The organism is Halalkalibacter sp. AB-rgal2, from assembly GCF_041821005.1.
Taxonomy (GTDB): domain Bacteria; phylum Bacillota; class Bacilli; order Bacillales; family Bacillaceae_D; genus Halalkalibacter.
The window spans coordinates 57,329-111,917 of record NZ_JBGUAV010000011.1 but is presented as its reverse complement, the minus strand read 5'-3'; the positions used below and the strand labels follow the sequence as shown (position 1 = coordinate 111,917).

The 54,589-nt window shown below is 39.3% G+C and carries 58 protein-coding genes, 2 tRNA genes and 1 pseudogene (1 of these 61 only partly in view); 10 read left to right on the top strand and 51 right to left on the bottom strand.

The annotated features are described in order from the left end of the window. Positions 1–33 precede the first annotated feature (33 nt). Entirely contained in the window at positions 34–579 is a 546-nt protein-coding gene (locus tag ACERJO_RS11200; protein ID WP_247106315.1) for a TetR/AcrR family transcriptional regulator, read from the bottom strand. A gap of 401 nt (positions 580–980) precedes the next feature. Here ACERJO_RS11200 and ACERJO_RS11195 point away from each other — a divergent pair, with 401 nt between their 5' ends. The 4 genes and pseudogenes from ACERJO_RS11195 to ACERJO_RS11180 all read left to right on the top strand — a co-directional run. Continuing rightward, positions 981–1,883: an alpha/beta hydrolase gene (locus ACERJO_RS11195; protein ID WP_247106314.1), complete on the top strand. Its 903-nt coding sequence runs from the start codon at positions 981–983 to the stop codon at positions 1,881–1,883. A gap of 843 nt (positions 1,884–2,726) precedes the next feature. Beyond that, positions 2,727–3,836, top strand: coding sequence for a metallophosphoesterase (locus tag ACERJO_RS11190; protein ID WP_373647480.1), 1,110 nt, complete (start codon positions 2,727–2,729; stop codon positions 3,834–3,836). A gap of 66 nt (positions 3,837–3,902) precedes the next feature. Then, positions 3,903–4,634, top strand: coding sequence for an SDR family NAD(P)-dependent oxidoreductase (locus tag ACERJO_RS11185; protein ID WP_373647479.1), 732 nt, complete (start codon positions 3,903–3,905; stop codon positions 4,632–4,634). A 149-nt stretch (positions 4,635–4,783) separates the two neighbouring features. Further along, positions 4,784–4,925, top strand: a pseudogene (locus ACERJO_RS11180) (alcohol dehydrogenase); the annotation flags it as partial. 1,065 nt (positions 4,926–5,990) lie between these two features. Here ACERJO_RS11180 and ACERJO_RS11175 read toward each other — a convergent pair. Continuing rightward, positions 5,991–6,063, bottom strand: a tRNA-Val gene (locus ACERJO_RS11175). 208 nt (positions 6,064–6,271) lie between these two features. Between ACERJO_RS11175 and ACERJO_RS11170 the strand changes: the two genes are divergently transcribed. Next, entirely contained in the window at positions 6,272–7,513 is a 1,242-nt protein-coding gene (locus ACERJO_RS11170; RefSeq protein ID WP_373647478.1) for a DNA polymerase IV, read from the top strand. A gap of 170 nt (positions 7,514–7,683) precedes the next feature. Here the strand turns inward: ACERJO_RS11170 and ACERJO_RS11165 are convergent. The 9 genes from ACERJO_RS11165 to lpdA all read right to left on the bottom strand — a co-directional run bounded on the left by ACERJO_RS11165 (position 7,684) and on the right by lpdA (position 15,866). Continuing rightward, positions 7,684–7,755: transfer RNA gene (locus tag ACERJO_RS11165), tRNA-Arg, on the bottom strand. Between the two features lie 146 nt (positions 7,756–7,901). Then, positions 7,902–8,258 (bottom strand): hypothetical protein, encoded by a 357-nt coding sequence (locus tag ACERJO_RS11160; protein ID WP_247106023.1) that lies wholly within the window; start codon positions 8,256–8,258, stop codon positions 7,902–7,904. 161 nt (positions 8,259–8,419) lie between these two features. Next, complete coding sequence (locus ACERJO_RS11155) at positions 8,420–8,845, bottom strand: BrxA/BrxB family bacilliredoxin (protein ID WP_247106024.1); 426 nt, start codon at positions 8,843–8,845, stop codon at positions 8,420–8,422. Between the two features lie 220 nt (positions 8,846–9,065). Continuing rightward, a complete protein-coding gene (locus tag ACERJO_RS11150; RefSeq protein ID WP_373647477.1) occupies positions 9,066–10,211 on the bottom strand; it encodes a metal ABC transporter solute-binding protein, Zn/Mn family in 1,146 nt (381 codons plus the stop codon). A gap of 153 nt (positions 10,212–10,364) precedes the next feature. Next, positions 10,365–10,835 carry a hypothetical protein gene (locus tag ACERJO_RS11145; RefSeq protein WP_373647476.1) on the bottom strand — a complete coding sequence of 157 codons (471 nt, stop codon included), beginning with the start codon at positions 10,833–10,835 and terminating at the stop codon, positions 10,365–10,367. Positions 10,836–11,154: 319 nt separating this feature from the next. Then, the gene (locus tag ACERJO_RS11140) at positions 11,155–12,414 is read right to left on the bottom strand and encodes a dihydrolipoamide acetyltransferase family protein (protein WP_373647475.1); all 1,260 of its coding nucleotides are present in this window, start codon (positions 12,412–12,414) and stop codon (positions 11,155–11,157) included. Between the two features lie 12 nt (positions 12,415–12,426). Then, a complete protein-coding gene (locus ACERJO_RS11135; RefSeq protein ID WP_373647473.1) occupies positions 12,427–13,410 on the bottom strand; it encodes an alpha-ketoacid dehydrogenase subunit beta in 984 nt (327 codons plus the stop codon). A 15-nt stretch (positions 13,411–13,425) separates the two neighbouring features. Further along, positions 13,426–14,424: a thiamine pyrophosphate-dependent dehydrogenase E1 component subunit alpha gene (locus ACERJO_RS11130; protein WP_247106029.1), complete on the bottom strand. Its 999-nt coding sequence runs from the start codon at positions 14,422–14,424 to the stop codon at positions 13,426–13,428. A gap of 20 nt (positions 14,425–14,444) precedes the next feature. Further along, positions 14,445–15,866, bottom strand: coding sequence for a dihydrolipoyl dehydrogenase (gene lpdA / locus ACERJO_RS11125; protein ID WP_373647472.1), 1,422 nt, complete (start codon positions 15,864–15,866; stop codon positions 14,445–14,447). A 355-nt stretch (positions 15,867–16,221) separates the two neighbouring features. On the opposite strand from lpdA, the gene ACERJO_RS11120 reads away from it, so the two are divergent. Beyond that, positions 16,222–16,476, top strand: a complete 255-nt coding sequence (locus tag ACERJO_RS11120) for a DUF2627 domain-containing protein (protein ID WP_247106171.1) — start codon at positions 16,222–16,224, stop codon at positions 16,474–16,476. A gap of 10 nt (positions 16,477–16,486) precedes the next feature. On the opposite strand, the gene ACERJO_RS11115 is transcribed toward ACERJO_RS11120, so the two are convergent. From ACERJO_RS11115 to ACERJO_RS10940, 36 genes are all read right to left on the bottom strand, one after another. Further along, positions 16,487–17,272 carry a hypothetical protein gene (locus tag ACERJO_RS11115; protein ID WP_373647471.1) on the bottom strand — a complete coding sequence of 262 codons (786 nt, stop codon included), beginning with the start codon at positions 17,270–17,272 and terminating at the stop codon, positions 16,487–16,489. Then, positions 17,269–17,934: a glycosyltransferase family 2 protein gene (locus ACERJO_RS11110; protein WP_373647470.1), complete on the bottom strand. Its 666-nt coding sequence runs from the start codon at positions 17,932–17,934 to the stop codon at positions 17,269–17,271. The genes ACERJO_RS11115 and ACERJO_RS11110 overlap by 4 nt, the downstream gene beginning before the upstream one ends. Before the next feature lie 2 nt (positions 17,935–17,936). Continuing rightward, positions 17,937–19,058 (bottom strand): putative cytokinetic ring protein SteA, encoded by a 1,122-nt coding sequence (gene steA, locus ACERJO_RS11105; protein ID WP_373647469.1) that lies wholly within the window; start codon positions 19,056–19,058, stop codon positions 17,937–17,939. A gap of 129 nt (positions 19,059–19,187) precedes the next feature. Beyond that, positions 19,188–19,733, bottom strand: a complete 546-nt coding sequence (locus tag ACERJO_RS11100; RefSeq protein ID WP_373647467.1) for an NUDIX hydrolase — start codon at positions 19,731–19,733, stop codon at positions 19,188–19,190. Between the two features lie 104 nt (positions 19,734–19,837). Next, positions 19,838–20,653 (bottom strand): sporulation transcription factor Spo0A, encoded by an 816-nt coding sequence (spo0A, locus tag ACERJO_RS11095; RefSeq protein ID WP_247106036.1) that lies wholly within the window; start codon positions 20,651–20,653, stop codon positions 19,838–19,840. 484 nt (positions 20,654–21,137) lie between these two features. Further along, positions 21,138–22,028 carry a metal ABC transporter permease gene (locus ACERJO_RS11090; RefSeq protein ID WP_373647466.1) on the bottom strand — a complete coding sequence of 297 codons (891 nt, stop codon included), beginning with the start codon at positions 22,026–22,028 and terminating at the stop codon, positions 21,138–21,140. Next, positions 22,028–22,792 (bottom strand): metal ABC transporter ATP-binding protein, encoded by a 765-nt coding sequence (locus ACERJO_RS11085; RefSeq protein WP_373647465.1) that lies wholly within the window; start codon positions 22,790–22,792, stop codon positions 22,028–22,030. Before ACERJO_RS11085 ends, ACERJO_RS11090 begins: the two co-directional genes overlap by 1 nt. Positions 22,793–22,849: 57 nt before the next feature. Continuing rightward, positions 22,850–23,812 (bottom strand): metal ABC transporter solute-binding protein, Zn/Mn family, encoded by a 963-nt coding sequence (locus ACERJO_RS11080; protein WP_373647464.1) that lies wholly within the window; start codon positions 23,810–23,812, stop codon positions 22,850–22,852. A gap of 324 nt (positions 23,813–24,136) precedes the next feature. Then, on the bottom strand, positions 24,137–25,372 hold the full coding sequence (gene spoIVB / locus ACERJO_RS11075) for a SpoIVB peptidase (protein WP_373647462.1): 1,236 nt from the start codon (positions 25,370–25,372) through the stop codon (positions 24,137–24,139). A 130-nt stretch (positions 25,373–25,502) separates the two neighbouring features. Then, positions 25,503–27,221 carry a DNA repair protein RecN gene (gene recN / locus ACERJO_RS11070; RefSeq protein WP_373647461.1) on the bottom strand — a complete coding sequence of 573 codons (1,719 nt, stop codon included), beginning with the start codon at positions 27,219–27,221 and terminating at the stop codon, positions 25,503–25,505. 13 nt (positions 27,222–27,234) lie between these two features. Further along, on the bottom strand, positions 27,235–27,684 hold the full coding sequence (gene ahrC / locus ACERJO_RS11065) for a transcriptional regulator AhrC/ArgR (RefSeq protein ID WP_247106041.1): 450 nt from the start codon (positions 27,682–27,684) through the stop codon (positions 27,235–27,237). Between the two features lie 330 nt (positions 27,685–28,014). Then, a complete protein-coding gene (locus tag ACERJO_RS11060) occupies positions 28,015–28,839 on the bottom strand; it encodes a TlyA family RNA methyltransferase (protein WP_373647459.1) in 825 nt (274 codons plus the stop codon). 4 nt (positions 28,840–28,843) lie between these two features. After that, positions 28,844–30,730, bottom strand: a complete 1,887-nt coding sequence (gene dxs / locus ACERJO_RS11055; protein ID WP_373647457.1) for a 1-deoxy-D-xylulose-5-phosphate synthase — start codon at positions 30,728–30,730, stop codon at positions 28,844–28,846. Between the two features lie 10 nt (positions 30,731–30,740). Continuing rightward, positions 30,741–31,346, bottom strand: a complete 606-nt coding sequence (locus ACERJO_RS11050; protein WP_373647456.1) for a CNNM metal transporter family protein — start codon at positions 31,344–31,346, stop codon at positions 30,741–30,743. Between the two features lie 680 nt (positions 31,347–32,026). Then, a complete protein-coding gene (locus tag ACERJO_RS11045) occupies positions 32,027–32,917 on the bottom strand; it encodes a polyprenyl synthetase family protein (protein WP_373647482.1) in 891 nt (296 codons plus the stop codon). Next, the gene (locus tag ACERJO_RS11040) at positions 32,911–33,150 is read right to left on the bottom strand and encodes an exodeoxyribonuclease VII small subunit (protein WP_247106045.1); all 240 of its coding nucleotides are present in this window, start codon (positions 33,148–33,150) and stop codon (positions 32,911–32,913) included. The genes ACERJO_RS11045 and ACERJO_RS11040 overlap by 7 nt, the downstream gene beginning before the upstream one ends. Beyond that, complete coding sequence (gene xseA / locus ACERJO_RS11035) at positions 33,131–34,510, bottom strand: exodeoxyribonuclease VII large subunit (RefSeq protein WP_373647455.1); 1,380 nt, start codon at positions 34,508–34,510, stop codon at positions 33,131–33,133. The genes ACERJO_RS11040 and xseA overlap by 20 nt, the downstream gene beginning before the upstream one ends. Before the next feature lie 8 nt (positions 34,511–34,518). After that, positions 34,519–35,364 (bottom strand): bifunctional methylenetetrahydrofolate dehydrogenase/methenyltetrahydrofolate cyclohydrolase FolD, encoded by an 846-nt coding sequence (gene folD, locus ACERJO_RS11030; RefSeq protein ID WP_373647454.1) that lies wholly within the window; start codon positions 35,362–35,364, stop codon positions 34,519–34,521. Positions 35,365–35,367: 3 nt separating this feature from the next. Next, on the bottom strand, positions 35,368–35,766 hold the full coding sequence (nusB, locus tag ACERJO_RS11025) for a transcription antitermination factor NusB (protein ID WP_247106048.1): 399 nt from the start codon (positions 35,764–35,766) through the stop codon (positions 35,368–35,370). Positions 35,767–35,983: 217 nt separating this feature from the next. Beyond that, positions 35,984–36,382 (bottom strand): Asp23/Gls24 family envelope stress response protein, encoded by a 399-nt coding sequence (locus tag ACERJO_RS11020; RefSeq protein ID WP_247106049.1) that lies wholly within the window; start codon positions 36,380–36,382, stop codon positions 35,984–35,986. 11 nt (positions 36,383–36,393) lie between these two features. Continuing rightward, positions 36,394–37,764 (bottom strand): acetyl-CoA carboxylase biotin carboxylase subunit, encoded by a 1,371-nt coding sequence (gene accC / locus ACERJO_RS11015; protein ID WP_247106050.1) that lies wholly within the window; start codon positions 37,762–37,764, stop codon positions 36,394–36,396. A 17-nt stretch (positions 37,765–37,781) separates the two neighbouring features. Beyond that, entirely contained in the window at positions 37,782–38,273 is a 492-nt protein-coding gene (accB, locus tag ACERJO_RS11010) for an acetyl-CoA carboxylase biotin carboxyl carrier protein (RefSeq protein ID WP_373647453.1), read from the bottom strand. A gap of 105 nt (positions 38,274–38,378) precedes the next feature. Further along, on the bottom strand, positions 38,379–38,741 hold the full coding sequence (locus ACERJO_RS11005; RefSeq protein ID WP_247106052.1) for a hypothetical protein: 363 nt from the start codon (positions 38,739–38,741) through the stop codon (positions 38,379–38,381). A 252-nt stretch (positions 38,742–38,993) separates the two neighbouring features. Beyond that, the gene (locus ACERJO_RS11000; RefSeq protein WP_247106053.1) at positions 38,994–39,644 is read right to left on the bottom strand and encodes a SpoIIIAH-like family protein; all 651 of its coding nucleotides are present in this window, start codon (positions 39,642–39,644) and stop codon (positions 38,994–38,996) included. Next, positions 39,644–40,312, bottom strand: coding sequence for a stage III sporulation protein AG (spoIIIAG, locus tag ACERJO_RS10995; RefSeq protein WP_247106054.1), 669 nt, complete (start codon positions 40,310–40,312; stop codon positions 39,644–39,646). Before spoIIIAG ends, ACERJO_RS11000 begins: the two co-directional genes overlap by 1 nt. After that, positions 40,309–40,971 (bottom strand): stage III sporulation protein AF, encoded by a 663-nt coding sequence (gene spoIIIAF / locus ACERJO_RS10990; protein WP_247106055.1) that lies wholly within the window; start codon positions 40,969–40,971, stop codon positions 40,309–40,311. Before spoIIIAF ends, spoIIIAG begins: the two co-directional genes overlap by 4 nt. Positions 40,972–41,031: 60 nt before the next feature. After that, entirely contained in the window at positions 41,032–42,213 is a 1,182-nt protein-coding gene (gene spoIIIAE, locus ACERJO_RS10985) for a stage III sporulation protein AE (RefSeq protein WP_373647452.1), read from the bottom strand. A gap of 20 nt (positions 42,214–42,233) precedes the next feature. Continuing rightward, complete coding sequence (spoIIIAD, locus tag ACERJO_RS10980; RefSeq protein WP_247106056.1) at positions 42,234–42,629, bottom strand: stage III sporulation protein AD; 396 nt, start codon at positions 42,627–42,629, stop codon at positions 42,234–42,236. 5 nt (positions 42,630–42,634) lie between these two features. Further along, the gene (gene spoIIIAC, locus ACERJO_RS10975; RefSeq protein WP_148296518.1) at positions 42,635–42,841 is read right to left on the bottom strand and encodes a stage III sporulation protein AC; all 207 of its coding nucleotides are present in this window, start codon (positions 42,839–42,841) and stop codon (positions 42,635–42,637) included. Between the two features lie 15 nt (positions 42,842–42,856). Beyond that, positions 42,857–43,369: a stage III sporulation protein SpoIIIAB gene (gene spoIIIAB / locus ACERJO_RS10970; protein ID WP_373647451.1), complete on the bottom strand. Its 513-nt coding sequence runs from the start codon at positions 43,367–43,369 to the stop codon at positions 42,857–42,859. Beyond that, positions 43,366–44,295 (bottom strand): stage III sporulation protein AA, encoded by a 930-nt coding sequence (spoIIIAA, locus tag ACERJO_RS10965; RefSeq protein ID WP_247106175.1) that lies wholly within the window; start codon positions 44,293–44,295, stop codon positions 43,366–43,368. The genes spoIIIAB and spoIIIAA overlap by 4 nt, the downstream gene beginning before the upstream one ends. 20 nt (positions 44,296–44,315) lie before the next feature. Beyond that, the gene (locus tag ACERJO_RS10960; protein WP_247106058.1) at positions 44,316–44,597 is read right to left on the bottom strand and encodes a DUF2619 domain-containing protein; all 282 of its coding nucleotides are present in this window, start codon (positions 44,595–44,597) and stop codon (positions 44,316–44,318) included. Between the two features lie 236 nt (positions 44,598–44,833). After that, positions 44,834–45,391, bottom strand: a complete 558-nt coding sequence (gene efp, locus ACERJO_RS10955; protein ID WP_373647450.1) for an elongation factor P — start codon at positions 45,389–45,391, stop codon at positions 44,834–44,836. Positions 45,392–45,478: 87 nt separating this feature from the next. Continuing rightward, the gene (locus ACERJO_RS10950) at positions 45,479–46,549 is read right to left on the bottom strand and encodes a M24 family metallopeptidase (protein ID WP_373647449.1); all 1,071 of its coding nucleotides are present in this window, start codon (positions 46,547–46,549) and stop codon (positions 45,479–45,481) included. Beyond that, on the bottom strand, positions 46,546–46,983 hold the full coding sequence (gene aroQ / locus ACERJO_RS10945) for a type II 3-dehydroquinate dehydratase (RefSeq protein ID WP_373647448.1): 438 nt from the start codon (positions 46,981–46,983) through the stop codon (positions 46,546–46,548). Before aroQ ends, ACERJO_RS10950 begins: the two co-directional genes overlap by 4 nt. A gap of 136 nt (positions 46,984–47,119) precedes the next feature. Continuing rightward, positions 47,120–47,587, bottom strand: coding sequence for a YqhR family membrane protein (locus ACERJO_RS10940; RefSeq protein WP_373647447.1), 468 nt, complete (start codon positions 47,585–47,587; stop codon positions 47,120–47,122). 204 nt (positions 47,588–47,791) lie between these two features. Here ACERJO_RS10940 and ACERJO_RS10935 point away from each other — a divergent pair, with 204 nt between their 5' ends. After that, the gene (locus tag ACERJO_RS10935) at positions 47,792–48,190 is read left to right on the top strand and encodes an SA1362 family protein (protein ID WP_247106063.1); all 399 of its coding nucleotides are present in this window, start codon (positions 47,792–47,794) and stop codon (positions 48,188–48,190) included. Between the two features lie 170 nt (positions 48,191–48,360). On the opposite strand, the gene ACERJO_RS10930 is transcribed toward ACERJO_RS10935, so the two are convergent. From ACERJO_RS10930 to ACERJO_RS10915, 4 genes are all read right to left on the bottom strand, one after another. Continuing rightward, on the bottom strand, positions 48,361–49,257 hold the full coding sequence (locus tag ACERJO_RS10930) for a patatin-like phospholipase family protein (RefSeq protein ID WP_373647446.1): 897 nt from the start codon (positions 49,255–49,257) through the stop codon (positions 48,361–48,363). A gap of 77 nt (positions 49,258–49,334) precedes the next feature. Further along, positions 49,335–49,751 (bottom strand): transcriptional regulator MntR, encoded by a 417-nt coding sequence (gene mntR / locus ACERJO_RS10925; protein WP_247106065.1) that lies wholly within the window; start codon positions 49,749–49,751, stop codon positions 49,335–49,337. Positions 49,752–49,926: 175 nt separating this feature from the next. Continuing rightward, positions 49,927–50,952 carry a spore photoproduct lyase gene (splB, locus tag ACERJO_RS10920; protein WP_373647445.1) on the bottom strand — a complete coding sequence of 342 codons (1,026 nt, stop codon included), beginning with the start codon at positions 50,950–50,952 and terminating at the stop codon, positions 49,927–49,929. Positions 50,953–51,214: 262 nt separating this feature from the next. After that, the gene (locus ACERJO_RS10915; protein ID WP_373647444.1) at positions 51,215–52,096 is read right to left on the bottom strand and encodes an aminoglycoside 6-adenylyltransferase; all 882 of its coding nucleotides are present in this window, start codon (positions 52,094–52,096) and stop codon (positions 51,215–51,217) included. A 394-nt stretch (positions 52,097–52,490) separates the two neighbouring features. On the opposite strand from ACERJO_RS10915, the gene ACERJO_RS10910 reads away from it, so the two are divergent. The 3 genes from ACERJO_RS10910 to ACERJO_RS10900 all read left to right on the top strand — a co-directional run. Further along, on the top strand, positions 52,491–53,114 hold the full coding sequence (locus ACERJO_RS10910; protein ID WP_373647443.1) for a TetR/AcrR family transcriptional regulator: 624 nt from the start codon (positions 52,491–52,493) through the stop codon (positions 53,112–53,114). 162 nt (positions 53,115–53,276) lie between these two features. Continuing rightward, positions 53,277–54,230, top strand: a complete 954-nt coding sequence (locus ACERJO_RS10905) for an alpha/beta fold hydrolase (RefSeq protein WP_373647442.1) — start codon at positions 53,277–53,279, stop codon at positions 54,228–54,230. Between the two features lie 61 nt (positions 54,231–54,291). Next, a protein-coding gene (locus tag ACERJO_RS10900; protein ID WP_373647441.1) for a class I SAM-dependent methyltransferase crosses the window boundary here: on the top strand, positions 54,292–54,589 show its 5' end (the start). The gene runs 302 nt beyond the window's last position; only the first 298 of its 600 coding nucleotides appear in the window; the start codon lies at positions 54,292–54,294; its stop codon lies off the right edge, out of view.

Here is a 54,589-nt window from a genome sequence, read left to right as displayed (position 1 = left end):
AATGCAAATCCCTAATTGAATTTAAAAATCCTTTTATAAATTCCTTTCAAGTAAAATACTGACTTGTTCAGCTATTGAATCAGTACTTTCAGGTGTTGCATCTAACATATACAATTCCATGACCCCGACAATTGCCATCCCTAAAAACCGGAAAAACACTTCCTCACTAATTTCTTTATTTTTTCCATTTTTTAAATCCACTTTTTCTTTTATTTCCTCAATCACAAAATGTAAGAAACGATTTCTAAATGTGATTGTCCCGTTACTTGAGAATAAAGGTGAAAAGAATGACTTATTTTTCTCGAAATATTCGAACCAAATAATTGACCCCTCTACTAAACCCTTGTCTTTTTTTTGCTGGCAAATAACTTTCAACTCAGCTAAGTGTTCTTCAATAAGTTTATCGAGTAAATCAAATTTATCGAGGTAATGAAGATAGAACGTTCTGTTCCCCACATTCGCTTCATCGCAAATATCCTTTACCGTAATTTTTTCAAAAACTTTTTCTGACATGAGTTCCATAAAAGAATTTTTTATGGCTTCTCGAGATTTAAGTATCCTTCTATCGACTTTAGTCATTGTCATCATCACCAAACTTTCTTGAAAATTAATGCACAATTTCAATTAATTCGTGCATTAATGCGTAAATTGATCGAAATTGACGTTTGAAAACATCCTGTTTTTCTTTTATATTATACACACGCAATAAATAATACATCAATACGCATTATTTATTGTGTGTTATTTAACTACCTACAGAATAATAAAACAGTAATCTTAACCAAAAGAAGGGATAGAAATTTCAAAATAAAGTGCTTACCTATCGTACTTTCAGTGTAGATTGATTAAAAAAAAACAGGTTTGTCATTATGATGAACAAAAATTAGTTACTAAATAAAAATATAGGTGATCAAAAAAGTAATATTTTTTCCGATAGGCTGTGAGGTAGGAACTATATTTATTATAAAAGGAGAAATAGCATGGGAAAATCAGTAACATTTAAAAATGGTAATTTAAATATAGCAGGGCATCTTTACTTACCAGAGGAGTTTGAAGAGAGCAAAAAATATTCTGGTATTGTTGTTGTACACCCTGGTGGAGGCGTAAAAGAGCAGACTGCGGGAGTATATGCCGAAAAGCTTTCTAAACAGGGCTTTGTTGCATTAGCATTTGATGCGTCTTGTCAGGGAGATAGCGAGGGGAAACCACGTTTGTTAGAAGACCCGTATGCCCGAGTGGAAGATGTGCGTTGCGCAGTAGACTATTTGACGACTCTTCCGTATGTTGATCAAGAAAAGATTGGAGCACTTGGTATTTGTGCCGGTGGTGGTTATGCCGTAGCTGCAGCTCCAACTGAACGCCGCATCAAGGCAGTAGCGACCGTGAGTGCAGTGGATATCGGTGCTATGTTCCGAGGAGAAGGCAACATTGAAACACAATTTCAAACACTTGAGGCGGTTGCGAAGCAGCGTACTGCAGAAGCAAATGGAGCAGAAGTACATTTCCTTACTTATGCACCTGATACGCTCGAAGAAATTGATGAAAATACACCTGTGCTTATGCGTGAAGCTTATGACTACTATAGAACTCCTAGAGCACAGCACCCTAATTCTCCAAATCGATTCCGATTTACAAGCGTTGACAAACTCATGGCATTCTCAGCAATAGGCCAAATCAGTACCTACCTAACTCAACCGATGTTATTAATTGTAGCAACCGAGGCTGAAACACACGCTTACAGCGAACAATTCTACGAATTGTCGAATGGACCGAAGGAATTGTTCTGGGTCGAGGGTGCGACGCATGTTGCTATGTATGATATTCCAGAATATGTAGGTCAAGCTGTACCTAAGTTAACTGATTTTTTTGGCAAGAATCTTTAAGAAATAAGAAGCATTATGTTTTAAAAAACAGAAGCTTGATATCATTAAGAGTACGGCCGTTTCCCTGGTTATTTAGGGAAACGGCTGTACCTTATTTACAAGGTTTTTATATGAAAGGTTGGTGATTCTCACAAGAGCATCTATAAAACGCATTTCTGATGCCGATTCACAGGTCTAAAACTACCTAAAGTGGGATTTTACTAAGAGCTCCTTTCCTTTATATAGTTATTTGTTCATAATCCATATTCCATTAGATGGACCGATCGGAACAATAATAAAAGAGCTTTCTTCAGCTTTTCTGCGCGTTCAATAAAAATCGCCCCATAAACGGACGTTTATGGAGCTCATGTCTATTTTATTAGTAATCTATTTTTTTATAGTGATTTATGGGACCAAAACTCATTGAGTGCCAGCGTTCTTATCGGAATCGATGATTCAATGCCTGTTAAAAATGCTTTTGAATTGATTATACGAAATCAAATTTCATTCATTTTTAATCACAAGGATGAGTTTCTTTTTCTGGAACAGTTCAGCAATTCACCATCGATTCAGATTTTGTGCTTGGAAGACACAACTCCAATGTTTAAGCCGCTGTTCAACATTGTCAAATAAGGAACGGAACAAAAGCTGCTTAAAAATTGCGATCCAATGTTGTTTAATGCAGGTTCATGCGCCAATCTCAGGTCTTGCTAAACTGCATGTCAACGGAGAGTATAAATTGGAGGAAAACAAAATTAACGATTTGATACAAATCATTTGGGATGCCATTAAAGCCTAAAGCATCCTAAATATTTTTATTCTATAAATAAACGATCGTTCGATTATGTTCAGGAGGTTTCATAAATGAAAAAGCTATTGGGAGTTGTAATCCCAATTACGATGCTCGCATTTGTTGCTTTGTCCTTATGGTATGTTAGTTCTCGATTATCAATCCTTTTTGATTTGTCTTCCCTTTGGTTAATTTTTATCGTTGTTACATTAGCCATTGCCGGCACAGCGACAGCGATTGTTGCAGGAGTTAAATCGGCAAGCAAACTGGTTGGACATTTAAATGTCCTAAGCGGGTATTTCATTATGCTCTATGTGTACACGCTTTTCTTACTTATTATCCAGCATGCTGTCCAGCTCATCTGGGATTTGCCCGCAACTCTCAGTGCATCGGTGGTTTTAGTTCTTGCGTTTATCGTAACGGTAACGGGCGCCATTAGAGCATCTACATTCAGAGTTGATGAAAGAAAAATCCGGATACCATGGCTAAAAAAAGAGGTCAACGTCATGCACATCTCCGATGTGCACTTAGGTCACCACAACAGTCGGGATTATCTTTCGAAAATCGCTAAAGAAACCAATCACAGAAAACCGGATTTTGTTATTATCAATGGCGATCTAGTTGACTCAAACGCAGCTCTTCTACCTGGCGTTCTCGATCCGCTATCTGACTTTAAAGCACCTATTTATTACGTTGGAGGCAACCATGAAAAGTATATTGATAACGAGCGTGTGCTTAAATTAATCAGGCAGCAAGGAGTTCGCATTCTCCACAATGAAGTTGTAGAGACGCATGGACTTCAGCTAGTAGGGCTAGATTATATGAATGCCGATGAAAACACTTTCGATATGCATGCGTCCGATCACTCGCAAACCATCAAATCGACTTTGTCGGACCTTAGGTTAAAGAAGAATACGCCTACTGTCCTCATGCATCACAGTCCAGTTGGCTTGCAATACGCCGAAGCTGCTGGCGCCAACTTAATACTGTCAGGGCACACACATGCAGGACAGGTATTCCCCTTTAATCTGCTCAACGAGCTGGTGTTCAATTACAACAAAGGGCTACATCAGCATGGCAAAACAAAGATACTCGTATCATCAGGGGCAGGCACTTATATGCTGCGTATTCGCTTGGGTACATCCAACGAGATCAACATGCTTCGGCTGCTGCCAAGTAAGTAGCTGTCTTTATTAATAAACGAACATTCGAAAAACATAAGCTCACGATCAAAAACAGTAGAAATAATCATGAAAAAAATTATACTCATTACAGGCACTACTGCCGGAATTGGAAAGGTTGCCGCTAAGGCTTTGGCAAAGCAGGGACATACCGTAATCATTCACGGACGCAATAAAGACAACGCACAGGCAGTATGTAAAGAAATTAAGTCCGAAACAGGCAATAACAATGTCGATACAATCATTGCAGACTTATTCTCATTTGCCGATGTCAAACGTATGTCCGAGGAATTCAAGGTGAGGTATGAACGATTAGATGTGCTTATTAATAATGCAGGTGCGCTATTCGGTAAATACCGGGAAACCACAACGGTTGGTCTAGAAAAAACAATGGTTCTTAACGTATTTTCACCATTGCTTTTAACCGAATTTCTACTTGATGTTCTGGAAAAGAGCCCTTCTGCAAGAATTATTAACACATCGTCGGCAACTCATAAAATTGCAGAGAAGCCTAATTTCAGTGATATGCAACATGAAAAAAACTACTCATCAACCGGAGCTTACCCTTTGTCTAAATTGTACACAATCTGGTTAACAAGACATCTGGCAGTTGAATTGAAAAAAAGAGGTCTCAAAAAAATAACAGCAAACGTTCTGAATCCGGGTGTTGTTGCAACTAGGTTTGGACAAGATAGCGATAAAGGTTTTATTAATAATATGATTTTTAAAATTGCGCTTCTATTCATGACCAAACCAGATGAAGGAGCTGCCACAACCGTCTATTTGGCGACATCTCAGTAAGTAGAAGGGGGCTCCCGGTAAGTTCTTCCCCAAAATGATAGAGGAAAAGCCTCAGGAGAAGAAACACTACTCTGCTGAAAGTGAAAAAAGGATATGGGATTACTGCATGCAAATCATTAGTCCATATTTGAAGGAGTGAGTGGTGAGGCGGTGGAATGCGCGAAATTCAGGAAATGCTAGATTTCTCAGCTAACCATGGTATTGCCCCTGAAATTGAAGTCATCCGAGCAGAACAAGTAAATGAAGAACGATGTCCGATATCGATTTGTAATTGATATTTCAACCCTTTAAGACTTGAGCCATTATAAATACTCTCTGAACTGCACTTCAATTTAAGTTATCTAATAATGGAGTGCAGTTTTTTGTTTCTACGTGATTTCAAGTTTCAAGTAAAATAGACTCCCGATTTTTCGGAAGGTTATGCTAGTTTACTTGGAATAGTACAGGCGAAAATTGTGTTCATATTCGATTTCATAAAGCTTATAACCATAGCGGGCTTTACTCAACTAACGAGGAACAATAGTGGATGAATCCTTACCATCTGTTATGGCGCTCCCTCAGTTAGATTAATATACCTCTCAAATACTCACTTATTCGCAGGATTTCAAAACACTTGGATGAAAGATTAGGGATTAGAAAAGATATTCTAAGGAAACGGTCAACATGAAGACGTACTTAAATAAGAGGAGGTAACGTCAAATCCAATTATTTCCATACACTGTACGTATTCTCCACGCCACCCTTGGAGGTTTTCGCTCCATTATCGACTCCCCAATCGAGCATGTTTCAGCCGATGAGGCAGACCGGGACGCCGTCTAAGTTAATGTCCATTTCATTGTAGATGAACTGTTTCGAACGCCTTGGATTAAGGTCAATGATGGCAGAAACATCATGGTGCTCTAACATTTCATAGATGGGATAAGCATCTAGAGCTGAGTCTAGGATGACTTCTCCAAATGTCCAATCTGGATACCAATATTTGAGTTCATGGAAGGTACTCACAAACAAGACGGAGTCATGTTTACTGGCCCGATGGAGCCTTGGATGGATGGGTAAATCATAAGGACTATCCGAAGCAGCTACCATGAAAAGACTTCATCTGAAGTCACTTCCACTGTTTTTTCTTTTCGATTCATCACATTCGAAAACGAAGGAGGTTGTGCCGATGTTATATCCGAGACACTCTTTATAATAGCATCTATTTCCTTTGAAATGCCTCTAATTGCTTGTACATCCTATGTATATCTTCTTCTTGCTTCAAATTCCTCTTTTCCCACACAAAAAAACACCACTTAAAAAAGTGATGTTTTCGTAGAAATCCCTGTTCCAGAAGGATTTCGCGGGTTTGGCACCCAATGACCCGTATTGGGCTCGAACCAATGACCTCCACCCTGTCAAGGTGGCGCTCTCCCAGCTGAGCTAACGGATCATGTTATATTATTTTAACGACAAGTTTAATTTTAACGGAATTGATGACTAAAGTCAATCTTTTTTCAGCGTTCTCTCCTTCTCATTTCCAAATATTTCGTTTTGAATAAGAACCTACGTTCGTATATACTGAATAAAAAGTGTCTTCACTACACGCATTAGAAAGTGACTCAAACATCTATGACTCAAAAACATCACTGAACTGAGGGATGAAGATGGAGCGAACCGTTTTTTTAATTGATATGGAATCGTTTTATGTTTCGATTGAAAAGAGCTTTTATCCAGAATCACGTGGGAAACCTACGGTCGTTTCCGGCGATCCGAAACGGCGTAGTGGAGTGATTTTAGCCGCTTGTCCAATCGCGAAGAACTATGGTATTCAGACAGCGGAGCGACTGTGGGAGGCGCAACAAAAATGCTCTGATTTGGTCATTATCAAACCAAAAATGGAGACATATATGAAAGTATCTGTACATATTACAGACATTTTGTATCGTTTTACTGATTTAGTAGAGCCTTACTCCATTGATGAGCAATTTGTTGATGTGACTGGCTGCCTTCACGCTTATGAATCAGTCGACACTCTTGCAGAGATGATACAGGAAACGATTTTAGCGGAAACCGGTGTGTTTGCCCGAATTGGAATTGGTGATAATAAACTTTTAGCAAAAATGGCTTGTGACCGTTTTGCAAAAAAACGAAAAGACGGTCGATTTACGCTACGAAAAGTGGGGGTACCCGTTCACATGTGGCCCTTGCCGATACGTTCTTTGTTCGGTGTAAGCACGCGAATGGAGCGTCACTTTCATAACATGGCGATTCGCACAATTGGCCATCTAGCACAATCACCCCTTGAGCGAATGAAGAAAAAGTGGGGCATTCCTGGTCATGTTTTATGGCTTAGTGCCAATGGCCATGACGATTCCCCCCTTGCAGAGTTATCCGCTGACGGTGAAGCGAAGGGAATTGGACATGCGATGACATTGCCGCGTGATTATGACAGCTTAGCAGAAATAAAGGTGATCCTGCTTGAGCTCTGTGAAGAGGTTGCTTCACGCGCGCGGCAATCAAAGCAGCTCGGGGAAACGATCAAAGTCTTTGCCAAAGGGGCCAATTATGAGCAGCCGTTCTCTTTTTTACGGCAACGTCCACTACCACAGCCTAGTCATTATAGCTTAGACCTTTACGAAGTCGTAGTCCCTTTATTTCAGCAATTTTGGTCAGGACAGCCAATTCGGCAAATCGGTGTCACCTTAACAAAGCTCAGCTCTGATCGTGCGCGGCAATTAAGCTTGTTTGAAGTTGATACAGGTCGAAAGGAACAAATCGGGAGAACGATGGACGCCATTAACAATAAATTCGGCAAAGCCTCGATTATTCGTGCTGTTTCCATGAAAGCTGCTGGTCAAGCAAAGGAACGCGCTAAGAAAATAGGTGGACATTACAAGTAAAGAAAACCGTCCTTTACTTTGCCGCACGAACCCGTTACATTGGTTTCAGCATGGATGGCTGTGCACTCCTTTCAATCATGAGTGTAACAAACGAAGCCAATGCTCTTCCTTTAATTAAAAAAGACGTCACCAGCCTTCAAAAAGCTAATGACGTCTTTTCCCTCTTTAAACGCGCCTAGTAGGACTCGAACCTACAACGCAAGAACCGGAATCTTGAATGATATCCCTTTCACCATAGGCGCACGACACGTTATAGTCTAACTTGATATAATAGAGAAGTCAACCAAAGGATCCTCTATCAGCTGTATAAGTAAAAGCTATATTCACTAAAACCTCATCCAAAAGATGCCGCAAAAGTTGCAGCATCCTTCACATCTCTCTTACAACACTATGCTTCCTCCGATGCGCCTTCCTCTAACATTTGATTAAAGCGCTCGCTAATATCTTCCTCGCTATAGCCAAGCTCACCTAGTCGTTGTGCTAAGTTTTTCGCCCATAACTGTAAGCGCTGTGCCATTTTTTTATATTTTTTCGCTTCAGGTCCTTTCGCGTTCGCACGGCCCTCTGCGTTTGTCATCACATTTTCGACAATAAACAGACTTTTCCAAACCATTTCCTCATTTAAAGAATCTCCTTGTTCTCCAAGCTCCTTCAATACGTTTTGGTAGTAAGATTGAAATTCTTTAAATGAAATCTCCTCATCCATGTTTAAATACACTTGAATTTGATCATATAATGCTTGCATCTTGACACTCTCCTTTTATCTCGTAACGGCATTATACCATATTTCGTTCACAAACAAATAGATTTCATTTGTGCAAACAACAAAAGCCTCTCATCTAAATGAAAAAAGCCTCACCCAGATTGATTCCGTTCTGAGCAAGGCTTATATCATATCATCCGTTCTTATGAACAGTGCTCATCAAAAGCCTTCTCAAGCTTTTGAACGACTTGAATGGGCTCATGGCCTTCGATCTCATAACGCTCAACCATCATTTGAATCTTACCGTCCTTAAGCAAGGCAAACGAAGGTGATGAAGGAGCATAGCCTTCGAAATACTCTCTAGCACGAGCTGTTGCTTCTTTATCTTGCCCTGCAAAAACCGTAACAAATCGATCTGGCTTTGTATCATAATTTTTCACATAAGCAGCCGCCGGACGAGCAATCCCCCCCGCACAGCCACACACCGAGTTGATCATCACAAGTGTTGTTCCTTCTTGCTTCAACGTTTCATCGACTTCTTCAGCCGTTGATAATTGGTCATAGCCTGCTTGGTCCATCTCTTGACGTGCCACTTGTACGACATCGTTCATAAAGAAATTAAATTCCATTAAAAAGCCACCTCTCATTCACATTACATATTCTTTCCTTATTGTACCCTCTTTTTTGAATTAAACCAATCGTTTTGCCTTGATCCTCTCAATCATAGTAAAGAGCGTAGCCCACGTCTCGCACGAATCCGACTACCTCCTCCCTGATGAAACGTCAAAAAACATTATAAATTCTTAGATGTTTAAAAAACAGCTGACCTAAAAGGCCAGCTGTTCTCCTTTATTGCAACGCCGTGCGCAATGCTTCAATATTGCGTCTCATTAATGAGAAATAATCTTCATTATTTTCTACATCTTCGTCGATCAAAGCTTCTAAATTGTGTAAATAGACAGCCTCTGCCCCAACTTCATCTTTCACGACTTCAGAAATTTGTGTTGGAATGTTTTGCTCAAACATCACATGCTGAAGATCATTTTCTTCGGCATGCTCAATAATTTCTTCAATTTGACGTTGAGAAGGCTCTTCGGTTGGTGACATACCAGAAATACCAATTTGCTCTAAGCCATAACGTTCATGCCAATAACCGTAACCAGCATGCGAAACGATAAATGTATCCTTGCTCGCTGCATCGACCATCTCTTGGAAGTCTTCATCAAGCTGCTCAAGCTCTTCCTTTAACGCTTCGAAATTATCTGTAAATAACTCTTCTTGCTCAGGCATTAATTCAATAAATGCGTCTTTTACATTTTCAGCTAGCGTAATCGCCAAAATCGGATCAAGCCACACATGAGGATCTTCATCATGGTGATGGTGACCGTGATCGTGGTCAAGATCGTGGTCGTGATCTTCTTCGTGCCCATGCTCTTCGTGCTCATGATCGTGGTCGTGATCTTCTTCATGTCCATGATCGTGCTCATGATCATGGTCGTGATCTTCTTCGTGTCCATGTTCTTCGTGCTCATGATCATGATCGTGATCTTCTTCGTGTCCATGATCGTGATCATGACTATGGTCATCATAATCTAATAAATCAATTCCTTCTGATGCTTGAACAATGAGAATATCTTCTCCTTCTAACGTATCAATTAAAGCATCAGCAAATCCTTCAAGACCAGCCCCGTTATAAATGAATGCGTCCCCTTCAGCGACATCAATCATTTCACGTGGAGTTGGATCAAATGTATGTGCATCTGCTCCAACAGGTACCATATTTGTCACTTCAACAAACTCTCCACCAATTTTATTAGCAAAGTCCTCTAATGGAAAAATCGTCGTAAACACTTCTAACGTTTCAATCGTTTCTTCAACCGCATTATCATCCTCACCAGAATCAACTTCCTCTAGTTCTTCTTCTGTGCCACCACACGCAGCTAAAAATGCTGAAAGTACTAGGATAAGCGCTAGTATATAATATGTAGGCTTCATTCTTCTACCCCTTTCGTAACCATTACGTTTTATTACAGTAGTGAATTATATCGTAATTATTCTTATTTGTAAACTCTTAAACTTATTTTTCTAAGAGAGTCGTTTTACCTCAATCAAAAAGCTGTCCCCGATTTATTAGGAACAGCTTTACTATTATGATGACGCTTCTAGTGCTTTTTTCCACGTCTCGTTCATTTTTTGATAATGAGAAAATAGCTTCGGTAAGACGTCTTGAATAGCTTCTATATCACGTTTTTCAACAGCGTTTGAGAATTGTTCTTGAATCTTTTCGTGCTCCTCCAACCATTTTTGATTAAATAGGTCACCTTTTTCTACATCACCACGCTTTTTGGCTTCCTTCCACTTCTTTTTCAATAAATCTCTTTCCTTCTTGATCTCCTTCCACTGATCAAGATGCTCGGGAGCAAACTTTTCTGCCAAGAGATCATAGTAGTAATCAAGATGAACGTGAAACTCCTTATGAAATTTCATCGCACACTCGTGATGACAATCACTTTGCTCTGCTGTATTCTCCTCAGCCTGAACAAAGGATAAAGCAGTAAAAGCTAATAAAATGATTAACAAGCCTTGCCCTACAAAAAATAATCGGTAAAATGACTTCATCAATTCGTCATCCTTTCCTTTATGTATTCAACCAATAGCGTAACCAAATTCAGAGTAATCATGCACTATGGCGCACTAAAGGACAAAAAATCCTCTCAAGACTAAGCAAAGTCTTAAAAGGAGACATCTGAAAAAAGGACAACTCAACTTTTTCAGTAGCTTTGATTAGACTAGCAATGACTTCACTCTTTGCTAGCTTGATACGAGAAACGACTCGTACTAAGCTTTTCAAAACAGGAAACGGTTTCGTTCATAGCTTAAAGGGCACCAAAAAAGTTAGAAACCAAACTTTTTCAGTGCCCTTCTTAAGAGAATTTTATTAATAAACAGATGTATTTTCCTTTGACGTATTCTCCAAAATCTCCTTCACTCGCGCAAGGAAGCGACCGCAAATTAAGCCGTCTAATACGCGATGATCAAGCGATAAGCAGAGGTTGACCATACTGCGAATCGCAATCATATCACCAGCATCACTTTCAATGACAACAGGACGCTTGACAATCGATTCCACAGATAAGATTGCCGCTTGTGAATGATTCAAAATCGGTGTTGATAATATTGAACCAAATGAACCGGTGTTATTAACCGTAAATGTCCCACCTTGCATATTGTCACCAGAGATGCTACCCGTGCGAACCTTATTGGCAAGCTCATTTACTTCCCGACCAATCGCCTTGATTGATTTTTCATCAGCATTCTTTATGACAGGAACGTACAGGGCATCATCTGTTGCTACAGCAATAGAGATGTTAATATCTTTTTTCTGGATAATCTTGTCGCCACCCCAGACCGCATTCACTTCTGGGAACTCCTTTAATGATTCTACTACGGCTTTAATGAAAAATGGTAAAAAGGTTAAATTAAAGCCTTCCTTTTGTTTGAACTCACCTTTAATTTGATTACGATAGCTTACTAAATTCGTGACATCAGCTTCAACCATCATCCAAGCGTGAGGAGCATCCTGCTTACTTTGGACCAAATTGGCTGCAATCGCTTTTCGCGTGCTAGATAATGGAACTTCAACATCTCCAGATTCCGTAACGACTTGCCGTTGATTTGTTCCAGAACGGGGCTTCACTGTTGCCTGTTCAGTTACTGGAATGCTTTTTGGTACGCCACCGTTATCAATCACTGCCTGAATATCCTTACGGGTAATCCGTCCACCTTTTCCGCTTCCCATCAATGATTCCAAATCAATATGATGCTCAGATGCTAGCCTTAGTACAGCCGGCGAATAGCGACGTTTTTGTGATTTTGTATCTTCAATGCGATCTATACTGTCAATAGCCTTTGGCGCTTCACTCGACTCTGATTCGCTTGATTCACGTTCAGCATCACCCTCATCCACTTCAATTACACAAATCACTCGACCAACCTCTACAGTCTCATCTTCTGAAACGAGCAATTCTTGAATCGTACCTGAATAAGAAGATGGGATTTCAGCATTCACTTTGTCTGTTAGTACTTCCGCAATGGGGTCATACTTTTTAACCGATTGGCCTGGCTCGACTAACCATTTACTAATCGTTCCCTCGGTCACACTTTCTCCAAGCTGTGGCATGGTCATTTCGGTTGCCATTTCGATCCCTCCTTAAAATTCAGCTAGCTCGCGCATCGCTTTTTCGATTTTATCTGGATTAATGAGAAAATATTTTTCCATTGTCGGAGCGTACGGCATTGCTGGTACATCAGGCCCTGCGATGCGCTGAACAGGTGCATCTAAATCGAATAGACAGTGCTCTGAAATAATCGCCGCAACCTCTGACATAATACTGCCTTCTTTATTTGCTTCTGTTACGAGTAATACTTTCCCTGTTTTATTTGCTGCTTCTTTTATCGCCTCTTGATCAAGTGGATACACCGTACGTAAATCAAGGACATGAACAGAAATACCATCCTGTTCAAGGCGCGAGGCCGCTTGCAACACAAAATGCACAGCAAGGCCGTATGTAATGACGGTTATATCTGAGCCTTCCTTTTTCACATCAGCCTTGCCAATCGGTAGCGTATAATCGTCATCTGGTACTTCACCTTTTATTAAGCGATAGGCTCGTTTATGCTCGAAAAACAAGACAGGGTCATTGTCACGAATTGCGGCCTTTAAAAGCCCCTTTACATCATAAGGTGTTGAAGGCATAACAATTTTCAAACCAGGTGTATTCGCGAACATGGCCTCAACTGACTGTGAGTGATACAGTGCACCGTGAATACCTCCACCATACGGGGCACGAATCGTGATCGGACAACTCCAATCGTTGTTTGAACGGTAGCGTATTTTCGCAGCTTCGGAAACAATTTGGTTCACTGCTGGCATAATAAAGTCAGCAAATTGCATTTCAGCGACCGGGCGCATTCCATACATTGCAGCACCAATACCAACACCAGCGATCGCTGACTCCGCAAGGGGAGTATCAATGACTCGCTCTTCACCAAACTGTTCATACAAACCATTCGTTGCTCGGAATACCCCTCCACGGGCTCCAACATCTTCCCCAAGTACAAATACTTTCTCGTCTCGTTCCATTTCTTCACGCAAAGCTAACGTTACTGCTTCAATATAAGATCGTACAGCCATCTTTCTCTCCCCCCTCTACACCTGCTCATCATAGACATGTAATAGCGCACTTTCTGGATCAGCAAAAGGTGCCTTTTCAGCGTATTCTGTTGCCTCATCGACTTCCTTCGCTAAGCTATCCTTCATAACGTTTAAGCCCGCTTCATCTAGAACACCAGTCTCGATTAGATAGCTAGCAAACGTCTTAATAGGGTCCTTTTCCTTTGCTGCTGCAACCTCTTCAGCCGTTCGATACGAGCGATCATCATCATCACTCGAATGTGGTGCAAAACGATAACAAATCGCCTCAAGCAGTGTTGGGCCGTCGCCACGCAAGCCGCGTTCACGAGCTTCTTTCACCGCCTTATAAACAGCAAGTGGATCATTCCCATCTACCGTTTCACCGTGCATTCCGTAGCCAATTGCTCGATCTGAAACACGCGCACACCCGAGCTGTTTCTCGACTGGGATCGAAATCGCGTATTGGTTGTTTTCACATAAGAAAATAACAGGTAATTTATGAACACCCGCAAAGTTCGCCCCCTCATGAAAATCTCCTTGATTTGATGAACCTTCACCAAACGTTGTAAACGTGACAAACTCTTTCTTCTCGAGTCTACCAGCAAGAGCGATCCCAACCGCATGAGGAACTTGTGTCGTTACAGGAGATGATCCTGTGACGATGCGGTTTTTCCGTTGGCCAAAGTGACCAGGCATTTGTCGACCACCAGAGCTTGGATCCTCTGCCTTGGCAAACGCAGAAAGCATAAGGTCACGCGCTGTCATGCCAAACGACAATACGACTCCCATATCACGATAATAAGGAAGAATATAATCAAGCCCTTCATCTAGAGCAAAAGCGGCACCAACCTGAGACGCTTCCTGTCCTTGACAAGAGACGGTGAAAGGGATTTTCCCTGAACGATTTAATAGCCACATTCTTTCATCAATTAAACGAGCTAATAGCATTTTTTTATACATTTCAATGACAGCTTGATCTGATAGGCCTAGCTCTTTATGATTGTATTTACTCATGTAAATAATCTCTCCTTCCATTACAAATGAATCGCTTTTCCATCAACAGCAAGTGCCACTTCGCCGACAATCTCTGATAACGAGGGATGCGGTCGGATCGTTTCGGCTAGTTCAATGTGCGATGCATCTAGTACTTTTGCTAATGCAGATTCAGAAATCATGTCCGTTACGTGGGGACCAATCATATGGACACCTAAAACGTCTTGGTCTGCATTGACGACTAATTTCACAAATCCTTCATCCTCTCCTAGTACAAGTGCCTTTCCAATTGCCTTAAATGGAAAAATAGCCGTACGTACATCCTCACCACGCTGTCGCGCTTCTTCCTCTGTTAGACCGACACGTGCCATTTCTGGAGAACTATAAATGCATGTTGGTACTTGATCATATGGCAATGGTTCCACTTTCTTCCGAGCGATATGGTCAACCGCAATGATGCCTTCATGTGATGCAACGTGAGCAAGCTGCAGCCCACCTATGACATCACCAATTGCGTAAATGTGCGGATTTTTCGTTTGGTATACATCATTTACAGAAATGACACCATCTATGACTTCAATATCCGTATTTTCTAAACCAATCCCTTGTACATTGGCACTTCTCCCTACAGAAAGCAAGAGCTTCTCAGCCTCGATTAATCTATTCTCACCTTCATGTTTAATCGGAACACGAGCACCTTCTGTCAGCCTTTTAATCTCAGTTACATCAACTTCGGCTCCAACGATAAATTGAATCCCCTTTTTCTCAAGTAATCGAGCAGCTTCTTTCGAAACGTCTGCATCCTCACTAGGTAAGATTCGCTCACTTGCCTCAACGACGGTTACGTCTACTCCGAAATCAGCAAGCATCGATGCCCACTCAATTCCAATCACACCACCACCGATAATAACGATTGAGGATGGGAGCTTTTGCAATGTCAACATTTCATCAGAGGTCAACACAGACGTCCCATCAACATCAAGACCTGGTAACGTACGTGGTGAAGACCCTGTTGCAATTAATACATTTTGACCGATCAGCATCGTATTATCAGAACCATCATTTCGTTCCACCGAAATAGTGCCAGGCAATGGTGAAAAAATCGATGGACCTAACAGTCTGCCTATTCCTTCATATACAGTGATTTTCCCTTTTTTCATTAAATGACGTACGCCTTTGTACAGTTGGGCAACGATATCGTCCTTTCTCTTTTGCACTCGCTCAAAGTCAAACGAGACTTCCCCAGTTTGTATACCAAATACATCTGCCTTCTTTGCTGTTTGCAGAACCTCTGCACTTCGAAGCAAGGCCTTTGTAGGGATACACCCTTTATGTAAACACGTTCCACCAAGTTTTTCCTTTTCAACGATCGCAACAGACAGCCCATTTTGCACCGCTCGAATCGCTGCAACGTAACCGCCTGTTCCTCCACCTAAAATGACAACATCAAATTCCTCTGCCATACCTTCCTCCTTCTATCAAACAACCTGCTCGTCCACATTCTATTTCAAAAAAATCAATTTTATAACCATTACATGTATCATTTCATTTTATATCGAATATGTAAAGAAATACGCGAGATGGCTTTTCTTTAAGCTATTGTTCAAAACGGTCTCCTTATATTGTACTCAAAACCGAAAGACGATGCCACTATTTTTATGACTTGGTCTTAAAGGTTGCTATTACTTTCTAATAAAATCGCTAGTACGTTTTTATTAAATAGACACAATTTCAATATGCCTGTTCCTATACTTCGAACCTTATTTGCGTTAAAATAAAAAAGGATTAAACATGATGCGTATAAAAGAGGGATTAACAATGGGACGCTTTATCGCACTAATGATTCTAGTCATTCCAGGCATTATCGCTGGCTACGGCATTAAGCTAATGCGTGATAGTATATTTCAAATTTTATTAACACCTTTTCCTACATTAATTATACAGTTTTTTGTTGGAATTGTATTATTTTTAGCTGGGCTTAGCTTCATAGGTGGCTTTATTTTTTACCGAGATAAGAAAAACGGGAAGATTTCATCACGATTTGCAATCAAAAAAGGTAACGAACCAGACTAAGCCTGTTTCGTTACCCTTTTTTTATCCCCAATTGGTCTAAAGCCTTTAATACTCGTACCTTCTCTATAACAGCTGAAAAAGATACTCGCTCTGCATACCATATAAAAAAAGCCGTCGTCATACTCATAATGAATTGAGCGCTCAATGAACTAAAGTGTATCACCACAAGTGCAATCATTGCACCGACAAGTGTTGAGCCATTATCACCGAGCATCGCCCATTTGCTTCCTTCCATCAAAAGCCAAATGAATGTAACCATTCCTACTATTCTCATGAGTGAAAAATCAAATGGAAGGCCCAATAATAAGATACCTGCTATGATCGTCGTCACCTTTAACACTCTTAATGGTCGTGTATCAAACAAATTCATAACATGAGGAAAGCTCACTAATAGCCAAAAGGCGATAAGTGCTTCATACCATAGCTGCTGCCATTGCCAAACAACGAGTGCCGCCACAACAACTGTCGTCATTCCTTTCATTAAACCAGTCGTCAGACGGTGTTCTTCGCGAAAATATCGAAAATGCCCCTTTAATCCTTTAGGGTATCCTTCTCCATAAATATCATCTAACAGCCCCATTCCCCATATCACGAACAGGTAAATAAGACTTATGCCCATACCAGCTCTCACATTTCCTTGTAAAAGTACCAAACTTATGACATAACTAATCATCAGAAAACATCCGATGCTATATGGAATCTTTTTTCCCTGATAATTATATACAACCCATCTTACTTGCTTGAAAAGGAAAAAGCTGAACGCAGCTGCGCCAATGAAGGAGATGAGACTGATCATACACGGACGCTCCTTAATTGCTTTTCGATTTGCCACCACTGCTTTAATCGATGTGTATAACCTTTCAAGGATTTCCCCATTTCTCGATGCGTCATCGTTGTCGGCAATTCAAAAATGGATGCTCCCGCCTTCAGTAGATCAATCGTCATTTGTGCTTCCACAGAAAATCCCATATAGCGCTGCTTTAATAAAATAGGAAGCCACTTCCGATGAAAAGCCCTCTGTCCGGATAGCGGAGACTCTAACCACATTCCTGTTTGTTGATGGATAAGCTTTTGTACTCTTCTCTTCACAAAACCATTTCCCGCTTTTTTTCCTGGTTGAATAATGGACAAACAAATATCTGTTTGCTGTGATTCAACGGGCTTCAAAAGCTCGACATATTCTAATGCGCTTTTTTCTAAATCAGCATCTAAACAAACAATATAGTCGCCTTGAGCACATTCCCACCCAGCTTGCAAAGCGTAGCCCTTCCCATGGTTTTCACGTAAACAAATGAGTTGATCTGCTAGTTCTTTCGCTAACGAAGCCGTTGCATCTGTACTTCCATCATCAACGACGATTAATTCTGTATCGCTTTCACCGAGTTTCTTTATATATGACAAGGTCTGAACGATGTATTCTGCTTCATTATAGGCTGGAATGACAAGTGATACCGACATAGTTAAAGCACCTCCTTCTTCTTCCAAGCGTAGAAGCGTTCTTGAATAAAGGAACGGACGAATTCTAGCATCGATGGTCGTTCAACTTTCGGTATAAGCATTGAATTAAAAGCTAATGAGCTTGAGGCAATGTGATGAATCCCTTTTAAATCAGTTATTTTTGCTCCTGCTTGTATACGAGCTAACCATGTTGCACCCATTCCAGGACGACCCTTCTCAAGAAACTCCTCCATTCCTAAACGACAGCCTACTAAAAAGATCCGACTCACCTCTGACCAATAAGCAGCCATAATAGCGACATCTTCACTTGTGCCAACGAATTGAATAAGCTCGGTCTCCAACCCTAAACGATCTACTCGTTTTTTTCCAGGAGAATCACCGTTTACATGCTGATGACAAATTAATGTTGCACCGCAAAACATAGCTCTCTCACTAATTGAATCCATATCACCGAAAATAAAGTGCGGCTTTATTCGTTTTTTCAACAAGCCATCGGCCGCGCCATCAACTGCGATAATGACAAGGTTCTTTTGATTTAAAAGGGAACGTAGCACCTGAATATCTTTTTCATAGTTCGTATTTCGCGCTACAACACAAACGTGCTTCCCTTTCATGACATGTAAGCAATGAGGCAGTTGTGGCTTCGTTTGAAACCAGAGCTGCTCTTTCTTGGCAAAATTTAATGTATTAAGGACGAACTGCTCATAACTTGATGAATAATGCGTACGAGCTAGTTCATCTTTTTCTAATACTAGCTGCTGATCGTATACTTCCAGCGAGGCAACTTTATACGATTTCAACCCTTCTATCATATAAAGTCCATTTTGATCAATCATCATTTCTTCACCATCAAAGGTATAATCCTTTCGGCGATGTAGCTCCTTCACATCATATACAGCAATGCCAGCCTTTAAAAGCGAGGATACATGGGGATGTTGAAATGTCCCACTATAGGATCGATACATATTAATAACTGCTTTTACTTTAGCTTCTATCAAACCATTAACAGCAACACCATCTAAATCTTGATGCCATAAAAAAACGATACTCTCTTCCGGTACATATTGGAGCAATTTCTTTGTTTGTTGATGCTCATAAAGTACACCATAAATTGGTTCAGCCATATCCATACCCTCTTTAAATCGTTTGTCCTTAATATGAGCGAATACAGCAATTTCTATGAGCGAGGAATGATATAGTAAAAATAACCTTGACTAGCAAACTAATCAAGGTAAGAGCTGTGATGGATTTAATCATTTTTGATCTAAAAAATCCTTTGCCATATAATAAGCACTTACAGTAAATAATTGTGTATTGATTTCATTCGTCCTTATTAATTCTTTCATCTCATCAAAATCAACTAAGACCACTTCTATTTCTTCTGTTTCATCTAGATCTTGATCGAATTTCCTAAAGGCATCGATAATAAGATATGTCATAATTTTATTCGTTTGCGTCGCAGGATTTACCATAAATTCACCTAATTTGATCGGTTTCGTCTTTGATGTATAACCTGTTTCTTCCTTTAATTCTCTTAAAATTCCTTCCTCATATGATTCATTTTCCTCAATTTCACCTGCAGGAACTTCTAAAAAGAAATCCTCTCCCGCATAACGGTATTGCTTTACTAGCACTACTTTTTTATCATTCGTGATGACAAACGCATTCACCCAGTCAGAGTATTCATGAACATAGTAGCCATCTATGATCCCTTTTGAATGCTGGCATTTATCCTTTCTTAAATGGCCAAATGGCGTCTTATATACATAGTGAGAGTCTAACGTTTTCCACTTTTTCATCCACCGTGCTCCTTCACTTAAACTTTTGCAAAAAAAATCAAACCCAACAATTCATCATGATTCATTGGGTTTGACTTTTGACGTATATTTGTATGACGTAGCAACTAAGACACCTTATGCTCAATCCTTAGCTTATCGGCCACCATCGCAATAAATTCACTATTTGTTGGTTTAGCTTTTGAATGGCTAACCGTGTAGCCAAACAAACTTGAAATAGACTCAATGTTTCCACGGCTCCATGCGACCTCAATTGCGTGTCGGATCGCACGTTCCACTCGACTTGACGTCGTATTGAACTTCTTCGCAATATCGGGATAGAGAACCTTAGTAATTGAACCAAGCAATTCAATGTCATTATACACCATTGTAATCGCCTCTCTTAAGTACATGTAACCTTTGATATGTGCAGGAACACCTATTTCATGAATAATGTTAGTAATGCTTGCATCTAAGTTCAAGCCTCCATTAGAAGACGATGAATCTGATTTAGATGAAATAAATGATGATGAATTTGATGAACCAGATGGTTGAATAAATGATTGATTTATTCCGCCAATATCTCGGATATTCGTAATAAGTACATCCATATCAAAAGGCTTCAACACATAATAGGATGCACCTAACTCGACAGCCTTCTTCGTGACATCTTCCTGACCGAATGCGGTCAGCATAATAATATTCGGTTTATTCTTAAGCTTTAATGTATTCAAACGCTTTAGCACTGCTAAACCGTCCAAATGAGGCATAATTATATCTAAAATTAAGACGTCAGGCTCTTTATCCTCAACTAAGCCTAAACACTCTTGTCCATTGAAAGCCGTTCCTATGACTTCCATGTCACTTTGAGCAGAAATATACTCATTCAACAAATGAACTAATTCTCGATTATCATCCGCAATACAAACCTTTACCTTTTGCACACAAAATCCCCCTCTGATTACAGTAATAAATATTGATCCTTATACTAAGTTCGACACCCCTACGGCATTTCCTCTAATTTTTTTTATTTTTATTTGATTTTTTTATGATTACTGGCATTTACTCCATAATACTCACGTTTTCGATAACATTCGTCATTTGACAGATCAAATGAACTTTGTTTTTGTCGAATAATATTTATACAATCATCATACCACAATATAGCCATCTATACGACAACGGTTTACGTAATGACTAATCATCTCTGCTTTTAAGGTAGAAGGAGATGGGGAAAGAGTTATATGTGTATTTGTACAGAAAGGATCGAGAAAAATAAGTTTCAGCCAAAAGGAAAATCCGAAGATTCAAAAAGAATCATTCGGATTTCATTAAATAAACAGTAATAATTGAAAAAAAGCGAGTTTTTTCTTTAAAGGAGTATTTCAGAATTTTTTTGTTGAGATTAAGAATTAGAATAGGAATAGCTTATACAGCCGTACGATCACGTGACTCTTTTCGGTTAGCCATTGCTGTTCTAAATGAACGAACGACAACACCTTGTTTTGGCGAAAATAAGAAAGCAATAACGAAAAGCACTGATGCAACTAATACAATCGAAGCCCCTGTCGCTACATCATAAATAAATGAACCATAAACACCAACAATCGCTGAAATCACACCAAATAATGACGCTAAACCTAGCATCACCGGCAGGCGATCTGTTAATAAGTAGGCCGTTGCACCTGGAGTAATAAGCATGGCTACGACAAGAACAATTCCTACTGATTGTAGAGAGGCAACTGTCACTAATGTTAAAATAATCATTAACAAATAATGTATTAATTGAGTCGGCAAACCAATGGCTTGAGCCATCGTCGGATCGAATGTACTAATTAATAATTGCTTGTAGAATAACAGAATTAATGCAATAACGGCAATACCAATTCCAATTGTCATCCATAAGTCCGAAGTTCCAACAGCTAACACATTCCCAAACAGAATATGCCATAAATCCACTCCTGAGCCACGATTATACGTAATTAAGACAATTCCTAATGCAAACGCAGCTGTAAACATAATACCAATCGACGAATCATGTTTAATCCGACTGTTTTGTGATACATACCCAATCGCAATAGCTGTCAAAACCCCTGTAATCATTGCCCCAATGAAGAAGCTCGCCCCAAGTAAATACGCAATAACAACACCTGGCAAAACCGCATGAGAAATCGCATCTCCCATTAAGGCCATGCCGCGCAAAATGATAAAGCAGCCCACCATACCACATATAATTCCTACGAGAATTCCCGCCAATAGTGCATTTTGTAAATATTGATACTTGCCAACCGCATCAAGAAAAAAAGAGAGATTTTCCATTAATTACTCACCACCATTGATCCGAAGCTACCATTTGACACAAATGCCACTTTCCCTTCATATGCACGCTCCAAGTTTTCCAATAAAAAGACATCATCTGTTTTCCCACAAGCGATAAGTGTCTTATTCAGCATAACTAACTGATCAAAATAATCACTTACCTTGCTCAAATCATGATGAACAACAAATATCGTTTTTCCTTCATTTTTTAATTCTTTTAGCAATTGAATAATAATTTTCTCTGACGTCATATCAATACCAGCAAACGGTTCATCTAAGAAAAATAATTGAGCTTCCTGAGCTAATGCTCGAGCAATAAACACTCGCTGCTGTTGGCCACCTGACAACTCACCAATTTGCCTTTTCCGAAAATCAATCATGCCTACCTTTTCTAGGCAATGAAGAGCTAGTTGGCGATCCTTCTTTTTCGGTCTCCCCCACCAAGAAATATGAGGATAACGCCCCATTAAAACAACATCTTCAACTAAAACAGGAAAGTCCATATCAATGTCGTTTCGCTGTGGAACGTAAGCTATTTTTTTTCGAACCTTGTTGATGGACTCATCCAAAATCGATATTGAACCACTTTGCTTTGGAATCATACCCATCACTGCTTTAATAAATGTTGATTTCCCTGCACCGTTTGGACCTATAATTCCCACCAACTGCTCTTGAGGCAAACTAAGAGTAATCGTATCAAGAGCTTTCTCATTATGATAACGAACTGACAGCTGCTCTATCGTAATACTCGTCTTCATCTCCATCTATATCACCTTTCATCGAATGTCACGAAAGGCACCTCACGAGGGTGCCTTTTCTTATTATTGTGTTAATCCCTCAACAAAGACATTAACATTATGCTCCATCATTTCTATATAGGTCTCAGCTCCGCTTCCTTCGGGCCCAACAGCATCTGTATACACTTCTCCAGAAACTGGTACATTCGTTTCATTAGAAACTTGCTTCATGAATTCTTGATTAACAGTTGTTTCAACGAAAACAGCAGGAAGCTCTAAGTCATTAACTAAGTCCACAATCCGAGAAACCTGTTGAGCAGTCCCTTCAGCGTGAGAGTTAATATCCCATACCCCTTCTGTCTCAAAGCCATAATCTGAACCAAAATATTTAAATGCATTCTCACTTACAACAATAACACGTTTCTCCTCTGGAATTTCAATGATTTCTTCCTCAATCCATGCATCAAGCTCTTCTAATTGTGTTATATATGCATCAGCATTCTCACGATAAACAGACTCACCATCAGGATCTCTGTTAATTAAATCATCCACAAGGTTTTCAACATACAGTATAGCATTTTTCGCACTTAACCAAGCATGTGGATCATTCTCTTCTCCACCTTCTAACGGAATGGCTCTTACTCCTTCAGAAATAGCCACAATTTCTGTTTCTGTCACATTGGTCAAAATAGACTCAAGCCATTCCTCAAGGTCAAGGCCGTTAACATAGAAGACATCTGCATCTGACACTCTTTGAAAATCACTTGGTACAGGCTCATACTCATGAGGCTCCTCACCGATTGGGACAATATATTCAACTGTACCACGATCACCAATGACTTGTGAAATGATATCCCCTAATATAGAGAAGCTTGTTGTAATCGTTAGTCCTTCTTCATTTTCATCTTGCACAACTTCTTCGCTCGAGCCATTGTCCTCATTTGTCCCCGTCTCATCCTCCTGGACGGTCTCCTCACTTCCGCATGCAGCCAATAGCAAGCTGAATGCTACGACCATACTTAGCCAAATCCACCCTTTTTTCTTCATCTCCAATTCCTCTCCTTCTTACTTTTTTAATTATACACATATCACTTTCCACTCCTACCAAACAAGGTTTTCTCCTTATAAGGTATATGTATATCAATATTATAAGGTGTCAAAAGTTTGATTAGTGTTAAAACATTTGTCCAAGTCTATTTATTTGCTCATGACTACATGTTTTTCCTTAGTGCAACTTTATTATAAAACGGAAATTTATCATTTGTCTATACTTTTTTTTAAAAATGATCCTTTTTTTATGAACGTCTTTATTTGTTACAAATAAAAGGCCACCGAAAAGAAATCATTCTCCTTTTTCAGCGGCCTCTACATTTAGCTAGCTTTTGCTTCTTCTTCAATCACACCAGCTTCTTCTAGCATCCATTCAATGTGGCAACCATACCCAGAGGTTGGATCATTTACAAAAACATGAGTAACAGCTCCAACTAATTTACCATCTTGAATGATCGGGCTTCCACTCATGCCTTGAACAATTCCTCCTGTAGCTTCCAACAACTTAGGATCGGTCACTTTAATCACCATACCTTTTGTAGCTGGTTGTTTTTGCGGTACAGAGCTAATAATTTCAATATCAAACTCCTGTACTTCTTCCCCTTCTACAACTGTTAAAATTTTTGCCGGTCCTTCTTTTACGTTTGTCGATAGAGAAACAGGCATACTTTCATCGTGTATGTGGTTTTTTAAATCAGCTTTTTCTAACTTACCAAAAATACCAAACGAGCTATTTTTCTCAATTGAACCTAACACATCTCTTTTTTTCGATAAGCTAGCTAATTTTTCTCCCGGATCTCCATTGCTTCCTTTTTCAATTGAAGTAACAGAAGAGCGAATAATTTGTCCATCATGAACAATAATCGGCCTTTTCGTATCAACATCAGAAATGACATGACCTAACGCACCATAATTTTTTGATTCTGGATCATAAAACGTTAATGTACCAACACCAGCCGCAGAATCGCGAATGTACAAGCCCATTCGATAAGAATGCTCCCCTTTAGCTTTTACTGGCTGCAATGTTTTTTCATATGCTTTCTGGTCACGCTTTAAGCGAATTTCCAATGCACGTTCCTCATCACCTGCTGTTTGTACATAGTCACCAACTTGGCTCATTCGCTGTATTTCTTCCCCATCAATGTGCGTAATCATATCTCCAACTTCAATTCCTGCTTCTTCACCTGGGGAAAGGCTCGCATCATCTGTTTCAATTAAATGATGACCAACAACGAGCACCCCTTCTGTATTTAACTTAACCCCAATGGATTGACCACCAGGTATAACTTCTTTTTTCGGTAATACGTTCACATCAATATTTTTTACTGGAAAATTTCCAACCTCAAACTTCACTTGCTCCGTGTCTGCTCCAACCGTTGAAGTAGGGACAGCCTGTAATGCTTTGGTCGCCTCATCAATTGGTGCAAAATCTTCTTCAAATACGGTTATACTATTCGGGACATGTACCCATTCTTGTACGTTATCAGAAAAACCTATACACACGACAACGATAAGAAAAACAACACCGATTCCCTTTCTAATTGCATCGCCTCTCATCACTTCACTCTCCTAGCTCCTTGCCCACACCTCCAAAGATGGCTGTAATACTAATGTTGCCTTGCGACACAACATTTATAACTACAGAAAAAGAAAAAAGCTAACCTAAATTGGTTAGCTTTTGTAATGCTTACACTTTTAACGTTTCAGCAAGCTGTAAAAGCTCATTCGCATGCTGTTTTGTCAAATCTGTCACTTCAACGCCAGAAATCATTCGGGCAATTTCATTTACCTTTTCTTCCTTAGTTAATGCATCCACTGACGTTCTAACACGTTGGTTTTCTTCGTTTTTAGAAATATAAAGGTGAGTATCAGCCATTGCCGCCACTTGTGGTAAATGCGTAATACATAATACTTGTGAGCCCTCGGAAATACGATGAATTTTTTCTGCGATCGCTTGAGCAACCCGTCCACTTACCCCCGTATCAACCTCATCGAAAATGACAGACGTAATCCCTTCCTGATGAGAAAAAATTGATTTAATTGCCAACATAATTCTAGAAATTTCTCCACCTGACGCAACTTTAGCTAATGGTTTCAAAGGCTCTCCGGGATTCGCTGATAAATAAAATTCAATTTCATCCTTTCCACCTTCGTTAAACGATACCGCTTGTCCATCAATAATTGGAGACTCTTTTGTTCCTACACGAGATTGAATCGAAACATCAAATTCTGTTTTTCCCATGTAAAGGGAACGAAGCTGAGAATGTATCGCATCTTTTAATTTATGAGATGCTTCTTTCCTTAGCTTTGTCAACGTGTGAGCTTCAACATATAAATCCTTCCACGTTGCTTCTAAATCGGCTACCAACTCACTTAATCGATCATCTTTATGAACAAGTGAATCAAGCTCCTCTTCAATCTTTGCCGCATACTCCATGATTTCTTCAACAGTTGACCCATACTTCCTCTTCAACTGAGTTAATTCATATAGTCGACTTTCCACAACTTCTAATCTTACTGGGTCAAATTCAATTAGTTCCATCTGATTTCGCAACGTAAAAGCTGCTTCTTCAAGTAAATAAAAGCTATTACTAACATTTTCATGTAATGCAGTGAGCTCCGTATCAATTGTCGCCGCTTCTTCCAAATGAGCCGTTGCATTAGCAAGAAAATCCAAACCGCGATTTTCACCATATAAGCTTTGGTAGCTGTCCTGTAACAGAGAGAAAAGCTTCTCACTATGCTGCAGCTTATGTCGCTCTTCTAATAAACGTTCATCTTCTAACGGTTCTAACTGAGCTTGCTCAATTTCTTTAAGCTGAAATTGATATAAATCCACCTTTTGTGCCATTTCTTGCTCATTCGTACTAAAACGAACAACTTGCTGTTGGAGCTGCAACGCCTTTTTGTATAACTCTTGGTATTCGATCTTCGTTCTCTTCAATGAGATACCTGCATATTCATCTAATAAATGCAAATGATGCTCTGGCTGCATTAAGCTTTGATGCTCATGTTGTCCATGAATGTCAACAAGTGTTTGGCCAATCTCACGTAAAATGGCTATCGTCACCATTTTCCCATTAATACGACAAATACTTTTACCTTGTGCTGTAATATCTCGACGCAAAATAAACATCTGATCTGAGACATCAATTCCAAGATCTTTTGCTTTTTCTACTGCCCTATTGCCCTCTTCAACGTGAAATAACCCTTCAATTTCAGCACGTTTCTCACCATATCGTACATAATCAGCCGATCCACGTCCACCTAGCAATAATCCAATAGCATCAATGATAATCGATTTACCTGCACCTGTTTCACCAGTTATGACCGTTAGCCCTTTTTGAAAAGGAACGGTTAATTGATCAATTATGGCAAAATGTTTGATCGATAGTTCGACTAACACACCTTCACCACCCTTAAAGCATTTCTAAAAATCTTTCCGTCAATGACAAACCTTTTTCCTTCGTCTTGCAAATAATGAGAATAGTATCATCTCCACAAATTGTTCCCATAATTTCAGACCAATCTAAATTATCAATTAAGGCACCGATCGCATTGGCATTCCCTGGTAATGTTTTCATGACAATCAAATTATCTGATCGATCAATACTAACAAAGCTATCCATAAGCGAGCGCTTTAGTTTTTGTAACGGATTAAAACGTTGGTCTGCAGGCAAGCTATATTTATATCGTCCGTCCATCATCGGCACCTTAACGAGATGTAGCTCTTTAATATCTCGAGAAACCGTAGCTTGTGTAACGTTATAACCAGCTTGTCTCAATTGTTCGACTAAATCATCCTGCGTTTCAACTTCACCATTCGTAATAATCTCTCGAATTTTAATATGACGCTGTCCTTTATTCATATCGTTTCACCTATCTCTTTTCATTTCTCACTACTACCATTATCTACATAAACGAACAAGAATACAATAAGAAAAACGCAGTGGTCTCTTTTCTGATTGGAGTGGTGCGCAGCCGTTATAAAGAAGTTGAGCTTTTCTGAAAGTGGGTTCTTCCAGAAGAATGTGTAACGTACTAAGTCGACGCCCACTACAAAGCCGCCTACATCCTCTTTGATTAGCCTTCGATGAATTTTCTCTACTTACCTTTTAATATAAAACACTTCTAAAATCTGATACAAAAAAATTTGTAGCGTCTTTTCTTAATAAAAAAGAAGTGCCTTAGCACCTCTTTCACAGCGATTTCAATTGTTCATGCGCGTGTTCCACAACTTCTTCAACAGAAATCCGATCACAAAGGAGCACGTTACTCATTTCCTCTACAGATTGTAGATGAAGAAGAAATTCAATATTTCCTTCTCCTCCTTTAATAGGAGAGTATTCCAACCCTAAAACGGAGTAGCCTTGCTTAAGAGAAAAGTCAATCATTCGTTTAACGACATCTTCGTGAATACTTGGATCACGAATGATTCCTTTCTTTCCAACTTGCTCACGCCCCGCCTCAAATTGAGGTTTAATGAGCGCCACAACATCACTCCCAGGTAGGAGAAGTGATTTTAACACAGGTAAAATTAACTTAATCGAGATAAACGAAACATCCATACAAGCAAATTGCGGAAGCCCTTTTTGCAAATCCGCGTGTTCTACATAACGAAAATTCGTGCGTTCCATGACGACAACACGCTTATCCTGCCTAAGCTTCCATGATAATTGGTTATAGCCGACATCAATCGCATAAACAGCTTTTGCCCCATTTTGTAAGGCGCAATCGGTAAAGCCTCCTGTTGAAGCTCCAATATCGATGACAAGCTTATCTTGAAGGGAAATCGGAAATACGTGAAGAGCCTTTTCTAATTTAAGCCCTCCCCGACTAACATATGGAATTGGATTTCCCTTTATTTCCAATGTGATCGAGCTATCGATTTTTACTCCTGGCTTATCAATCCTCTCTGTTCCAGAAAAGACGAGTCCAGCCATAATTGCACGCTTCGCCTTTTCCCTTGTTTCAAACAGTCCACGTTCAACAAGTAAAACATCAATACGTTCCTTCTTAGCCATTCACCTACGCCCTTTGTCTACGTTGTGGCAATAACGTTTGTAGTTGGTCAGCAACATTCGCTGAGGTTAAGCCAATCTCCTCAAGTAGCTCATTCACACTTCCATGCTCAATAAATTCATCAGGTATGCCCATCCGTTTCATCGATACCATAAATTGATTTTCTTGGAAAAACTCAAGTACAGCACTTCCAAAACCACCTTGTAATGCTGCCTCTTCAAGAGTAAGCACTGGAATGTTTAATTTTGCAATATCTCGGAGCATATTCTCATCTAACGGTTTAACGGAATTAGCATTAATGAGCTTAACCGAGAGACCTTGTGATTGCAATATACTTACCGCTTCATCAGCAACTGGTATCATCGTTGCAAACGTCAAAATGCAGGCATCTGTCCCTTCACGAAGAACCTCCCATTTTCCAATAGGTAGCTGCTGAAGCTGCTTGTCCATTTTCACACCATAACCATTTCCTCTTGGGTAACGAACTGCAATCGGACCACCGTCATATTGAGTTGCCGTATAGATCATGTGCTGAAGCTCATTTTCATCCTTAGGCATTAAGATTTTCATATTCGGAAGATGACGCAAATAAGCAATATCAAATACACCTTGATGCGTTTCACCATCCGCACCAACTAAGCCAGCTCGATCAATCGCAAATAGAACATTTAAATTTTGACGACATACATCATGCACAAGTTGATCGTAGCCTCGTTGTAGGAATGTCGAGTAAACAGCAAATACAGGCTTCATGCCCTGAGTCGCTAAACCTCCAGCCATTGTCGTAGCATGCTGTTCAGCAATTCCAACATCGAACATACGCTCAGGGAATTCCTTAGCAAATACATCGAGCTTTGTTCCTCCAGGCATTGCCGCAGTTAATGCCACAATTCGCTTATCTACACGAGCGATTGTTTTTAACGTTTCTGCAAACACTCCACTATAGCTTGGTGGTCCAGGCTTTTTTACCACTTCGCCAGATTCAATTTTATATGGGCCTAATCCGTGCCACGTACCTTTTGCATCTAGCTCAGCTGGCTTGTAGCCTTTCCCTTTTTTCGTCAAAACATGAATGAGTACAGGTCCTTTAGTCTTTTTCGCATATTTCATATTCTCAGCCAAGTCCTCTAAGTCATGACCATCAACTGGTCCTAAGTAAGTGAAGCCTAATTCCTCAAAGAAAATACCCGATACTAATAAATATTTCAGGCTATCCTTTACACGTTCAGCTGTTGAAGCAATTTTTCCACCAAAAGCCGGAATCTTCTTGATTAATTGCTCTAGCTCTTCTTTTGCTTTTTTATATTTTCCAGCCGTACGCAGTCTTCCAAGTACATTATGAAGGGCGCCAACGTTCGGCGCAATTGACATTTCATTATCATTTAAGACGACAATTAAATCTGTTTGCTCATGTCCAATATGATTCAGCGCCTCAAGTGCCATTCCACCTGTTAGTGCACCATCACCAATAATGGCAACAACAGATTCATCCGTACCTTTTATATCACGCGCTGTCGCCATTCCCATCGCAGCAGACAAAGAAGTTGAACTATGACCGGTCTCCCAAACGTCATGGTCACTTTCATTACGCTTCGGAAAACCACATAATCCTTTATATTGACGAAGTTGGTCAAATTGACCGGCTCTTCCAGTTAGTATTTTGTGAACATATGCTTGGTGTCCAACATCCCAAATGAACTTGTCTTTAGGGCTTTCAAATAATTGATGGAGAATTAACGTTAGTTCCACAACACCTAAATTCGGCCCCAGATGTCCGCCAGTTACGGATAGTTTTTCAATCAAAAACTGTCTAATATCGTTTGCTAATTGCACAAGCTCTCCGTTCGAATAATGCTTTAATTCGCTTGGGTCTTTAAAGTCCTCTAGATTCATAAAGGAACCCTCACTTTCGAGTCAGTTTATCTTTTTTCTTTTTTCCATTGTTAGAAAATACTTTGATCTTTAATCTTACCTCTAAAACATATAATAATCTACCTACTTGGAAAATAATCGGTGTTGAATAATGAATCGCAAGTGTTTTACCTATCGCTTTGCCACCTACAGTTAAGGCTGCGACTACACTCGTAAATAATACCGAAATCACTAAGTATTGTACTGAAGCATCATGATATCCTAATTGTAAAGCAAATTGTATGACAACATATGCCGAGGCCGTTCCACTAATAATACCAGAAATATCACCGATCACATCATTACAAAAGTTCGCAAATCGGTCGGCATTCCTTGTTATTTGAACCGCTTGCCTCGCCCCTTTTAACCGTTCAGAAGCCATAGCATGAAACGGCTTCTCATCTGCCGCTGTTGCAGCTACACCTATTGTATCAAAGAACACACCTAAAATCACAATAATAAAGACAATCACCATACCGATCGCCCATGTCACTCCGCTTAAAATAAAAGTCGAGATGACTGAAAAAATAGCCGCTAGCACTAAAGTGATAACGGCAATCCATATACTCCAATGTATTGATTTCATAAAATACTTCATTTTAATTGATCGTCACCTTTTGCATCCATTATGTAAGAGAGTGGCCATTTAAAGAGTAAACTCTGTAGCTTAGGTCCAGTAGGATTTCCCACCTCAGTTCCAATGCGTCGCCGCACTGGAGGTTTCCCTTTAAACCGAGATTGACGCTGTCACCAGTCGTCAGACTAGATTACCACTTAGTCTACACTGCAATCCTCTTTAAATGTCGAGCGAACAGTCTAGGAGATTTCCTCAGCAATCCCGTGCCAATCTTTTATCCTCTTTTGCAGAGATGATTTCATATAGGTAAGATCGTCATTGTTGGCCGACAACAACGAATCTCTTGTTCTATAATCCCCTCACTCTCCACTCAAGGCAGGCTACGCTGCAGACGAGTCCCAACTCGCCTTACAGGTTCATACCCAATAACCTTACTCAACAAACATTGAACGGCTTTTTGGGCCTCCACAGTAAAAGGGTCATCGCCCACATGCCTTTGTGGATCGCCCTTTTACCTTTTCTCCCAGCTTAGACCCAAGGCTGGGCGCCTCAAGCCAAAACAAGGAGCTTCATCGATGTGCCCTTTGGCGGATTTTTAGGCCCGCCTTCAAGATTGGAGGACTGACTAGAATACTGCACCACTCTCGTATTAAACTAGTATATCACGTGTCAAGGTAAAAGCTCAATGGAAATGGATGGGCCTAATGATCACGGTTCGCAATATAATCTGTTAACCCAATCAATATAGAATGGTCGATATTTATACCGTATATATATTCTTTCGCTAACGACATATGCTCCGAAAGTTTCTCTTTCGCACCATCTAGTCCTAATAAATTAGGATATGTACTTTTGTTATTATCAACGTCGCTTCCCACTGGCTTGCCAATAACGGAGGCATCACCTTCAACATCCAATAGATCATCCTTGATTTGGAAGATGAGGCCTAATTCTTTTGAAAATTGGCGTAGCAGCTTACAATCATCCTCACTAGCTTCCGCTAAAATGGCACCTGCCATAACTGAGGCTGTTAGTAAATCGCCTGTTTTATGATGATGAATATATACGAGTTCATCAAGGGTTAATGATTGATCCTCACCTGCCATATCAGCTACTTGACCACCCACCATCCCTGCCGGACCAGCTGCACGTGAAATTTCATGAATTAGCTCCACTTTTTGCTTGTCAGTTGCATAGTCTTTATCTAAGGAAGAAAGTAACTGAAAGCTATATGTTAATAATGCATCACCAGCTAAAATGGCTAATGCTTCGCCAAACACTTTGTGATTCGTTGGCTTTCCTCTTCTTAAGTCATCATCATCCATTGCCGGAAGATCATCGTGGACTAACGAATATGTATGAATCATTTCAAGCGCACAAGCAACATCAATCCCTCGTTCGAGCGGAGCACCAAAGCTCTTTAACGTTGCAAACACAAAAGCTGGGCGAACTCTTTTTCCACCGGCATTTAAAGAATAGAGCATGGCCTTCTTCAGTTGTTCAGGTGCTTGTATAGCTTGAATCTGCTTAGGAAGCCGTTTTTCTACAAGTTGTTTACTTTGCTGTAAAAATGCACGTAGAGATGTCACGATGATTCGTCCTCCTGAAAGGCGAGTACTTCGACCTCACCATCCTCATGTAAAATCTGATCCATTTGTTTTTCAACCTTTTCGAGCTTCTCATGACAAAGCTTAGACAAGGTCATGCCCTCTTGAAACATCGCAATCGCTTCCTCCAAAGGTACGTCACCTTGCTCAAGCTTTTCAACAACTACTTCTAGTTCAGACATCGCTTCTTCAAATGTTTTATCCTTTTCCTCTGACATTGCTCTCTTCCTCCTCTAATAACGAGCTCACCTTTACAACGTGACAATGAACATACCCATCCTTCAAGCGGACGTTTAATGCCGAACCTTTTTTAACGCTTTTAACCGTTTTAATTAATGCTTTCTTGTCATCATAGGCCAAGTTATACCCACGTTCCATTAATCTTAACGGACTTAAAAGATGTAATTCATTTATTTTTTGTTCAAAAGGGTTTCGTTTACTCTTTAATAGTTCAATGAGCGATGATTTCAAACGATCTTTTAATCCTTTCTGCTCTTGTATAGCCTTATCTAACTTTCGCTCTGGATGGGCAGAAAGTAGCCTTTGATCGAGCTTGTCTAATAAATGCCCTGGCTCTAACAACCGTGCTGACATTCCTCTTTTTAACTTATCCAAAGCAACATCAAGCTGCTGCTCCTTTTGTTTCACTAACTGTTCGGGATAGCGAAAAGCATACGAATGAACTAAGCGCTCATGACGAGATTTTTCCCGGAAAATGGTGTCGTTCATTCGCTGGAACAGTCGAGTTGATAAGCTTTTCACATGGCGATTTAGCTCATTTACATCCGGTACGGCAAGCTCAGCTGCTCCAGTAGGGGTAGGAGCACGAAGATCAGCTACAAAGTCACTAATCGTATAATCCGTTTCATGACCGACTGCTGAAATAATTGGCACTTGGGCAGAAGCAATTGCCCTTGCCACTCCTTCATCATTAAATGCCCACAGCTCTTCTATCGAACCTCCTCCACGACCTACTATTAACACATCAAAGCAGTTAGCGATATCTACTCGTTCAATCGCATTCTTAATAGAGGTCGGAGCTTGATCACCTTGAACGAGCACTGGTAGTAACGTTACTTGCGCAAGTGGATAGCGCCGTTTTAAAGTCGTCACAATATCACGAATAGCAGCCCCTGTTGGTGAGGTTATTACGGCAATCCGATTCGGGAATCGTGGTAATTCCTTCTTTCTTGATTCAGCAAATAACCCTTCACGTTCTAACAGCTTCTTCAGTTCCTCATATGCAAGGAATAGACTCCCTATTCCATCAGGTTGCATTTCCTTAGCATATAGCTGGTATTGTCCATAAGGCTCATATACATTGATTTCTCCTCGGATTAATACCTTCATTCCGCTTTCTGGTTTAAAGGTAAGAAAGCGGTTATGTCCAGCAAACATGACCGCTTGCACACGAGAATTTTCATCCTTGACCGTAAAGTATAAATGTCCACGACTATGACGCTTCACATTTGAGAGCTCTCCTCTGAGCCACACACTTTGTAAAACAGGATCATATTCAAATTGATTTTTGATGTAGCGTGTTAATTCCGTAATCGTATAAATGGATTCAACGGACATACGTTCACCTATTTCCGCTTTTGTGCAGATTGTATCGTATTTTCTAAGAGCATTGTTATCGTCATCGGCCCAACTCCACCTGGTACAGGTGTAAGATAAGAAGCCTTTTCTTTCACGTCATCAAAATCAACGTCCCCACATAATTTACCATCTACACGATTTATACCGACATCTACGACAACTGCCCCATCTTTAACATCATCAGCTTTAATAAATTTTGGACGACCAACAGCAACAATTAGAATATCTGCTTGAGTCGTTAGCCCTCTCATATCCTTCGTACGTGAATGGCAATATGTAACGGTTGCATTCTCATTTAATAGTAATTGTCCGACTGGTTTTCCAACAATATTGCTACGCCCAACAACAACAACATGCTGACCCTCAAGTTGCAATTTAGCCTCTTTCATCATCTCTACGACACCATAAGGGGTACAAGGCAAAAACGTATCCTCACCTGTCATCATTTTCCCAATACTAATTGGATGAAACCCGTCTACATCTTTTTCTGGAGCAATCCTTTCAATGACAGCCTGTTCTGTAATATGTTTAGGTAATGGTAGTTGGACCAGAATCCCATCAATAGCCGGGTCATTGTTTAGTAGATCGATCTCTTGAAGTAATTCTATCTCAGAAATACTTTCAGGACGTTCAATGAGCCTAGAATAAATACCGACATCAGCACAGGCTTTTTGTTTTGCCCTTACATATGTTTGCGATGCTGGATTTTCACCAATTAGAATAACCGCTAGTCCTGGAGTTACGTTTTGTTCAACTAAACCTTTAACTTTTGCTTTCATTTGTTCCCTTTTTTTAGCAGCTAACTCTTTACCATTTAATAGTTGTGCAGTCATCATTTACTCCCCCTTAATCGTTTCAAGCGCTTTTGAAAGGACACCATTCACAAATTTCCCAGATTCGTCCCCTCCAAATGCTTTCGCAAGCTCAATTCCTTCATTTAAAGTCACGTTGACAGGAATATCATCTATGTATTTCATTTCATATACCATCATCCGTACAATAGCACGATCGACGAGCCCCATTCGACTAATGGTCCAGCCTTGTAAGCTGTTCATAATAATCTCATCAATCTTAGCAATTTGTGTACTTGTCCCATTCACAAGCTCAAGAAAAAATTCACTTGGTTTTTCTTCTTCACCCACAACGCTTTCAATCGCTTGTTCCGTATCACTTTTTGCTAGATCCATTTGGTACAAAGCTTGTGCTGCTCGTAACCTTGCTACTCTTCGATTCATTTGTTTGACTCCTTTTACCGTAAACTTGCAGTTTGTTATGTTGATAGCATACCATGTTTTCTTTTCGAAGAACAACGTCTTTTACGCTTATATGCGAATTTTATCCATTGATGAACATGCAGCAATTATACTACTATTCCCTTATACCTCGTTCCAATTAAATAAGAAAAGAAGACAGCCTTAATCAATCTTCAAGGCTGTCTTACTTCTACTTCTATTATAGCTCATCTTGGTTTGCTTCAACCGTTTCAAACTGCACACCAACAACATGTACATTGACAGCTTGAACATCAATTGCTGTCATCGTTTGAAGTGCTTGCTTCACATTCGATTGAATCAAGTTCGCCACATCAGGTACGGATACACCATATGTAATGACGACCGATACATCGATTGTAATTCCTTCTTCTTCGAGTTCAACCTTAACCCCTTTACCGTGATTCTTTCGTCCGAGCTTTTCAGCTACACCTGTAGCAAAATTCCCTCGCATCGTTGCTACACCATCTACCTCAGAAGCAGCGATTCCAGCAATGACCTCAATCACTTCAGGAGAAATCTCAACCTTACCAAGCTCTGATTTTTGCTCTTCTAATTCCAAACTAGGATTTTCATTCATATTCTTCCCTCCTATTTATTTAATGATATAGCCATGACATCATGCTCTTCTAGAAATTTAGTATTAAAGTGCCCCGAAACAAACGTCTCATGCTGAAGTAATCGTAAATGGAAAGGAATGGTCGTTTCGACACCAGGCCCTTCAACTTCGAATTCTTCTAAAGCGCGAATCATTTTTGCAATAGCCTCTTCTCTCGTCGCACCATGTGTAATGACTTTCGCAATCATTGAATCATAATAAGGAGTAATCATGTAATCAGGGTAAGCGGCAGAATCAACACGTACCCCAAGTCCACCTGGAGCTAAATATTGGTTAATTCGACCAGGTGCAGGCATGAAGTTCTTTGCCGGGTTTTCGGCATTAATCCGACATTCAATCGACCAGCCTTGGAATGTAACATCCTCTTGCTTATACGTTAATTGTTCGCCACTCGCAACCCGGATTTGCTCCTTAATTAAATCAATTCCTGTTACCATCTCTGTCACCGGGTGCTCAACTTGAATACGTGTATTCATTTCCATAAAATAAAAATCGCCACTATTATGGTCATAAATAAATTCAACCGTTCCTGCCCCCGCATATTGAACAGCTTTAGCTGCGTTCACTGCAGCTTCTCCCATTTCTCTCCTTTTACTTTCGGAAATAGCCGGCGACGGTGTTTCTTCAAGTAACTTCTGTAGTCTACGTTGAATACTACAATCACGCTCTCCTAAATGGATTGTATTACCATGTAAATCAGCTAATACTTGAATTTCAACATGACGGAAATCCTCGATGTATTTTTCTATATAAATACCTGGATTTCCAAAGTTAGTAGCTGCTTCCTGCTGAGTAATGTTCATTCCTTTTTTCAATTCTTCTGGTGTACGTGCAACGCGAATTCCTTTACCGCCACCACCAGCGGTTGCTTTAATAATAACAGGAAAGCCGATCTCATTTGCCACCTTCAAGCCGTCTTCAACAGTTTCAACAATTCCATTTGAACCAGGAACAATTGGAACACCAGCTTTTTCCATTGTCTTACGTGCAACATCTTTTGTTCCCATTTGACTAATCGCATTAGGACTTGGACCTATAAATGTTATATTACACGCTGCACAAATTTCAGCAAAATCAGCATTTTCAGCTAAAAATCCATACCCTGGATGAATCGCATCTGTTTCCGTTAACGTCGCCACACTCATAATATTCGTTACATTTAAATAGCTTTGATTTGCTGCGGTCGGACCAATACAATAAGCCTCATCTGCTAAGCGTACGTGTAACGAATCTTTGTCCGCTTCCGAATAAACAGCGACTGTTTCAATATTCATTTCCCGACAAGCGCGGATGATTCTGACCGCAATCTCCCCTCGATTGGCAATTAAAACTTTTCTAATCATCTGTTCTCTCTCCTATACTAAGCAGGCTCGACTACGAATAGTGGTTGGCCGTATTCAACAAGTTCACCATTTTCAGCTAAAATTTCAACAACCTTCCCACTTACTTCTGCTTCAATTTCGTTCATTAATTTCATTGCTTCAACGATACAGACAACTGAGTTTGCTTGCACTTGATCTCCCGTTTGTACATAAGGATCTGAGTCAGGTGATGGAGATGAATAAAAGGTCCCTACCATTGGTGAAGTGATCGTATGTAAGTTAGCATTTGTTGCTTGAACTGGCGCTTTTTCTCCTCGAGCACTTTTCGAAGTTGAAGTTGCCTGTGTAGGTGTTGATTGTGCAATTGGTGCCTGAGTTTGCTGAACAGCAACTGGAGCTTGTTCGACTACTTGTAGCTCTTTTTGCTTTTTTAACACAAGCTTGGAGCCTTCTTGTTCAAACTTCAATTCATCGATATTTGAATCATCTAATGCTTTAATTAAATCTTTTAATTCATTTACTGTTAACATTGTAAACACTCCTTCTTCTTCCCATGCAGTACGCAACTTAATTATATATTTCAATTCATTCGACAAGCATGTTAGAAAAACCTGCCTATCAAATCAATTGTTATTTTATTCTTCCTCATGAACCTCTACTTCTGTTGTACGAGGTGTATAGTCTTTTTTATATTGACGGAAAACAGGGAATTCTGATAAGTTCTCAGGAATCTTACCATCTTCAAGTAAAATGATTTTGACTATATTTTTATTTCGAGCCATGTGATATTTATCTCCGTACTCATTTTCTTGCGTATATTTCTTTAGGCTTTGATAATCGTCCTCTTGAATGGACACTTTATATATACCTTCATCCGCATCTTCAATTTGCTGTTCAAAACCAATTTCAAATTCAACAATTTGGATGTGATCATTTTTCATATTACGCGTTTGCTCTAGTACGGCTTTCGCTCCTTCAGTTAAATCATTCCATTCCATTTCATAATCGCTCCTCATTATATGATCTTTGCGTATTATATCAAAGAACGCACCATCAGTCACCTTTTGATAAGAAAAATACGGTAGCGTCTTTTCGAATTCGCCTACTTCTTCCTCAGTTCTTCCCTAATTTTCTTCTGCAACATTTATAAATTCTTAATTACGTCATGTGCAATCGTTAAAGTCAAAGAAAAAGAGTCCTATCTCACTACTTAATAGATAGAACTCTTCTTCATTTTATACATTTCATCATTACTTATTCATGCCTGTATGTCCCACCGCAATACTCGTTTCATCTAAATTAAGGTTCAATTGTGAAATCGTTAATTGTAGTAATTCATTTGCTTGCTCACGAGAAAGTTCCTCTGATTGTACAAGAACTCTAACCTGCTCCTGATCAGCCAAAACAAGTGCATCATCAAACCCTTTTGCCATAATGAGTTGTTCTAAAATGACTTCATCATTTTGAAGCTGATGTAGATCTGCTTCCAATTGATGTGCATCAGCTTTTTCTTCTGCTGTAGCCTCTTCTGAAGCACGAATTTTTGTGTATTCTTCTTTTAAGCGATCTCGATTTGCCTGTACTTCCATTCGAATCGTCGTAAATGCTTCATTCGTTGAAATTGTTGAAATCTCTCCATATTCTCCTTCTTCTATTGCTACATCTATCTCATCAGCGATATTGCCTAAGACGGCATTCACGTCATCACTTTCTAGCTCTAAATCTTCTTGATCACTTATTTCATTCTCATCGCCGTCTTGCAGTTCATCCCCTTCGAGATCCTCATCAGAATAGGCGAAATCATTTTGTCCTGGATCAGTTGGGATGACATAATACACGGATAAGACAATAATTAAGCTAAGCATTGTTAATAACCAAACTGTTTGTTTTTTCAAGACCATTAAGAGCCCTCCTTAGTTTTTTTCGGCATAACCGAAATGCGATGTGATGGTACATCTAATACACGACTCACTGCTTCAATCACTTGACTCTTCGAATTTGCATTTTCAACACCTTGTGCAACAACGAGCACCCCTCTTACTTCTGGTTTTTCTTTATGAATAAGGATTGGAACTTCCTTATCACCTTCTCGAATAATAACAACTTGTTCTTCTCTCGTGCGATCATCAACCGTTCTCTTTCCACCTTCTCGATCCGTTTCATCTGTCAGTTGTTCTTTTGTGACACTGTCCCTTTCATAGACAGATCGTTCTGTTTCAGCTAAATTCACCATGACCGAAACATCAGACAATCCAATCATTTGTTCCAGTAACTCTTTTAATTGATTTTCATAACGCATTTCATAGCCTTCCATCGAATTAGGTTCTGCTGACCTGTCCCGTTTAAAAGCTTCTTCAACCTCGTCTACATCCTCACTTTCGTTATAAACAGGCAAAGCTTCATCCGTTTCATTTTGATCAGACATAAGGTTTCCCATAATCATTAGGGCAACACCTAAGCAGCCAAGAAGGACTAGATAATGGAGAGGGAGACGTCGGTTTTTTCCATTATTGGATTTTTTCATTAATGATTGGAGCCACTTCTGATCCTTTTCTTCATTCTGCTTCACTTTGCTTGTTTCCCCCCTTCCCACGCGACTTGAATCTTTTCTTTTGGCACATCCCAATTGTGAGCAAGAAATTGTTGAACATCTGCTAATGATTCGAATTCTTGTTGCTCGTCATCATCGATTTGATTCGATTCGGTAATATCAATGCGAATCGGTTGAACAGTCTCAACACTAGCGTCAGATTCAGACTGTTCCTCTTCTAGCTCTGTATAAACGAATGTATGGATGACTTCTAATGAGTCAATGGCATCTTGAATCGTTTCTGGCTCACCCTCCCACAGTAGTTCAACCTCTATACTCGCTATTTCCAAATCGTATCCCTCTCGCAATTCATCTTTAACTTGATTCTCCAATTGGACAGCCATCTGTTCAGAAATATATGCACGTTGTCCCAACTCTATCTCTTTTTTTTGCAAATTTATTGCTTCTTGGACTACTTTTTCTGTTTCATCTGTCTGAACAGACAATGAAACGAGCCATTCATCCACATCTTCTGTGAAAATAGATAATAGTGGCTGTAGCATAGCGACTAATAATAATAGCCCAACAACAAGCTTCACATAACGCTGAATATGAGAGTTCGGTAGCATCAGCTCCAATATCGTTGCCAACAAAATAATAAGAATAATGGTCGTTAACCAGCCTGTTAAACTTTCCATTTCACTCCCTCCTCACTTTTTATGGTGACCTCTTAATTTGTACTTTTTCAGTTACCTCCCTCACCTCATCATCAGCGACACATTTCCAGCCGCAATCATAATCGTAATAGCTAAAAAGAACATCAGACAAACAACGGCAAGTGCAGCAAAGACAAACATAACCGCTTTTCCTATAATCGATAAACATTCAATAATAGGCCCACCACCAAGTGGCTGTAAAACAGCGGCTGATAAGTTGAAGATAATTGCGAGTGAAAGCACCTTCATCGCCGGAAATGCACAAAGCATGAGTAAAATCCCTAATCCTGCTAGTCCAATTGTATTTTTCAATAATAGCGAGGCGCTCATGACTGTATCCGCAGCATCTGTAAACATCCGACCAACGACTGGAACTAAATTCCCTGCTAAAAACTTAGCCGTTCTTACCGTCACACCATCTGAAACGGCTGTAGCTGCTCCTTGAACTGAAATGACACCAAGAAAAATGGTTAGAAAGATACCTAATGAACCAACCGCTATATTTCGTAAGAACGTAGCAAGCTTGGACACTTTGTAATGGTCTGTTAACGTACTAACAATACTTAATACGGCCGACAAAAATAAAAGTGGTAGAACGATTTTTTGAATGAAAAACCCACTCATGTTTACTAAAAAAATAATTAAAGGGTGAAATAGTGCTGCTGTCGTTATATTACCAATTGCCGCCATCATCGCAAGCATGAGTGGAAGCAGAGCTATCATAAAATGAATCATTGAATTAACAGCGTCTGTGGCATACGTAATAGCTACTCGGAAACTATTTAATGCAATAATCATTAAAACCATATACGTAATGGCATAAGCGACCTTACTAACGGTCTGTTTCTCAAATGCATTTTGAAGAGATTGGAGAATCATGCAAAAGACTGTCAATAAAATAAGAGATCCTAACAATTTTCCATTTACGACTAATTCATGTAGTAAATATTTCACAAAGCCAATGCCCCAGTCCTTAAAGGAGAATTGCTTGTCCCCTTTAATAAAATCCATAAAGGAACCCTTTTGACTTTCGGGGAGAAATCCCCCATATTCCGTTGAAATTTCCTCCCAATATTCGATTACTTCATCTAGTTGTAAGTTCTCTACTTGACGCTCAATGAAACCTTCTTCATTAAAAGGTTCTGCTTCAGCGAAGGTCATAACTGGGAAACATGTTACAACGAATAGAAGGACAATGAGAAAGAAACCAACTCGCTTCAACAAAGAACACCTCAACCTTCTTTTTAGGTTGGTAATAATGACAACACCATCTCAATGACAGCTGTTAAAATCGGAATAGCAAGCACAAGTATTAAAATTTTCCCCGCTAATTCAATTTTTGAAGCAATAGCAGCTTGTCCAGCGTCTTTAGCTATTTGAGAACCAAACTCTGCGATATAGGCAATACCGATAATTTTTAGGATTGTTTGCAAATACATCATATTAAGATCAGCTCGTTCTGCTATTCCTTCAAGCATCTCGATGATTTTGACAATCTCATCAATGAGAAATAGAAAGATTAATACACCAACAAAGACTGTCAGCATAAAGGCAAACATCGGCTTTTGTTCCTTCACAACTAGGGCTAGGAAAGTTGCGATTAACCCTAACCCAACAATTTGAATAATATCAATCGCCACTCACCTCACCCTTGAAACAAAAACACACCTCTGATTTTCTGAAATAAATCATCAACAATTGTTGCAACCATATATAGAACGACGACAAACCCAATTAGGGTGACCCAATGTGCCCAATCTTCTTTCCCCATCTGCTTCAATACCGTGTGAATCATCGCGACGACGATGCCAATTCCAGCAATTTGAAAGATGGTGTTCACATCATACATCACAACCTCTCCTCCTTCTTACACCAATAGGATGACAACTAGTAAGCCTGCTAAAAAGCCTAAGCTTTTTACCATCTTTTCATAACGATGTTGCCTCTCGCGTGCTTCTTGCTCCTCTCTTGCCAGATGAGCTAACGTTAAATGAATTTGCTTTTGTTGCTGATCACGATCATGCTGTCCGAGTGTCGCTCCAAATTGTAGCATCACTTCACGTTCACTATCTAAAAGAGCCGTCCTAGGCCAAACAACATCAATACTTGCTTGCCACGCCTCAAAGGCGCTATGCTCTTGCTCTAGTAGCTTTTCTGAAAACGATTGAAACACTGTACTAACTGGCTTAGGTAGCTGCTTAGCAATATGATCAGCAGCTTGAGCTAACGGTGTTAACCCATACATCATCTCTGCTTCCAATGACTGAACAGCTACTTTTAGTTGTCTTAATTGTTTAGGCCTATCACTTAAACGCTTAGCATACTCAAAACCAATCCACGTAGTGACAAGGATTATCATGAGAGAACCGATCCATCTCACGTCACACTCACCAAATCTTTCTTATATTGATTTCGAATTCGCTTAATTTCACCAGGTTTTTGAGTACGAGTTAATTCAACACAACGTTCAAACGCACTCATTTCAAATAAAGGCCTTAAGGTTGGACGCTTCTCAACATCCTCCAATGAGTATCCATGGGCGGTCGTCATCACTTTTACTCCTGCATGAAGTGCCTCTTGGACGGCTGTGACATCCTCTTCTCTTCCAATTTCATCAACGATTAAAACGTCGGGGCTCATCGAACGAATGAGCATCATCATTCCTTCTGCTTTCGGACATCCATCTAAAACGTCTACGCGAGCACCTAACTCAAGCTGCGGGACGCCCCTTAGACTCGCTGCAATTTCTGAACGTTCATCCACAATTCCAACTTTCAGCGCCGGAATGTGTCGTTTTTTTATTCCTTGACTAATGATTCTTGCTAAATCACGTAGCAGAGTTGTTTTACCTGTTTGCGGTGGTCCAATTAGTATCGTATTACACCAGCTTCCTTGATAAAGCTTGGATAGTAGTGGTTCAGCTGATCCAATTGCTTGCCGGGCAACTCGAATATTAAAGGAACTAATATCACGCAATGTTTTCACTGAACCTTTTTCTAAAATGACTTTACCAGCTAGTCCAACACGATGACCTCCTGCTATTGTGATAAACCCTCGACGTAGTTCTTCTTCAAAAGCATAAATCGAGTATTGGCTAAGCTGATTCATAACGAATTTCGCATCATCTGCTGAGACAACATATACTTTATCTTGTTGGCGTGGATAATAGGGAAGACCTGCTGATATGACTTCAAGAGGCTTGTTCATGCGTAAGCGTATTTCTTCTATTGTTGAGAAAACCGTTCGATCCATTTGCTTCAATAATTGTCTAACGGAATGGGGTAGGACTGAACTAATTTCTTGGATCATCGTCTTCTCCTCCTTTATTATTTTGCTAAACCAATCAAAATGAGCGTAACTCCCGAAGCAATGAAAGCAATCTTTATAAATGAGAGTTGATCTTTCATTCCAATTAAACCGATACTGATCGAAACAATTAGAATGGTTGGTCCAATAATGGCAAGAGCTGCATTAACCGCTATTGCCTTTTCTACACTGTTCAAGCGCAACATAAGAGCGGCAGCTGCTAATTCAATCAGCCCTGAGACAAGACGTAATCCAACCATTATTAACAGTGCAACTTCAATTGAAAAGAACCACGTTTTCACCACTTCACCCCTCACACTCACTTTGTACAACCTATGAGCTAAATCATAAATTCAGAACCTAAGAAAAAGGGATTTATCAAAAGGTCTTTTTTACCTTTTGATAAACCCCTAAAAACGATAAGAAAAAAACGCACAGCGCTTTTCTTCCAAGATTAAATATATCGAATTTCATCAATTCTTATAAAAAAAGAGTTTCAAAAGGGTTTAGAACACCTTTTGAAACTCTTCTATCACAACTACGCACGTGAAACATATGCACTGCTACGTGTATCAATAATGAGAACATCACCTTGGTTGACAAAGAAAGGAACTTGGACGGTTAAGCCCGTTTCAACAGTTGCAGGCTTCGTTCCTCCTGACGCGGTGTCCCCTTTAATACCTGGTTCTGTTTCTGTCACTTCTAATTCAACCGTATTAGGAACCTCTACGCCTAACGTCTCACCTTCATAGCTTATAATTTGAACTTCCATGTTTTCCTTTAGGAATTGAAGCTCGTGCTCAATCTGCTCTGTTGCCAGCTCAATTTGATCATACGTTTCGTTATCCATAAACGCATGCATGTCACCATTCGCATATAAATATTGCATACGACGATTTTCAATATGTGCCTTCGATACTTTCTCTCCTGCACGAAAAGTCTTCTCTTGAACCGATCCAGTACGTAAATTACGTAGCTTTGAACGAACAAATGCCGCCCCTTTTCCCGGTTTGACATGTTGGAATTCCATCACTTGCCAAATTCCACCATCCACTTCAATCGTTAAACCTGTTTTAAAATCATTAACTGAAATCATTCTTTATTCCTCCATATTCCGAGCTTTGACATGACATCACGTTATCTACTATACCACAGCTTGGAAAAACTTTCTCTGTCATTTTATTTACTTACCGACATAAATGAGTTCTTTCGTTGAATGAGTAAATGAACGATTTCCGTCTGCTGTAATTAACGTATCATCCTCAATTCGCGTTCCACCTACACCAGCTATATAGATCCCAGGCTCAACGGTCACAATCATTCCTGGCTTTAAAACTGTTTTCGACATTTTTGATAAGCGTGGTCCTTCATGTACTTCCATCCCAAGACCATGACCTGTTGAATGTCCAAAGTAAGCGCCATACCCTTTTTCCTCAATGTAATCACGTGTTAGGGCATCAGCCTCTTTACCAGTCAATCCTGGCTTAATACCTTCCATTCCTTTTAATTGTGCTTGCAATACCGTATTATAAATTTCTTTTAATTGATCATTAATCGATCCTACAGCAACAGTACGTGTCATATCAGAGCAATAACCATTTAACAATGCCCCAAAATCGAGAGTCACGAGCTCTCCTAATTCTATTACTTTCTCACTTGCCACCCCATGAGGCAATGCTGAACGATAACCTGAAGCAACAATCATATCAAATGATGAGCTCGTCGCCCCCTCTTTACGCATAAAGAACTCTAATTCATTCGCTACCTCGACTTCTTTTAAACCTGGACGAATGTAAGAAATGATATGTTCAAAGGCTGCATCAGCAATATTCGCTGCTACTTGTACTCTTTGAATTTCAGTTGCATCTTTCGTTAAGCGAAGCTCTTCTACAAGTCCACTAACTGGTACAAGCGTTGCATCAACGAGTGCTTGATGATATAGCTGGTAGTATTCATATGTAATATGTGATTGCTCAAATCCAAGCTTCTTCACCTTATATTTCTGACATTGTTTTGCCACTTCAGCAAATATTGGACCAGTATGTTCAACAATCTCAAACCCTTTTGCCTGCTCCTTCGCCTGTTCCACATAACGAAAATCAGTTATAAAGATTGCTTCCTTATTTGTAATAAGAGCAACACCTGCTGTTCCTGTGAAGTTGGCCATGTATCGCCGATTATACGAGCTTGTAATGAGGAGCGCCTCAATGTCATGCTCGCTAAATTGTTCACGTAACGCTTCAAGTCTACTCATTCGACCTCTCCTTCCAACAATGCTAATAACGCTAGCTCATACCCTTTAAATCCTAGACCAACGATTTGCCCTTTCGCTACAGCTGCTGTTACGGAGTGCTGACGAAAGGATTCTCTTGCATGAACATTTGAAATGTGCACTTCCATCACAGGAACAGACACACTCGCAATTGCATCACGAATCGCATAACTATAATGTGTATAGGCACCTGGATTTATAATCATACTTATGTTCTTATCACCAGCTTCATGAATCCAATCAATGATTTGCCCTTCACTATTCGATTGAAAGCAATGAACCTCACATGAATGCTGCTTCCCCTTCATTTCAATAAACTCTTCTAAGTCTGCTAACGTTTTATGCCCGTATACATCTGGCTCTCGTAAGCCTAAACGATTTAAATTCGGGCCATTAATGACATAAATACGCTTCAAAAGGTCTCTCTCCCCTCATACAATCATTTCTTATCATTGTACCATATTTGAGTGAGGTCCTTCCTTATAATGGACATTGAAAAAATTTAAAAACAGAGGCCACTGAAAAAATACAAATCCACTTTTTCAGTGCTTGTTATTTTTGCCTTTCTTCTGCATACTGAAAAGAAATTGAATAGCCTATAAATGTTCCATATAAGACGTATAGGCATATAGATGTAATAATCGTATTAAAATCAAGGTTTTGAACAGACTTCAATCCTGGAAAAATCGGATTTAACAAAAAGAAAACAATCACCCATAATACTAGCCCGTATACAACCCCTGCCCACATACTATTAACCTTTTGTAAGAGCAGCTTGTATAAAAAAGCAATCCCAATCGACAATACTGATATCAAACCAATTCCAACTAATTGGCCGATATATGTATCTTTCCACTCACCTAAAACAAAAGGCATTAGTGCTAAAGCTGGGCCTACACGAATAAACTTAAAATAAAAAGCAAAATAACCAACTAATGACCAAATCAACCCACCAAAAAAGCCAATTACAGCGACTTTTGCTGCAAATGACATCTGTTGTTCCATTGTTTGTTTCTCCATATTCAACACCTCCACAAATAGTATGTCCCATTAATGAGTAGTCCCATTCGAAATGATTAAAGTTCCATCATAACGGGTATAGTGTGAAAGGAAGTCCTAGTTGAAAAATAGAGGGAATTCGATGTAAGATGTAGAATACAGATTATAAAATAATAGGCTTGGACACATCGTAGATACGTTTATTAACGTTTGGAGGTGGATTAAATGAATTCCATAATGAAGTTTATTTTGCCGATCATTATCGGACTTTCTATTGTTGGACTGGTCATCTCACTTTTTAACCCTCTTGCTTTATTAAGACAGCTGCTTTGGGTTATTGTAATCGCTGGACTTATCTTCTTCATCTATCGATTGGTCATGTCTAGACGTTATGGAACACCACTATTCCCATCACGTTCCGGCCCAACTAGAGCCCAAATTCGCAAGGCAAAGAAAACAAGCCAGCATCACAACAAACAACATCCATCTAAACGACAAGCAAATGTTCAACCAATCCGGTCAAAAAAGAAACCGGAACCACTGATTCGCAAAAAAAGACCGGATCATAATTTTAAAGTCATAGAAGGTAAGAAAAACAAGAAAAAAAATCGCGCTTTATTTTAAATAAATAAAACGCGGCAGCTCCAATTTTAGCTAATGTCGTGTTGACCTACAACCATTTAAGAATGTCTGAAAGTAGAACACTTTCAGACATTTTTATAATGAACAAAACCATTGCTTGTCAAATTTCAATTTCTTCCCTTTATCACCCATTCATTTATGTGTCCCTCATCTTAGTAAGCCCAACTCCGTAAAAACTGCTCTGTTTCAGCTCTCCCTAAATGAACTAATTCTTTTTTTTGCCCATCTGTTAGTTCAAAATCTGTTGCTTTTACATCTATAACCGGAATAAAAACAACATTTTTAGCATGCTGATCATCAATATAACGGAGGTCATGCGCATTACTCATCGTTTCAAACAATGCACGATACATATCAATTGCATTATTCATCTTATTTTTCGGTAATTGATTAATTTCAGGTGTGAGCTGAAAACCTATGACTGGCTTACGGTACTTTTTAATTTTGCCATTGCGAAATAAAAACATTGGAAAGTTACTTAATATCCCACCATCAACAACATAAGACGGCTTCCTACTACTACCACGACTATATATTTTCACCGGTTCAAAGAAAAACGGAATGCTGCAACTCATTCGAACTGCTCTTGCAACCGAAAATTTTTCTGCTATGACACCATATTGCTTTAGATCATCTGGCAAGACTACCAATCGACCGCGTGTTAAATCAGATGCAATCAATTTCAATGATCCATTAGGTAAGTCTGCAAACGTCCTAACACCTTTTTTAGCTAACGCCTCTTTTAACCACTTTTCTAATGCATCACCACGATAGAGGCCAAATTTAAAATACAGATGAATCCATTTCGCTATTGGAAACGGAAGTAAAGACATTCTTTCGTCTTTGAAGGTTTCTACATCTAATTCATCTAGCAAAGAATATAATTCTTCACTTGTATATCCTGATTTAATTAGGGCTGCTACTAATGAGCCGGCACTTGTACCCGCAACATGATCAAACTCAAACCCCTTTTCCTCCATTACTTGCACGGCTCCAATGAACGAAAAGGCTTTAACGCCTCCACCAGCAAAAACACCATCTACCTTCATCTTCACATCGCCTCCTATTAAAGACTATGTCAGATTTCTGATAAATGGTGCTCTTTTCGTATAGAAAATTCATATTCTTATTGGTTTTGTCGTTGAATTTCTTTTAGTTGGTCTAATCGCTTTTTATCTTCCTCAAAAAATTGCACTAAATCACCAATTCGATCAATCGCATCCCAACTTAGATGGTGCTCAATACCTTCGACATCTTGATAAATAAACTCATCATCGACACCGATAATTCTTAAAAAATTTTCCAATAGTTCATGACGATACACGAGACGCTTCCCGACTTTTTTCCCTTTGTTCGTCAAGACTAGCCCTCGATAACGTTCATAAATTAAATAGTCATTTTTGTCTAGTTTCTGAACCATTTTTGTTACTGATGAAGGGTGAACCTCTAATGCCTCTGCAATATCAGATACTCGTGCATATCCTTTATCTTCTATTAAAATATATATTCTCTCTAAATAATCTTCCATACTAGGTGTTGGCATTGTGTCCCCTCCAATTTTCTTCATGCAATGTTCACACCGTTAGCACGTGCATCATAGTCGTTATCATGCAACTCAAATGAACTGTTTATTGTGTCTCATCATTGCGTTATTACATAAAAGTATACCTCTCTTATTTTACACAATTAAGTGAACAAGGACAATGCAAAGGAGGGAATTAAGTAAAATACTCTACTTTCGCTTTCGGAAAAAATCGCTGGACAAATGATTCAAGTGTTTCTTTTAACGCACTAGCATCTTCGTTCTTGTATACATACTTACCTCGTCCGTACCTACCCCATTTATATTTACGTTCCTCTTCATTCATCTCCAATTTTGTTTTAGGATAACGTTTTTTAATCACATTTTTAGCCGTTTTCGTAAATCGATGCTGTATGAGCTCAAACGTCAAATCCTTTGTAGCATAAGGTGGCAAAATCGCTTCAAGTCGTTCAAACAAATCTAAATAGCCTTCCTTCCACTGCTCATGCAAAATTAGAGGAGCCACAATAAAACCTAACGGATAATCTGCTTTTGCGACCTTTCCAGCTGCTTCAATACGCTCTAAAAAGGAAGACGTACCCGGTTCAAATTTTTTAATCACATGATCAGAATTCACACTAAACCGAAAGCGTGTTTTCCCATTATGATTAGCATCTAATAAGTGATCAACATGGTGATACTTAGTTACAAAACGAAGCAAGCCATGATCCGTTTGACCAATATGTTCAATCGTTTTCTTTAACGTATGCGTTAAATGATCAATACCTACGATGTCTGATGTGCACGCTGCTTCAAAACGCGTTATCTCTGGTGCTCGTTCTTTAATATATTGGTCAGCTGCATCAAAAATTTCATCAACATTTACATACGTACGAATATATGGTTTACTGCCTAGAGTCGTTTGTAAATAGCAATAATGACAATGTCCCATACAGCCGGTGGCTAGTGGAATCGCATATTCAGCTGACGGCTTAGATGTATCAAACTTCAACGTTTTTCGAATTCCTATGACTAACGTTGATTTAGCATTACGGTATTGTTGAAGCTCATTATTACCTGGAATGTTCCGGACTTGATTATGTGAAGTCGTTTCACGTATTTCAACACCTTGCTTTTCAAACTTTTCTTTGAGTTGTCTTCCGAGTGGGTAGTCAAGTGCTTGAGGTTCAATATAAACAAGCTGTGGCTGAAATGGTTTCATTGTTGGAACCTACACCTTTCCTTTTTAATCATAGTGTAGACGTGCACTCACCTTTCAACCGTATTAAATAATGGTAAAGCAAAGTCCAGCATTGAATAAATGTGCAACAAACAAAAAAATCATATGATGAGAATTCTCACTCACCATATGATTAATGTAGCTTTTGAAATTAAGTTTGATCATTTTCTACCTATGTTTCAACAATCAGCCCGTTTGTTGAGTAGATAAGCATCCTACAAATCTATGCCGGGCGCTTCAATTACTAATAGATTTCCTTTGCATCTGCAGGTAATTTACTTACATGTTGCAGATATTCCATCATGTTCTTATCGTCACTAGCTGGATAAGTGTACGAAAGAGATTCTGCTACATCTCTTGCTAACGCCCGAAACAATTCACAGGTAATAAATACAGAGTCCCAAATATTTTCGTAACTGCCATCAGAATATGTTGCTTGATACATGTCCCAGTATGATTCGGGAAGAAACTTTTTGAAGTACTTTCCCATCTTCCCAGTTGATACTTGAAAATCATATTCAATTCCAATCCACCAATTGACCATCTCATCCAAAGATTCTCTTGTCGTATATTTAAACATTAACTTTGCATATGGCAACTCATCACGCCATATGCCTTTCGCAACGTTTTGTAAGCACCACCAAAAATTATTTGTACAACTATCGAATTGGCCTTCGGTTGGCTGTTTCACATGATAGTCTATATCCGAGGGAGAGGGGATTGATGGTAAAAAATTATCTTTATCTACTAACGGAATCGTAAGTTTATCTTTTCCATACTCTTCAAGCATTGTTTCTTTTGTTTGAAGTGTTAGGTCAATCCGGTTGCCATCCGTAAATAACATTAAATATGCATATCTACGTTCGAAATTCATATTTAATCCAATACCTCGATCAAGCTTATCTGGTTCTTGAACCATCAGCAAATCTCCAAATATATTTATCCAATTCTCATCCTCTATGAAGATAGAAGTTTCTGTTACCACATAAACGATATCGTAATCCTGAAAGATATCGTTTGGAACATTCGGATTAGTTCTCGAACCGTTCATATATACTGCCCGAATACGTTCATCTTCCGTAGCAGTATTTATTATTAAGTCCATCATTTCTTGTTCATTTCTCATTCAATATCCCTCCGTATGTCATAATGAATTTTTTTATAGAAAGTTGGTTCACAATGGAGGGGCTCGTGAATGATGTAAGCCTAATCTGTTATATGGAAGTTATAATTTATTGAATCTTTTTTTCATTCTAATTTCCCTTTCTTATTTAGAGATCTCTCTTATTATTTCAACATATGCACACCAATTCCCTCTTTAAGTATCACCTAAAGGTCATTTAACTCCGACTTTTTTACTGAAACCATAATCGTTTAAAGACATAAGTCGCCTTCTTTTAGTTTTTGATAAAGATTATCCAATTCTTCTTCCCCATCATTCCCGTGTTTACCTATTAGATAAACGATGATATAATAAAATTGACCTGTTAGGTAAGTAAAAAATCACAGAGGTGGTTATCATGCAATTAAAAATCTTGAATCTAGAACCTAAAAGGAGGGACGACATTTTAAATGCTGCACTAAAGGAATTTTCTATGAAGGGATTTGAGGATGCCTCGACAAATATTATTGCAAAAGAGGCTAGTATTTCAAAAGGGCTACTGTTCCACTATATAAATAGTAAAAAGGATCTTTTTCTATTCCTTTATGATTACTGCACTGACAAGATTAATAAAAAATATATTGATGTAATGAACTTTAATGAAAAAGATATTTTTGAAAGGCTTCGACAATCATATATACTCCAGATTGAGTTACTACAACAGTATCCTTGGATATTTGACTTTATTAAAATGACTAACATGACGAATTCCGATGAAATCAATAAAAAGCTAGAAGAAAGAGAGAATGAAAAGCTATCACGATGCCATAAGGAAATGTTTGAAATTGTTGATGAAACTAAATTCAGAGAAGGACTGAACCTTGAAAGATGCAAACAGCTTATTTTTTGGGCGAATGTTGGTTTTACAAATCAGATACTGGAAGATATTCGCAACTCAGAAATGACTGAATTAGATTATGACAAAGTGCTTACAGATCTAGATGGTTATCTTAATGAACTCAAGGAAATCTTTTATAAATGAATGTATCCCTGCTACTCAACTACTAATCGGGAAAGGAGTAACTATGTGTTCCCATAAAATAAGAACTTAAACTTTCTCTATGTTAGCCAATTAATGGTAACAGGCTCTTTTGAATTAGCATTCTACGGATACATGAAAATTAGAACTAATAGGGGGTTTCCAATGATCATTCATACAAAAAAGCAGCAAGTTGATAAGCCTGGTTCTTTAGACAGTGAACCACCAATGGGAAGCTGTTACAATGTTGAAGGACGTCGTGTGTTACTTGATCGTTTGGGGTCTGGAAGTCCAACAGTCGTATTCATACCAGCTGCTGGGATGATCGGACTTGATTACCTAAATATTCATCAGAAAATTAGTCAGTGTGCGACGTCCGTGATCTATGATCGATCAGGGACAGGCTGGAGCGATTACGTTAAGCTTCCTCGAAGTGCCCTTGAGGTTACCGATGAATTGCGGAATGTATTGAACACTGCTGGTGTTCCGGCCCCCTATCTGTTCGTTGGTCACTCGTTAGGTGGGATTTACGCACAGCAGTATGCACAACGATTTCCAGATGAGGTAGCCGGGATGATTTTGTTGGAACCGCCTCACGAGGACTTTCTCACGAATACACCAAAATTTAAAAAGCGTTACCTTCTCCAGCAGTGTTTTACTATCCTTCGGGCACTTTTAACTTACAAGAAATCCTTTCGTATTTTGTTTAATCAAATGTTTGCATCTTGGCCTGATGAAATCCGTGAATCACTAATTGACTATCATCTCAAAACGCTCTCAAAAACGTTGACAGAAAGAAAAAACTTAAACAGTGAACTCTATGAAGAGATACATAAAGGAGGAAACTTGCCGGATATCCCATTGATTGTATTTACAGCGATGGGAATTGACCCATTTATGACTCCGATCACGAGTGAATCATTTCTGCGTGATACACTTGATCCATTCAACAATATTAAACATACTGTTTACACAAAATTAGCAAATTCTGTTCCGCGTGGAGAACATCGTATCCTTAACAATGCTGGACATACCACGATTCATACTGACTGTCCAGATGAGCTGGTCGAAGCGATCAGGCATTTAATTAATACACATGAAGAAGGTACATCTGAATAGAGAATTATGATGGATCATCTAGGTCTTAAAATTGATCTAAATGGCGGAATAGAGGGATGATATGGCTCGTCAATCATTAATTCAAAAATTTGATAAGCAAGCAAAGAAATATAATAAAAGACGAAAAAATAATCATGGTTATAAGTTTCGTCAACAAATTTTTCAGGAAGCTGAAGGAAAAGTATTAGAAGTTTCAATTGGTTCTGGACTTAATTTCCCCTTCTATAATAGAAATATTCAATTGACAGGAATCGACTTTAGCCATGAAATGCTAAAAACAGCACGAAATGCTGCAAAAAATTATCCTTTTAAAACAACATTTATACAACACGATGTTGAATCTGTTGAGCTAAGCACAA

Bases quoted from the DNA above. Each gene is read 5' to 3' on its own strand.
- ACERJO_RS11200 (WP_247106315.1), bottom strand. From the start codon at position 579: ATGACTAAAGTCGATAGAAGGATACTTAAATCTCGAGAAGCCATAAAA.
- ACERJO_RS11195 (WP_247106314.1), top strand. From the start codon at position 981: ATGGGAAAATCAGTAACATTTAAAAATGGTAATTTAAATATAGCAGGG.
- ACERJO_RS11190 (WP_373647480.1), top strand. From the start codon at position 2,727: ATGAAAAAGCTATTGGGAGTTGTAATCCCAATTACGATGCTCGCATTT.
- ACERJO_RS11185 (WP_373647479.1), top strand. From the start codon at position 3,903: ATGAAAAAAATTATACTCATTACAGGCACTACTGCCGGAATTGGAAAG.
- ACERJO_RS11170 (WP_373647478.1), top strand. From the start codon at position 6,272: ATGAAGATGGAGCGAACCGTTTTTTTAATTGATATGGAATCGTTTTAT.
- ACERJO_RS11160 (WP_247106023.1), bottom strand. From the start codon at position 8,258: ATGCAAGCATTATATGATCAAATTCAAGTGTATTTAAACATGGATGAG.
- ACERJO_RS11155 (WP_247106024.1), bottom strand. From the start codon at position 8,845: ATGGAATTTAATTTCTTTATGAACGATGTCGTACAAGTGGCACGTCAA.
- ACERJO_RS11150 (WP_373647477.1), bottom strand. From the start codon at position 10,211: ATGAAGCCTACATATTATATACTAGCGCTTATCCTAGTACTTTCAGCA.
- ACERJO_RS11145 (WP_373647476.1), bottom strand. From the start codon at position 10,835: ATGAAGTCATTTTACCGATTATTTTTTGTAGGGCAAGGCTTGTTAATC.
- ACERJO_RS11140 (WP_373647475.1), bottom strand. From the start codon at position 12,414: ATGGCAACCGAAATGACCATGCCACAGCTTGGAGAAAGTGTGACCGAG.
- ACERJO_RS11135 (WP_373647473.1), bottom strand. From the start codon at position 13,410: ATGGCTGTACGATCTTATATTGAAGCAGTAACGTTAGCTTTGCGTGAA.
- ACERJO_RS11130 (WP_247106029.1), bottom strand. From the start codon at position 14,424: ATGAGTAAATACAATCATAAAGAGCTAGGCCTATCAGATCAAGCTGTC.
- lpdA (WP_373647472.1), bottom strand. From the start codon at position 15,866: ATGGCAGAGGAATTTGATGTTGTCATTTTAGGTGGAGGAACAGGCGGT.
- ACERJO_RS11120 (WP_247106171.1), top strand. From the start codon at position 16,222: ATGGGACGCTTTATCGCACTAATGATTCTAGTCATTCCAGGCATTATC.
- ACERJO_RS11115 (WP_373647471.1), bottom strand. From the start codon at position 17,272: ATGATCAGTCTCATCTCCTTCATTGGCGCAGCTGCGTTCAGCTTTTTC.
- ACERJO_RS11110 (WP_373647470.1), bottom strand. From the start codon at position 17,934: ATGTCGGTATCACTTGTCATTCCAGCCTATAATGAAGCAGAATACATC.
- steA (WP_373647469.1), bottom strand. From the start codon at position 19,058: ATGGCTGAACCAATTTATGGTGTACTTTATGAGCATCAACAAACAAAG.
- ACERJO_RS11100 (WP_373647467.1), bottom strand. From the start codon at position 19,733: ATGAAAAAGTGGAAAACGTTAGACTCTCACTATGTATATAAGACGCCA.
- ACERJO_RS11090 (WP_373647466.1), bottom strand. From the start codon at position 22,028: ATGGAAAATCTCTCTTTTTTTCTTGATGCGGTTGGCAAGTATCAATAT.
- ACERJO_RS11085 (WP_373647465.1), bottom strand. From the start codon at position 22,792: ATGGAGATGAAGACGAGTATTACGATAGAGCAGCTGTCAGTTCGTTAT.
- ACERJO_RS11080 (WP_373647464.1), bottom strand. From the start codon at position 23,812: ATGAAGAAAAAAGGGTGGATTTGGCTAAGTATGGTCGTAGCATTCAGC.
- spoIVB (WP_373647462.1), bottom strand. From the start codon at position 25,372: ATGAGAGGCGATGCAATTAGAAAGGGAATCGGTGTTGTTTTTCTTATC.
- ahrC (WP_247106041.1), bottom strand. From the start codon at position 27,684: ATGAATAAAGGACAGCGTCATATTAAAATTCGAGAGATTATTACGAAT.
- ACERJO_RS11060 (WP_373647459.1), bottom strand. From the start codon at position 28,839: ATGGCTAAGAAGGAACGTATTGATGTTTTACTTGTTGAACGTGGACTG.
- dxs (WP_373647457.1), bottom strand. From the start codon at position 30,730: ATGAATCTAGAGGACTTTAAAGACCCAAGCGAATTAAAGCATTATTCG.
- ACERJO_RS11050 (WP_373647456.1), bottom strand. From the start codon at position 31,346: ATGAAGTATTTTATGAAATCAATACATTGGAGTATATGGATTGCCGTT.
- ACERJO_RS11040 (WP_247106045.1), bottom strand. From the start codon at position 33,150: ATGTCAGAGGAAAAGGATAAAACATTTGAAGAAGCGATGTCTGAACTA.
- xseA (WP_373647455.1), bottom strand. From the start codon at position 34,510: ATGTCCGTTGAATCCATTTATACGATTACGGAATTAACACGCTACATC.
- folD (WP_373647454.1), bottom strand. From the start codon at position 35,364: ATGACTGCACAACTATTAAATGGTAAAGAGTTAGCTGCTAAAAAAAGG.
- nusB (WP_247106048.1), bottom strand. From the start codon at position 35,766: ATGAATCGAAGAGTAGCAAGGTTACGAGCAGCACAAGCTTTGTACCAA.
- ACERJO_RS11020 (WP_247106049.1), bottom strand. From the start codon at position 36,382: ATGAATGAAAATCCTAGTTTGGAATTAGAAGAGCAAAAATCAGAGCTT.
- accC (WP_247106050.1), bottom strand. From the start codon at position 37,764: ATGATTAGAAAAGTTTTAATTGCCAATCGAGGGGAGATTGCGGTCAGA.
- accB (WP_373647453.1), bottom strand. From the start codon at position 38,273: ATGTTAACAGTAAATGAATTAAAAGATTTAATTAAAGCATTAGATGAT.
- ACERJO_RS11005 (WP_247106052.1), bottom strand. From the start codon at position 38,741: ATGGAATGGAATGATTTAACTGAAGGAGCGAAAGCCGTACTAGAGCAA.
- ACERJO_RS11000 (WP_247106053.1), bottom strand. From the start codon at position 39,644: ATGGTCTTGAAAAAACAAACAGTTTGGTTATTAACAATGCTTAGCTTA.
- spoIIIAF (WP_247106055.1), bottom strand. From the start codon at position 40,971: ATGGAAAGTTTAACAGGCTGGTTAACGACCATTATTCTTATTATTTTG.
- efp (WP_373647450.1), bottom strand. From the start codon at position 45,391: ATGATTTCAGTTAATGATTTTAAAACAGGTTTAACGATTGAAGTGGAT.
- ACERJO_RS10950 (WP_373647449.1), bottom strand. From the start codon at position 46,549: ATGAGTAGACTTGAAGCGTTACGTGAACAATTTAGCGAGCATGACATT.
- ACERJO_RS10940 (WP_373647447.1), bottom strand. From the start codon at position 47,587: ATGGAGAAACAAACAATGGAACAACAGATGTCATTTGCAGCAAAAGTC.
- ACERJO_RS10935 (WP_247106063.1), top strand. From the start codon at position 47,792: ATGAATTCCATAATGAAGTTTATTTTGCCGATCATTATCGGACTTTCT.
- ACERJO_RS10930 (WP_373647446.1), bottom strand. From the start codon at position 49,257: ATGAAGGTAGATGGTGTTTTTGCTGGTGGAGGCGTTAAAGCCTTTTCG.
- mntR (WP_247106065.1), bottom strand. From the start codon at position 49,751: ATGCCAACACCTAGTATGGAAGATTATTTAGAGAGAATATATATTTTA.
- splB (WP_373647445.1), bottom strand. From the start codon at position 50,952: ATGAAACCATTTCAGCCACAGCTTGTTTATATTGAACCTCAAGCACTT.
- ACERJO_RS10915 (WP_373647444.1), bottom strand. From the start codon at position 52,096: ATGAGAAATGAACAAGAAATGATGGACTTAATAATAAATACTGCTACG.
- ACERJO_RS10910 (WP_373647443.1), top strand. From the start codon at position 52,491: ATGCAATTAAAAATCTTGAATCTAGAACCTAAAAGGAGGGACGACATT.
- ACERJO_RS10905 (WP_373647442.1), top strand. From the start codon at position 53,277: ATGATCATTCATACAAAAAAGCAGCAAGTTGATAAGCCTGGTTCTTTA.